The following is a 57,671-nucleotide window of genomic DNA, read 5'->3' on the forward strand; positions in this document are numbered from 1 at the left end:
AACGAACATGCCCCGGCACGCCGCGCAGGATGAAGAGGTCCGACAAGACGTCAATGACATCGGTGGACTTGAGCTTCCGGTCTATCCGGATCGCGATGCATTCGCGGGTAAACTCGTCGACCACGTTCAACATGCGGAACTTCCGGCCATCATGGGTGCGATCCTCGACAAAGTCGTAGGACCAGACATGATTGGGATGCTCCGGTCGCAGCCGCACGCAGGATCCATCGTTCAACCATAAGCGGCCTTTCTTCGGTTGCTTTGCAGGCACCTTGAGCCCTTCGCACCGCCAGATCCTCTCGACACGTTTGACGTTCACGGCCCAACCTGACGAACGCAGCATCGCTGCGATCCGGCGATAGCCATAGCGGCCATACTGGGTCGCAAGCTCGATGATGTCGGCTGTCAGCGCGGCCTCGTCGCTCCGTCCCACCGGCACCTTGCGTTGCGTAGATCGATGCTGCCCCAGGACCCGGCACGCCAACCGCTCCGACACGCCAAACTTCATCATGGCGTGGTCGATGCAGCGTCGGCGGCGGGAGGGGCTCAGAAGTTTCCCGAGGCGGCCTCCTTGAGAATGAGCTTCTCAAGCGTCAGATCCGAGACAGCCTTCCGTAGCCGCTCGTTCTCCTTCTCCAGATCCTTCAGCCGTTTCACCTGGTCGCTCTTCAGGCCGCCAAACTCCTTGCGCCAACGGTAATAGGTGAATGCCGTCACACTGATCGTTCGGATCGCTTCCGCGACTGGGCGCCCCTGGGACAGCAGCACGTCGACCTGACGTAGCTTCGCGACGATCTCTTCAGGCTTGTGCTTCTTCTGCGGCATTACGGGCATCCTCCAAAGGCTCGAAAGCCTACTTCAGGGAGGGCCACTTTTCAGGGGGCAGACCAAGTGCGCCATAAAGCGTTCGTGTGTACATACCAGATTCACATAGAGTTCTAAGATAAGAACATTTGTCGATATTTCCGGCCACGCATAGCTTCATGCCTTGGAAGTAGTTGGGCAGGTCATCGAGCGCGTCCTAGCGTCGCGGGCGTGTAGGCACGGTCAGTTCGATCCGAGCTCCCTGCACTCTGAAAAGTCCGCTCCCTGGAGGGAATGCGATGGCAAGATGTTCATCGATCTGACGCACGAATTTCACGATCGGATGCCGAGCCCGCGGCTTCGCGCCGGGGAAGTCGGGGTGCGTATCGAGCCGTATCTCACGCACGCTGAGACGTCGGACGCCTACGATCATAAATCCGAGTTTGAGATCACCAAAGTCAGCTTTCAAACGTCCGTTGGAACTAAGCTCGATGCGCCGCGGCATAGGTTCAGAAATGGCGAGGATATTGGCACCATTGGCTTGGAGCGGCTGGTCGTCGAGGGAGTTGTGGTGGATGCTCGCCACTGCAAGCCGGGCCAAAGTCTCGGCCTGGCGGATATCGACCTGCCGGATGATCTCGCAGGCCGGGCGTTGCTGGTGAATTTTGGCTGGGATCTCCATTGGGGAACCCCCGCCTTCCATCAGCATCCCTATCTCTCACGCGAAGTCATCCAGCATCTGCTGAAATCGGGAACCTCCATTCTCGGCGTCGATTGCGCAAATGTCGATTCCACCGACGACATGGAGCGCCCTGCCCATACCTGGCTCCTCGGCCAAGGCTGCCTGATCGTCGAGAACCTAAGGGACCTGGCCCGACTGCACGGTAAGTCCTTCAGGTTCTTCGCCATACCGCTGCCAGCCAGAGGGGCAGCTGCGTTTCCGATACGAGCGTTCGCAGAGCTTCGCTGAAAGGCCGCGAATTCTACCAGAGGTCAGCTCCGTTTGACTCGCTGGGCCGCAGGGCTCGCATGTTCGCCGCGAGCTCACACCGTCGGAGGCCGCCTCAGCCCATCGTTGCGGGAAAACCCGCGCCGAACTGACGCAACCATTCCGCATGGCGCGTGCGGATACGGATAGAAGCCGCCGTGCCCCCCGTGTCCCAGACCTGGATCGACAATGCTTGAAGTTGCTGTCGCCATTTTCGCATTCCTGTTCGCAGGCACCATCAAGGGCCTCTCCGGCTTTGGCCTACCTCTCGTCGCCCTGCCGATACTCGCGATGGTCCTGGACTTGCCAACATCAATCGCGATCCTCGCCCTTCCGACTGTTCTCACGAATGTCTGGCAAATCATCGAGTTTCGGGAGCGGGCCGGAGAAGTTCGACCGCTTCTGACTTTCTTCGTCGTTGGCGGCGTCGGCGTGATGCTGGGGTCACTCTTTCTCGTCTCTGCACCGGAATCCTTGCTTAAGACGGCGTTGGGGGTAGTGATCTTCGCCTATCTGGCGTTACGCATCTCGCGACCGAGCTTCCACCTGACCCGCCAAATTGCGAAACAGCTTGCTCCTTTCGTAGGGCTGGCCGCAGGTGTGTTGCACGGACTAGCAGGTCTTTCCGCGCCGATCAGCGTGACGTTCGTTCATGCCATGAGGAGAGAGCGCGAAACGATGGTATTCCTGATTTCCGCCATCTTTCTCGCCTTCACCTCGCAACCTTGGCGGCCATCGGCCGGGTTGGGATCCAGAATCTGGCGTTTGGTTTTGCAGCGTTGATACCCAGCCTGATCGGGACCGCTTTCGGCAGTAAGCTGGCTGGGCGCCTCTCGACTATCGTCATCGACCGGCTGGTGCTGAGCATTCTGGGCGTGATGGCCGCGCAACTCACGTTCGGACCTTGGATCTGAGCAACCGGCCTGCCCGTATACCAAAATCACATCGCCAGCTTGCCTCGTAGCATTTTCAGCGATGGGATGCGGCGATTAGGCTAGCCGCCTGAAGCTCGCGATGCAGAGCGAGCGGTGGGTAAGGGGCGGAGGCTGCTTATGAGCCGGTACTGGGTGGAAGGTGTCAACCTTCCCAATCTCAAGCAGCCGCCGGTCAAGGACCTGCGTACATTTTGGACCCCTACAGACAAGGTGTTCTTGCTGAACCACGTCGGCGTGCCCCGCACCGACGGGGCCGAGAGGTCAATCGCCATCAAGGGCCTCGTCGCGCGCGAAACCACGATCGCCATCGACGACCTTCGCGGGATGCCGCAGCACGAGGTTGCCGCATTCCACGAATGTGCCGGCCACCCGCTCCATCCCACGGTTGCCGTACGTCGAGTAGCGAATGTCGTCTGGAAAGGCGTTCCGCTGAAGCATGTGCTGGCCAAGGCCGGCGTGCGACCGGAAGCGCGCTTCGTTTGGTCCGCTGGCGCCGATGGTGGCGACTATCACGGCATCGATATCCCGGCCTTCGTCAAGGACCTGCCGATCGGGGAGGCCGAGCGCGGCGACGTGATGCTGGCGTTGCAGATGAACGGCGCCGACCTCGACGCCGTTCGCGGCGGGCCCGTTCGGCTCGTCGTGCCAGGCTACTACGGGACGAATTCGACGAAATGGCTCGTTGGGCTGGACCTCCAGCCCGAGCGTTCGCCGGGCTATTTCACGACGGTCATGTACAATGATCGCCGGACCGAGAATGGCCGCGAGATCGCAACGCCGGTCTGGCGGGTCGCCCCTCATTCGATCATCGTCGAACCAGCGCACGCCCAGCAGCTGGTGCTCGGTCGAGAGAGTCGCATCAGGGGCTGGGCCTGGGGTGCCGACCCGATCCGCACCGTGGAGGTCAGCACCGACGGCGGCGCGACCTGGATAGCGGCGAAGGTCGAGCCGCGCGTCCAGCATTCATGGCAGGAATTCTCGCTGGCCTGGAGCCCGACAAGCGCCGGCGACTATTGCCTCCGGTGCCGCGCCATCGACGAGCACGGCAGAGGTCAGCCGCACGAGGATGCAAGAAACAGCGTCTTCTCAATCGATGTCTGCATATCGAATCCCTGAATCGCAAGCGGAACGCTATCACCATGACTGACTCTTCACCTGTCGCGCGTCAAATCGGCGACGACTCGTTCAATTACTTCTTCGGCTACTACAACAAGACGAACTGGGATGAGAGCGGCCGCTTCCTGCTTGCCCATCAGGTGCCGTGGGTCAATCACAGGATCGAAGCCAATCTCAGCGCGCGCGTCGGCTACTTCGACACGCATTCTGGCGATCGCTTCACCACCATCGGAGAAACGACGGCGTGGAACTGGCAGATGGGCGCACAACTGCAATGGCTGGGGGGGCAGCCGCGGCCAACGGTGATCTACAACGCGCGACGTTTCGGAACGCAGGACCGGTTTCCGGGGTTCTGCAGCGTCGTCCAGGAGATCGAAACGGGCCAGGAACGGCGCCTGCCGCTGCCCATCTATGTCGCCTCTCCCGACGGCCGCTGGGGTTTGTCCGTCAATTATCGACGCCTGTGGGTGGCTCACCAGACCATTGGTTACAGCGAACTCGGCGCCGCGTCGGAGCTCGATCCCTACCCGCAGGACGATGGAATCTACCGCATGGACCTGTCCAGTGGAGCCTACGATCTGCTCATCAGCTACGCAGCGCTGCGCGCGTTCCACCCAAAAGACTCCATGCAGAAGGCCCTGCACTGGGTCAGCCATATCGAGATCAACCCCAGCTCGAACCGGATCTTGTTCCTGCACCGCTGGACGGAGCGGGTTGCCGACGAAACCTGCTTCCTGCACCGACTAATCACGGTCAATCCCGACGGCTCCGACATGCGGCTGCTGGAATGCTCGGACCATCCCCTGCCGCATTTGGAAGCGGATTTCGATCCCAGCTCCGTGGGCACGTTCGATTACGAGAAATCCGAATACCAGATTTCCCACCCGCTATGGAAAGACGACCGTCACATCATCGTCTGGGGGCCACATGCTGGCGAGATTCACTACCATCTCTATGAGGATGCGGCCGACGGGTCCGTGCAGGTCATCGGGCGCGACATTCTGACAGAGAACGGCCATATGAGCTTTTCGCCCACGAACCAGCGCTGGATGATCAGCGATACCTATCCGGATTCGCAGACATCGATCCGGGAGCTCTTCCTGTTCGACATGGACGACGAAAGCCGGACATCCCTCGGCGGCTTCTACACCAGCCCCGATCTCGGCAAGGAAAACCGGTGCGACCTGCACCCGAGATGGAGCCCGGACGGAACACAGGTCTGCATCGACTCGATCCACGAGGCGCGCCGACGGCTGTATGTCGCCGATGTAAGCTCGATCGTAACAAGCGCTGGGCGCTGACTGGCGACCCCGCCTGTTTTGGCTGTTTCACGCACAGCGATGGCAGCCTCGTTTACGACCGAGGCTGCCGGCGGCCGGCCCTCACGGGCGCTTTGCCTGGTCGGGGATAATGTATATCAATCTGACATACATACCCTTCCAAATATCATTTACTGAACTAGCATAGCCATTCCTAGAGTAGCGCCATGGAGACGCTGCTCACATCTCGGCCATCGGTCGGTTCGGCCAGGGCGATTGCCCGGTCGATCCGGGAGGGACGCGCGACCGCCGAGGCTGTCGTAAGCAAAAGCCTGGAACGCGCCGCCGCATCGGAGGCAGTTCTCCAGGCATGGCACGCCTTTGAACCAGAGCTCGCTCTGGAGCAGGCCCGACGCCTCGACCGGCAACCGGCAAAGGGCCTTCTCCACGGCGTGCCGATCGCGATCAAGGACTTGAGCGATACGTCCGACCTTCCGACTGCATACGGATCTCCAGTCTACCGGGATCATCGTCCCGCAATGGACGCCGCTTGCGTCGCGGCGCTGAGAGCGGCCGGCGCGGTCGTGCTCGGCAAGACGGCGACCGTCGAGTTCGGCGCCAGCAGGCCCTGCGCCACGACCAATCCTCACAACCCGCTGCACACGCCCGGTGGCTCGTCGGCGGGCTCGGCCGCCGTCGTCGCCGACGGCCAGGTTTCTCTCTCTACGGGCACGCAGACCGGTGGCTCGATCATTCGCCCGGCCGCGTTCTGCGGCGTCGTCGGATTCAAGCCGACCTTCGGCAGCATCGCGGTCGCTGGAACGAAGTCCTACGCCTGGTCGCTCGATACGGTCGGGGGGTTCGCGAACTCTGTGGCGGATGTTTCTCTCCTGTTCGAGGCCATGAGCGGGCACGAACGAAGCCGGTTTGATGAGAGTGACTGCAGGCCTCCAAGGATCGGTATTTTCCTGGGCCCCTTCGCCGACGTCGCCGCCCCTTCGACGGTCGATGCTCTGATGCGCGTCGCTGCCGCCTGCAGCCGCGCCGGGGCGACCGTGCGCGAGATCGATGCTCCCGCAATTTTTCGACACACGCTGGAATGGCAGCGGGCAATCTCCCGATACGAGATGGGACGCTCGCTGCTGCCGGAGACGCGTGCCTTCTCGCCGGAAGAGCTCGGCGAAGTGCTGCTGGCTGAAATCAGGGCCGGACAAGCCGTTCCCGAAACCTCTTACATCGCCGCGAAGGCCGGAGCCTCCAGGCTGGCAACCGAATTGCAATCGCTTTTCGCCGACACGGACCTGCTGCTCGCGCTGTCCACGCCAGGCGAGGCACCCTTTGGACTCGCCTCGACGGGGGACGCTACCTTCTGTCTGGGTTGGTCCCTGCTGGGCCTGCCAACGCTCAACCTGCCTGCCGGTACCGGGCCGCAGAACCTTCCCCTGGGGGTGCAGCTCGTGGGCCCGCGCTACGGCGACGAATGCCTCCTGCGGTTCGCCGCATGGGTCGAACGCGTTGTTTCGGACGCATAAAAAAGGAAGAAGCTTCATGAGTTTCGCAGAGGACCGTCAGCTCCGGTATATTCGTACGGACGGAATCGCAGCGCCGATCTGGCAGTCAGACGCCGTTCGGGCGGGTGACTTCGTCTTTACATCCGCCGCGCTGGCGACGGATTGGCTCAACGGCATCGCTCCGGAGGCGGCGACCAACGAACACCTTCCGTATCTGGCGACGCCCTCGGAGCGGCAAACGGAATACATCCTCCGCTCTCTCGCCCGGACGCTTGAACTCGCCGGCAGTTCGCTCGATCATGTGGTCAAGGCGCATGTTTTTTTGTTGGCCGGCGAGGAATTTCCGGGCTTCGACCGCGTCTGGAAGCGGTTCTTTCCCACCCCCCCGACCCGCACCACCGTCGGTGCCGCCGGGTTGCTTGTTCCCGGCGCCCGGGTGGAGATCGCGCTGATCGCGCTGGCCTCCGATGGCGCGTCGAAGAAAACTCCCGCGAAGTCGGACGCGCCCCGCCCCCTGACCAAAAAGGTCGAGGCGATGTCGGCGGGCGATTTCGTCTTCACCTCGGGCCAACTGGCGCACAACGCCGTCGACGGCGTGCCGCCGGAAGCGGGCGGCAAGGGCGCCGATGCCGATATGCGCAAGCAGTCCGATTACACGCTGCGCAACATGTTCAAGTCGCTGGCGGCAGCCGGGGCCGAGCCGAAAGACATCGTTAAATGCCAGGCCCTACTCCTCGACACCCCTCTGGAGGACGGCTTCCTCCAGGCCTGGGAGGGCGCCGTGCCCCGGCCCGCGGCGGTGGCCGTGACCGGCATCGGCTCGCTGCTGGTGACCGATACGATCATCGAGATCGATCTCACCGCCTATAAGGGCTCAGACCGGCGCGTGGCGCCCGCGACGACCGCGCGCGGGCCCGAGGCCATCGGCTGCGGCGACCTCGTCTTCTCGGCCGGCATTTTCCCCGGATTCGACACGGGCAGGCTTCCGGAAGATTGCGTCGTGCATTCCGCCTACCCGCATTATTCGTCCGCAATTCAGCTCCAGACGAACTGGGTGCTCGACCGGCTCGACGCAGCCCTGAAGTCGGTCGACAGCGACCTCTCCCGCGTCGCAAAGGCGCAGATCTTCCTGACTGATCTCGACGATTTTCCGCAGTTCGATCAGACTTGGCGTTCGCGTTTTCCGCATGCGCCAGCACGATCCGTTGTGAAGGCGTCGCCGCTTCCATTGGCCGAAGCAAGAATCGCGATCGAGGTGATCGCGGTCACGGCCTGAGCCGCCAGACATCGTGACGGCCGGCCGGCGGCCGGCCGTCACATCGATGCAGCTCGACAACATAAACAAAAAAGGGGAATACGATGATCCGCACCATCCTTGCTTTGACATTTGCCGCGACCATGATCGCAGGAGCCGGCGCGCAGCCGGCAAAGACTGCGCCGGCCGTCGCGCAGCCCGGCAAGCTCAGCTATGCCGTCGCCGGTTCCTTCGCACCGTTCGCGTTCGTGCGAAACGGAACGCTCGTGGGCTTCGATGTGGAGATGGGCGACGAGCTCGCCAAGCAGCTCGAGCTCCAGCCCAACCCGCTCAACATCGAATTCAAGGGAGTCATTCCCGCCCTGCTCGGCGGGCGGGTCGACATGATCAACGCCGCAATGTTCATCACCGAGGAGCGCGCCAAGCAGGTCGAGTTCGTTCCCTACCTGCGCGTGGGCACGGAAGTGGTCGTTACGAAAACCAATCCGTCCAAGATCACGGGCCGCGACGACAGCCTGTGCGGGAAGCGGATCGCGGTCACATTGGGCGGCATCCAGGAAACCTATGCCCGAGCCGACGATGCCCGCTGCAAGGCTGCAGGCAAGGACTCCATCACCGTGATGACGCTGCCGACGGCCCAGGACTCGCTCCTGACGGTCCGGCAGGGCCGGGCCGATGCGCTGTTCGACTCCACGCCCGGCGCGATCAAGGCGACGACTGAGCTTCCCGATGTCTTCATGACCGTGGGCACCACGTTCGAGGCCAAGACCCGGCTCGGCTATGCGGTCAGAAAGAATGATCCCCAGATGAAGGCGGCGATCGAGCAGGCCCTGGCGGCGATCGTGAAATCGGGCCGCTACCGCGAAATCATGCAGAAATGGGCGCTTCCAGCGACCATGTCGATCTTCGATTGAGGAGGGCGGTCGACTCCCATGAACATTTCATTCGATCTGGTCCTACAGTACCTGACCTCCCCCGCCTTCCTGCGCGGCGCGGGAATGACCTTGCTGCTCACAGGCTGCGCTCTGGTCGGGGGCATCGTGATCGGGCTCGGGCTAGCCCTGTTACAGGATGCACGTGCGGCGGCCCTTCGGAGCGTCGCGGTGGCCTATGTCTGGCTCTTCCGCGGCACACCCGTCCTGTTTCAGATCATCTTCATCTTCAACGTTCTGCCGGCTGTCGGCGTTACCCTGTCGGGCTTCACCAGCGCCGTCGTCGCACTCTCGCTGAACGAGGGCGCCTATATGGCAGAGATCGTTCGCTCAGGCCTGAGGGCTGTGCGGCAGGGTCAACGCTCGGCCGGTCTTGCGCTCGGCATGAAAAACGCGCAGTTGATGCGTTTCGTCGTTATCCCCCAGGCCCTCAGGGTTGTGCTGCCTTCGCTTGGCAATCAGGCCATCGGCATGCTGAAGCTGACGGCGCTCGTTTCCGTCATCGCGGTGGAGGAGTTGCTGCTCGTCGCCAATCAGACGGCAAGCGCGGACTTTCGCTACCTCGAGGCGCTGATCGCGGCCGGCTTCTATTATCTGGCCATCACCACGGTCTTCATGTTCGGCCAGTCCTGGATCGAGCGCCGCCTCTCCACCAGCCGCCAGGCGCGCGACAAGCGCATTTCCCTCACGCAGCGCCTGCTGGGTGCCACGTCCAGCGCGGGAGCGATCAGATGAACGCCATGTCCGAGACTGCCGAGCCGCTCGTCATGACGATGAGCGGCATCAACAAATCCTTCGGCGACTTTCACGTCCTCAAGGACTGCGCTTTGGACGTTCCCGCCGGCTCCACAGTGGTCATTGCGGGCCCTTCTGGCTCGGGGAAATCGACTCTGCTCCGCTGCGTGAACCTGCTGGAATTCGTCGACAGGGGATCGATTATCTTCGAGGGGCAGGAGGTGGCCCGCGAACGCAAGCGGGCCTTCGCGATAAGGCGAAAAATGGGAATGGTCTTCCAGAGCTTCGAGCTCTTCCCGCATCTGACGGTGCTGGAGAACATCACCCTCGGGCCGCAACACATACTCGGTGTCGATGCCAAGACCGCCCGTGACGAGGCGCTGGCGCTTCTGGAACGGGTCAAGATCCCGGCGAAGGCCGAGGACTATCCCGAAAGCCTGTCCGGCGGCCAGCAACAGCGCGTCGCGATCGCGCGTGCCTTGGCGATGAAGCCGCGGCTGATGCTCTACGACGAACCGACCTCGGCGCTCGACCCGGAAATGATCAAGGAGGTGATCGACGTGATGGCGGAGCTCAGCGAAGCCGGCATGACCAGCATCGTGGTGACCCATGAGATGGGCTTCGCCAGGCGGGCAGCGGATCGCATCGTCTTCATGGAGGACGGCGTCATCGTCGAAGATGCGCCGACGGACGTCTTCTTCTCCTCCTCGGCCAACCCCAGGACACGGTCCTTCTTGGAGCAGCTCGTTCATTGAAGTCGACGATATCCGGGGCGACCGCTGCACCGGTCCAGGCGGACGGTCGGCCTATGTAGATGTGATGTTGGCACGGCGCCGTAATCAAAGTGCCTTTCAATCACTAGGTGTTTAGTCCCGGCATTTGGTGGATTGGATCGAGATTGAATCGCCCTGGCTCGATTGTCCATCGTTTGCAGATGAACTCGTAGGGCGTGAGGCCCTTGAGCGTCTTGAGCCGCCGACCGAAGTTGTAGGCTGAGACGAAGTCATCGAGGTGGCGTTCGAGCTGCGCGTGGCTGTCGTAGTGGTATCTTTTGACGGTCGCGTCCTTGATCGTGCGGTTCATCCGTTCGACCTGGCCGTTGGTCCGGGGTGGTTGATTTTGGTGAACCTGTGCTCGATGCCGTTCTCGCGGCAGCGCATCGCGAACATGTGCGTGATGTAGCGGGCGGTGGGGCCGTTGGCGTAGCGCGGTGGGAAGCGGAATTGGATGCCGTTGTCGGTCAGGATCGTGTGGATCTTGTAGGGAACGGCCGCGATCAGGGCGACGAGGAAGCTTGAGGCCGTGACCCTGCTGGCGGTTTCGACCAGTTGTACGAAGGCGAATTTGCTCGTCCGGTCGATCGCGACGAACAAATAGAGCTTTCCTTCGGCGGTCTGTACTTCGGCGATGTCGATGTGGAAAAAACCGATCGGATAGGACTTGAACCGCTTCTTCGGCTCCTTGTCCCCCTCGATCTCCGGTAGCCGGCTGATCCCGTGCCGCTGCAGGCAGCGATGCAGCGACGAACGGCTCAGGACCGGAATCGTGGCCTGGAGCGCGTAGAGGCAATCGTCCAAAGGCAGCAGGGTATGTCGCCGAAAGGCGACGATGACCGCTTCGTCCTCGGCTGACAGGACCGTCGAAGCCGGCTCCCTCGGTCCCGTCGGCCGATCGGCCACAGAGGTCCGCTTCTTCCACTTCGCGACCGTCTTCTGGTTGATGCCGTAACGCTTCGCCAGAGACCTCAGGCTCGCTTGACTATGTTGTATCGCTCGACGGACCGCCTCCGTCGTTGTGGCGCTCCCGTGCAGAACCTGGCCCATAGTGCCTCCTTCCATTCAATGGAAAAGATCGCACCATCAAACTCCGGGATCAAACATTGCCGCTGCTGCGTGAAGAGGAAACGCTCCCTCAGGCGCTTCCGGCACCGCTCTGAGCGGCGCCGGCAAACCGCACCGAGCTGGCTACACCGCCTTGGCGACCGGCTGCCAGGCCTCGGAAAGAGCGAGGTTTCCGCGCAGGGTGGACGTGGCATAGTCCTGCCGGAAGGCCTTTCGCTCCTGCAGGATCGGAATGACCTTATCGACGAATTCGTCGAAGCCGCCGGGCGTGAGATGGGGCGCGAAGACGAAACCGTCCGCCGCATCCGCCTGAACATAGCAATCGATCTCCTCGGCGACTTGGGCCGGGGTCCCGACGAACTGCTTGCGCCCGGTCACCTTGATGATGAGCTCGCGGATGCTGAGCTTCTCGCGCTCGGCCAGTTCGCGCCAGGCACGCGCGGTTTCCAGGCGGTTGTCGTAGCGGGCGGCACGCCCTTGGGCGAGCTGCTCAACGGCGACATCGGGATCGACCTTCGGCAGTGGGCCGTCCGGGTCGTAGGCCGTGAGATCGCGATTCCAGACCTGTTCAAGAAAGACGATGGCGTTCTTCGGACTGACCTGTTGCAGGCGGACGGCCTTCTGCTTTTCTAGCGCGTCTTCCAGCGTCTCGCCCAGGATGAAATTGGCCCCCGGGAGGATTTTCAGGGCATCGCGGCTGCGCCCGTATTTCGCGAGCCGCTGCTTCACGTCGGCGTAGAAGGTCTGCCCTTCCTCGAGGCTTCCATGGCGTGAATAGATGAGGTCGGCATGGCCAGCGGCGAGCTCCCTGCCGTCATCGGAATCCCCGGCTTGCGCGATGACCGGAGCGCCTTGCGGCAGTGGGCCAGAGCCAGCGCGGCCCGCAATATCAAAATGAGACGAGCTGGCGTAGAAATCGCCGCCCCGCCAGATCGACCGCGCGGTTTCCAGGAAGTCCCGTGCACGCTCATAGCGCTCGCGGAACGGCAGATAGTCGCCGCGGCGGAAATTCGCTCCGGTGAAAGCCCCCGGCGAGGTGACGACGTTCCAACCGGCCCGCCCGCCGGACAGAATATCGAGCGTCGCGAGCTGGCGCGCCAGCGGATATGGCTCGTTGAATGTCGTGGTCAGCGTTCCGATAAGCCCGACATGCTGGGTGATAGAGGCCAATGCAGTGAGGATGGCCAGCGTGTTCGGGCGACCGACGACATCAAGCTCATGGAAGCGCCCCTTCTGCTCTCGGACCCTCAGGCCTTCAGCCAGGAAGACGAAGTCGAACTTGCCGCGCTCGACGGTCTCGGCGAAGTGCCGGAACGAGGAGAATTCAATCTGGCTGCCGGCGGCTGGATCGCTCCACACCGTGAAATTGTTAACGCCCGGAAACTGCGCCCCGAGGATGATCTGCTTCTTTGACATGATATTCCTCCGAGCTCAGGCGGCCGCAGCGTAGCGATTGCGGACGGCAGGCAGGCCGAGGCGGCTGCGCAGATTTCCGCCCAAGGGCGGACCGATCAGGACGTCCGCGCGTAGAAAGGGTACCAGTGTGTCGATGACATGAGCGATCTGTCGATGCGGGGCAGGCAATATCAGACGGACGCCGTGGGCTCCTTGAGCCGCAGAGGTCCTGACGGCGGCGACCAGCTCCGTGGCGTCCGCTCGATTGGGCCTGATGTGCAGATCGGCAATGACCTTCGGCCCCGTGCCTGGGCCATTGCTTTGAAGCGTCGCCACCATTCCGGCGAGGTCCCCCTCCACCGGCACGAAGACCACGTCAGCAGCGCGCGCGAGCGCCAGATCCGCTTCCACTGCCCAGCTAACGGCGACGACCGGTTGGCCCTGGGGAGGTCTGGGCGTGATCGACGGCCCCAGCACGCGGAAATCGGCGCTCAGGAAGTCGATATAGTGAAGCTTCTCGCCATCGACATAGCGTTGGCTCGCGACGTCGCGGATGATCGCATCATCCTCCCAACTGTCCCAGAGCCGCCTCACCACGTCGACCGCAGCAAGCGCGTCGCGGTCGAGAGACGGCTGATCGACCGCCGGAAAGCCGTTCAGCGCTCCGATCGCGCGGCCGGCCTCGACGCTCTGCTGCTGGTCGAGGCGCTGGGCCAGGAGGCCTGCCCTACCCTCGCTCACATAGTCCAGGGTGGCGATCGCGGTCGAGACATGGAAGGGCTCAACGAAGTTGAGGGGCGCGCCAGCGATGATGCCGATGTTGCGGCTGCGCGGCGCGAGCCAATTGGCCAGAAGGATCGCGTCGAGCCCGTCCTGGCCGGGATCGGCAAAGCGATCTTCCAAGGTCAGGAATTCGGCCGCGCCATCGAGCTGGTCGACCAGGCCGCTCCAGAAGCCGCGCCAGTCGGGATCGTCCCCATGGGCACCGGCGTGGAGTCCAAAGCCCAGCAAGAAGGTGGATTTCTGTGTCATCGTTCGATCCGATCGCGTAGGTGCTCAGGCCGCTGAAGCCAGATAGATCGCCAGCCGTGCGGATACCTTCGCCTCCTGATCGGCCTTGATCGCGGCGACGCGCTTCGTCGCGTCCTCCAGTGACGCAGCGGGCGAGTACACGGGATATGTGCCGGCCTGCCCCGCCTTTGCGCCGATATGTTTCTCGAAAGGCAGGGAGCGGTAGAGGGTGGGATCGACGGCGGCATCGAAGAGCGGCCGATAACCAAGGGTGATGTACAAAGCCGAGGCTTCGGGCTGCCGATAGCCGGTGGTCAGATACGCCCGCGTATAGCCAAGCTCGGCCGCCGCCTCTTCCAGGGCGAGGACAATTTGTCGCGCAAGCCCTTGCCGGCGCAGGTCCGGGCGCGTCCAGATGCGCTTCAGCTCTGCCGTCTCCTCGTCGTGGCTCATGAACGCCCCGCCCGCGATCGTCACCCCGTCGCGCTGCAAGAGCAGAAAGACGCCGAGCGGCGGCGCAAACGCCTCGGCCGGGTAGCGCAATATCTCGGAACGAGCCCCGCCGGGACGGCTCGCCGCGCCGTAGCGCCCATCATACTCCGAGATCAGCCCCTCAAGGAGCGGCTCCGCCACCGGGTCGAGAGGCGAAGACCGCACAAAGACATCAGCCATAGCATTCTCCGAAATTGCGGCGGCTTAGCTCGCTTGCTGCCACTTGATCAAACATCCTATTAATTCTATAGACTATTAGAACAACATCGTCTGTCAATGCCTGGCGAGGCCAAATGCCCTATCGACTGAGCTTCCTCGACAAGAGCCCCCTTCAGGCTAATGAGGCCGCCGCCGACGCTCTCGCGCGGACGCTCTCGCTGGCCAAAGCGGCTGAAGAGCTCGGTTTCGCGCGGTTCTGGGTGGCTGAGCACCACAACTCGGCAAAGCTGGCGAGCTCGTCGCCGGAGGTGCTGATCAGCTTCCTGCTGGCACACACCCGCCGCATCAGAGTCGGCTCCGGCGGCGTGATGCTCCAGCACTACAGCGCCTACAAGGTCGCCGAGAACTTCAACCTGCTTGCAGCGCTGGCGCCGGGGCGCGTGGATATCGGTATCGGCAAGGCACCGGGCGGGATGCCGCTGTCGACCGATGCGCTGCAGGGAGCCTACGATACGGCCCGCAAGCCGAGCTTCGACATGCAGCTCGTGGAGCTTGACCGCTTCCTGCGCGAGCACCATGACGGCAGCGACGCCGGCAATCAGCTCGCAGCCTTCCCGGCGCCAGCGCAGCCCCCCGACCGCTTTCTGCTCGGCGCCAGCGTCGAGAGCGCGCGGCTCGCAGCCGGCCTCGGCTGGGGCTTCGTCTATCCTGGCCATATCCATGGCGACGAGGCCGCCATCGGTGAAGCCCTGTCGGCCTATCGTGCTGCCGGCGGCACGTCGGCGCTGCTCGCCGTGGGGGTGGTTACCGCAGAGACTGAGGACCTAGCACGAACTCTCGCGCCCGATGCACGTCGCTTCCGCGTCGATATCGAGAACGGCCAGGGCGTCAACGTCTCCAGCCATGAGCAGGCCGTTGAATACGTCAGGCAGACGGGCTCGCGCGAATACCGCATCGAAGAGCGCAGCTCGCTGCTCCTGCGTGGCGTGCCGGCACGGATCCACGCCGAGCTGCAGCGGCTGCACCGGGCCCTCGGCATCGACGAGTTCATCGTCGACTGCCCCGTCAGCGAAGGCGCATGGCGCCTGAAGACGATCCAGCTTCTCGCGGCCGCGGCCCGCGCCTCCCTCGCCGCCTGAACCAGCCAGAAGGGTTCGACATCATGATCACACGAAGGACACTCCTTGGCGGAGCGGGAGCAATGGCACTGGCGGCGGCAGCACCGGTCCGGGTCGGCGCGCAGACGAAGACCGCGCCGGTAAAAGGCGGCGCCCTGACCTGGGGCGTGGAGACCGAACCCAACACCCTCAACCCTCATCTCAACGGCCAGGCAAAGGCCAAGCTCATCCTACGCAACGCCTATGAGACGCTGCTCGCCCGCACGCCCGATGGCGGCTACGTGCCCTGGCTGGCAAAGGACTACGCGATCTCGGAAGACGGCAGGACCTACACCTTCACGCTCAGGGACGACGTGACGTTCCACGACGGCGAGAAGCTGGATGCCGCCGCCGTCGCCCTGAACTTCGCCAAATTGAAGGAACCGACCTATTCTGGCAGCATCAGCGCCGGCCACGTATCCCATGTCACCGAAGCCATCGCCGTCGATGCCCGCACGCTCGTCCTGAGGCTCAGCCGGGTCTACGCCCCCTTCCTCGACGGCGCGGCGGGGATCGAGATCCTGTCGCCGAAATCCTTTGCCTCGGCGCAGCTCAAGGCCGGCGGGCCGGAGATCGCCGGAACAGGCCCCTTCAGGATCGAGCGCTACGTGAAGGGACAGGAGATCCGTTTCGTCAGGAACCCCGCCTACAACTGGGCGCCGGCCAATGCCGGGCATCAGGGGCCTGCCTATCTTGACAACGTCACCTACCGGTTCCTGCCCGAAGCCGCGGTGCGGACAGGAGCCCTGTCCTCGGGCCAAGTCGACGTGATCGAGGGCATATCCGGCAACGACGCCGGGCTGTTCAAGGACAACCCCGAATTCACTTATCAAAGCGCGCTCAATACCGGCACGCCCTACACGCTCTACCTGAACGTGGCCCAGGGACCGAGCGAGGATGTGCGCGTCCGGCAGGCCGTCCTCGCCGCCGTCGATGTCGAGCGGGTCATCCGCTCCGTCTATCGCGGCGAACGGCAGCGCGCCTGGGGCATCCTCACCCCGGCCGACACCGACTTCTACGACCGCAGCATCGAAGGCAGCTATGGCTTCGACCCGAAGCGCGCGAACCAGTTGCTTGACGAGGCCGGCTGGAACAGCCGCGATGCGGAGGGCTTCCGCACGAAGAACGGCAAGCGCCTGACGATCGAGATCGTCCAGTCGCAGGCGACGTTGCGCGACCAGCGCGACATCCTGCTTCAGGCCGTGCAGGCCCAGGCACGGCAGAATGCCGGGCTCGACCTGGTGCTGCGATACGTCGACGCCGGCACCTACACGACCCGGCAGAACGATGGTCAGTACGGCATCATCCCGAACTCGACCACGACGCAGGAAAACGGCGTAACCATCTATTTCCACTACCTGCCCCGCGATAAGGGCGGCTCGATCAACTACAGCCGCACCGAAGCCCCCGAGATATCGGCATGGCTGGACGAGGCTGCCTCGACGCTCGACGCGAAGAAGCGCTTCGAAATCTACGGCCGGCTCCAGCGATTCACCCTGCTGGAACAGGCCTACGGCCTGCCGCTCTATGTGCCCGACGATCAGATCGCGGCTTCCGCGCGGGTCAAGGGCGTCGGCTTCCGGCCGTTCAAGCGCCTTCCCGAAAACGCCTATGACATTTGGCTGCAGAGCTGAGCCCGCAGCCCGTCAATCAACTCACACGGAGACCTATCGCACATGCTCGCACGCAGGCATTTCCTGAGCCTGAGCGCCGCGCTTCTGGCGGCGACCGCCCTCTCCTCATCCATTCTGGCAAGCGACCGAAAACCTGTTAGCGGCGGCAAGCTGACCTGGGGCGTCGAGACGGAACCGGCGACGCTCAACCCGCAATTGAACGGCCAGGACAAGACCAAGCTTCTGCTGCGCAACGCTTTTGAATCGCTCCTCGCCCGCAGTGCTGATGGCGGCTACGTGCCCTGGCTTGCGACCGGCTACGAGATCTCGCCGGATGGCCGCACATATACTTTCAGACTCCGTGAAGGGGTGAAATTCAGCGATGGGCAAGCCTTCGACGCGGCCGCCGTCGCCACGAACTTCAGTAAACTGAAAGATGCGAGTTATTCGGGAAGTGTTAGTGCGGGCCCGGTCGCCCTGATCGTGAAAATCGATACGCCCGACACGCGAACCATCTCCTTCACGCTTGACCGGATCTACGCGCCGTTCCTCGACTACGCCGCCGGTCTCGAACTCCTCTCGCCCGGCGCCTTTGCCTCCGCCCAAATCAAATCGGGCGGCCCCGAGATTGCCGGCACTGGCCCCTTCATCTTGCGGCGCTACGCCAAGGGCCAGGAAATCCGCTTCGTCCGGAACCCCGACTACAACTGGGCGCCGACCAACGCGGGCCATCAGGGTCCGGCCTATCTGGACGAGGTGACCTATCGCTTCCTGTCGGAATCCTCGGTGCGCACCGGCGCCCTCGCCTCAGGCCAGGTCGACGTCATCGAAGGCGTCTCCGGCAACGACGCCGGCCTTTTCAAAGGCAGCGCCGACTTCAGCTATAAGACGGCGCTCAACACCGGCACGCCCTATTCCCTGTTCCTGAACGTTACTTGGGGCCCGACCCAGGACGTCAAGGTGCGCAAGGCGCTCATCGCCAGCATCGATGTCGATGCTGTGCTGAAATCAGTTTATCGAGGCGAGCGCACCCGTGCCTGGGGCATCACCTCGCCCATCGACACGCAGTTCTACGACAAGTCTATCGAGAAGACGTACGGGGCCGACCCGAAACGAGCCAACCAGCTTCTCGACGAAGCCGGCTGGACCAGCCGCGACCCACAGGGCTTCCGCACGAAGGAAGGGAAGCGTTTGACGATCGAGGTCGTGCAGGCCCAGGCGACCGTGCGGGACCAGCGCGACGTCCTGCTTCAGGCACTGCAGGCGCAGGCGCGGCAGAGTGCCGGCATCGATCTCGCCATCGTCTTCGTCGATGCCGGCACCTATACCGAGCGACGCAAGACGGGCCAGTTCGGGTCGATCGCCAACTCCAATACCCCGACCGACGCGATCGATGTCGAGTACCACTACCTGCCGGTCGACCAAGGCGGCTCGATCAACTACAGCCGCGCCGCCGCCCCGGAACTGTCGCTGTGGCTGAAGGAAGCTGCCTCGACGCTCGATCACAAGACGCGCTTCGATCTTTATGCCCGGCTGCAGCGTTTTGCGATCCTCGATCAGGCCTACGCCCTGCCGCTCTACGAGCCCGAAGATCAGGTCGCGGCGGCACGTTACGTCAATGGCATCGGCTTCCGCCCCTTCAAACAGATGCCCGAGAGCGCCTATGACCTCTGGCGCAGCCAATAGCCGATCTCACCTCATCCGCGGCCGGCACCCGCCGGTTCATGCGCTGGAACGGACAAGCATGGACTCCCAGAACACATCGGCTATCAGCTCCGCGCCCACCTTCTTCGCGTCCCACCGGCTGCGGCGCAACGGCCTGGCGGCACAGATCGCGGGTCGGATCGGCTCCGGCATGCTCGTGCTCTGGGCCGCGGTGACACTGAGCTTCGTCAGCCTGCAGCTTGCCCCCGGCGACATCGTCAGCCTGCTGATCGGCGAGCAACTGCGGACCCCGGAGGTCGAAGCGGCCATCCGCGCCGAATGGGGTCTCGACGAGCCCTTGCTGTCCCAATATCTCAGCTATCTGACGCGCATCCTGCACGGCGATTTCGGCCGCTCCTATATCCTCCAGACGGAGGTTTCGCAGCTCGTGCTGTCGCAGATCTTGCCGACCCTGAAGCTCACCACTGCCGCACTCTTCGTCGCCATCATTTTCGGGTTGGTGAGCGCCGTGCTGACCGCCGGCCGGCGCATCCCGCGCGGCATCGCAGGCGCTCTTGAACTGACGCTCGTCTCGACGCCTTCGTTCTGGCTCGGCATCCTGCTGCTGTACCTGTTCTCCTTCACGCTCAAGCTCTTTCCGGTCTCCGGCGACCGGAGCTTTTCAGCTCTGGTGCTGCCGGCGCTGGCGCTGGGACTGCCGCTTGGAGCGGTGGTAGGACAGGTGCTGCGGCAGGGGCTGGAACGCGCCCTGGAGGAGCCTTTCGCGCTGACCGTCCGGAGCTGGGGCACCAGCGGGCTCGTGCTTCGGCTGCGGCACGGCCTGCGCCATGCGGCCTTGCCGGCGGTCACCCTGACGGGCTGGCTCGTGGGCAGCCTGCTCTCCGGCGCCGTCATCACCGAATCCGTCTTCGGCCGGCCGGGCCTCGGCCGCGTCACGGTCGAGGCCGTGCTGGGCCACGACCTGCCGGTGGTGCTGGCCGTCGCGATCCTCTCCGCCTTTGTCTATGTGACGCTGAGTACGCTGGTCGATGTGCTCTATCTGTGGCTAGACCCGCGCCTGCGCAGCGACAGCCCGGAGGCAGCCCGATGAGCGCGCTTCCAGCCCCCGCAGAGCATGAGACCGCACCCGCCAGCCAGTTCCTGCGCCGGCTGCCAACAAATCCGGGCCTGGCCCTGGCCGCGCTGTTCCTGGCGGTAATCGCGATTGCCACTGTTTCGCCGGCCCTTCTGGCAACAGCGGACCCCATTGCAGCCGATCCGTTGCAAGCCCAGCTCCCGCCCTCCTGGGAGCACTGGTTCGGCACCGACCATCTCGGTCGCGACGTCTTCTCCCGCGTCGTTCATGGCGCGCGCTACTCGATCCTCATCGGCGTAGGCGCGGTCGCGCTCGCCGCGACGGCTGGCTCCTTCCTCGGCCTGGTCGCAGGCCTGTCCCGAGGCCTCATCGACGAGATCATCACCCGCCTGCTCGATGTCGTTTCGGCCTTTCCCGACCTGCTGCTAGCACTGGTGCTGATCTCCTTTACCGGCCCGGGCACGACTAACCTGATCTTCGCGCTGGGTGTCGCCTTCATCCCGCGATTCGCGCGGGTTGTCCGGGCGCAGACCTTCGTCATCGCCCGCAGCGGCTATGTCGAGCAGGCCCGAACCTTCGGCCTGAGCCGGACCGTCCTCGTACTGCGCCATGTCCTGCCGCATGCCGTAGCGCAGGTGCCGATCCTCGCCACCATTGGCCTCGGCACCGCGATCATCGGCGCAGCCGGCCTCAGCTTCCTCGGCATGGGCCCGCAGCCCCCGGCACCGGAATGGGGAGCGATGCTGGCCGAGGCGCGCAACTACCTCCGAGTCGCCTGGTGGATCGGTGTCTGGCCCGGCCTCGCGATCACCCTGACGGTCATCGCAATCAGTGTGCTCGGACGGCGCTGGCAGACAGCTTTCGAAGGCCGGAGGTCAGAATGATGCCGCTCGTCGATATTCGAGACCTCACCATCGCCTTTCCGCGCGGCAGTCAGGAAAACCGCGTCGTCCACGGCATCAACCTGACGATCCATGAAGGCGAAACCGTTGCACTGGTCGGCGAGTCAGGTTCAGGCAAGTCAGTCACGGCTCGCGCGCTGATCGGCCTGTCCGGCGCCGTCGTCGGCGCGAGCCGCTTCGACATCGTCGGAGACGGCGTCCTTGGTTTTCGCGAACGCGACTGGCGGCGCTTGCGCGGCAGCAAGATCGGATTCGTTCTGCAGGATGCGCTCGTCTCGCTCGACCCGCTGCGCAAGGTGTCGCAACAGCTCGCGGATGCATTCGGCCATCCCGGCTACTTCGTCCGCCGAGACGTCCGAGAGGAAAGCAGGGCCCTGCTGCACTCCGTCGGGATTCCCGATCCCGAGCGGCGGCTGCCACAATACCCCCATCAGCTCTCGGGCGGCCTGCGGCAGCGCGCGCTGATCGCCACCGCGATAGCTCGGCGGCCCTCGCTTCTGATCGCGGACGAACCGACCACCGCACTCGACGCCACCGTCCAGAAGCAGATTCTCGACCTCTTCGCGGAGCGGAAACAGGCCGGCCATACGCTGCTCCTGATCAGCCACGATCTCGCCGTCGTCGCGCGTTTGGCCGACCGGGTGCTGGTGATGAAACAGGGGAAGATCGTCGAGGAAGGGCCGACGAAGCAGATCCTGTCCGAGCCGGCGCATCCCTATACGCGCCGGCTCCTCGATGCCGTGCCTTCCGCCAGCTCCCGAGGCTTCCGGCTATCGCCGGCGACGCAAACCGAAGACAACGCGCCTTCGTTGCACGCCACGGTGGTTTGCCAACGCCTTCCGCTCCCGCCGAAGCGCATCGACGCGGCACAGCGCGTGCTTTCCGCCAGTGGCCTCGTGAAGCGCTATGGTGGCGGCTTCGCGGTCAACAACGTCTCCTTTGAACTCGCCGCCGGCGAGGCGCTCGGCATTGTCGGCGAGTCGGGCTCGGGCAAGACAACCGTTGCGAAGATCGTGCTCGGCCTGATCGAGCCCGATTCAGGAACGGTGCTCGTCGATGGCCAACCCTGGAGCCACCGCAGCGAGGCCAAGCGGCGGGCCCGCCGCGCCAGCATGCAGTTGATCGCTCAGGATGCGCTGAGCTCGTTCGATCCGCGGTACACGGTGGAGAAGATCGTCGGCGAAAGCCTCGACACCGTCGGCGTGTTCGGACGGGATCGCCGCCGGCGCGTCATCGAGGTCCTCGACGCCGTACGTCTGGGGGCGACCTTCCTCGACCGTTATCCGCGCGAGCTGTCCGGAGGGCAGCGCCAGCGCGTTGCGATTGCGCGCGCCTTCGCGCCCCGCCCGAAGCTCCTGATCGCCGACGAGCCTGTCAGCGCACTCGACGTCTCGGTTCAGGCACAGGTGCTCGATCTTCTGGCCGAGCTCCAGGCGGCCTCCGGCACCGCCCTGCTGTTCATCTCCCACGATCTCGGAGTCATCCATCACCTGACCGACCGCGTGCTGGTGATGAAAGACGGACGCGTCGTGGAAACCGGTGCGGTCGAGACGGTCTTCGCCTCTCCGACACACAGCTACACCCGCGCTCTGCTCGATGCTGTGCCCGCCCTGCCCTGAGCAGCGCTGGCTACTACGTCGCGTCGCCTCCCTCAGTCGATAATCGATCAGGATAAGGATGCTCACATGTCGTCGACCACTCGCCGCCGCCTCAAGACCCTGATGGGCGCCTCGAACGTCATCGCCGCTGTAAACGACGCCGACCCGGCCACCGGGGCGAAACGCGCCGCCGAATTCGCCAGGAGGGCCGAGGCTGAGAAGATCACCGGGCTCTTCACCGCCGACTTGCTGCAAATCGACCCGGCTGGCCTCGCCGGCACCGCCGGCGTGCAGGACCCGCTGATCGCGCTCGCCGCGTTGAGCCAGGTCACGTCGCATATCGGCCTCGTCGCGACGATCTCGACGACCTTCCACCATCCCTACAACCTAGCGCGCCTGATCGGCACGCTGGATCATGTCAGCGGCGGCCGCGCCGCCTGGAACGCGGTCACCTCCTCGGTCGGCGAGGAGAATTTCGGCTCAAACCTGCCTAGCCCCGAGGATCGCTATGCCCGCGCCACGGAATTCATCGAGGTCGTGAACGCGCTATACGACGCGAATGAGCGGGATGCGGTGACGCGCAAGGCCTCCGGTGGGCTCGCACTCGATCCGGCCAAGTTCCATCGCATCGACTATCGCGGCCGGCACTTCACGGTTCAGGGCCCGCTCAACGTGCCGCCCCTGCCGCAGCGCCGCCCCGTGCAATTCCAGGCCGGCCAGTCCGAAGCGGGCATCAATGTCGGCGCACGCTACGCCGAGGTCGTCTACACCTCGCAGCCGAAGCTGGAAGGTGCGATCGCCTTCGTGACAGAGCTGCGTCGCCGGGCCAGGAGTTTCGGGCGCGGCGACAACCTGCCCTTCGTGATGAACTCCTTCCACTCAGTAATCGGGGAATCCGATGCGGATGTCGCCCGGCGCCTGAAGGAGAAGCATGAGCGCATCGATTACGGACTCGGGCGCCTCAAGCTCGCCGACATGCTCGGCGGCGATGTCGACCTGTCCGGGCTGCCGCTCGACAAGCCTCTGCCCGACAGCCTGCTGCCGGAGGTCACCAGCACCAACCGGCGGCGCGGGCGCGCAGAGATCTTCAGCCGCTACGCGAAGCAGGGCCTGACGCTTCGCGAGCTGATCATCGAGGCACAGGAAACCGGCCACTGGTCAGTCGCGGGCACACCTGAACAATTGGTCGATTCCATCGAGGAGCGTTTCCGTGCCGGCGTGCTGGATGTCCTCACCCTTCATGGCCTCGGCAATCCCGACCAGGAAGACCTTCTCCTGAACGGCCTCCTGCCGGAGCTGCGTCGACGCGCGCTGATCGACACCGACTATGTCGGAGACGATTTCCGCTCCAACCTCGAGCTGCCTCCCCTGGCGCCGGCCGTCTCTCTGGCCTTGAGCGCCTGAGCACTTCGAAGGGAATGGGTCCACCACTCCTTCCCCTCCGTCGTGGAGATCGTTTTTCTCCGCTAAGAACGATCATGTTGATTATAATCTAGAACTTGATAGAAAAACTCTACATTCAACATAGGGTGGCTCTGTGCTGACCAATAAGGGGAAATACGGCCTCAAGGCGATAGTGCATCTTGCCCGGCTCGAAGCTGGGGAGACTGCGCAGGTCGCCAACGTGGCCCAGCGCAACAACATTCCCAAGAAATTCCTCGACGCTATCCTGCTCGACCTGCGCAATGCCGGCATGCTGCGCAGCAAGAAGGGGCCGGGCGGCGGTTACGCCCTGGCCAAGCCGGCGCGTGCGATCAAAGTTGGCGCCGTGATCCGCGCCCTGGAGGGGCCGATCGCGCCGATCGCCTGCGCCAGCCGCTCTGCCTTTCGTGCCTGCGAGGATTGCGGCGACATCGATACCTGCCCAGTGCGATCGGTGATGAGCGACGTGCGCGATGCCATCGCGGGGATCGTCGACAACACAACCGTGGACGATCTGGTCCAACGCTCGATAGCGCGCGAGCCGCTTCATGCGGATTACGCAATCTAATTATCTACTAATTTTATAGACAATAAAATTGGCGCCGCTTAAAATGCGCAGGCGGCGTTCGGAGCCGCATGAGGATGCGGTCACGAATGAATCAGCAGTCTTCACCTGTTGGCGTGCACGACATTCACGTCGACGCATTCAAGGCCGTGATGAGAAACGTCGCGGGTGCTGTGAGCGTCATCACAGCGACCCATGAACGGCATCGCGGGGGCCTGACTGCGACCTCGCTGACGGCACTTTCCGCCGATCCGCCGACTGTCCTCGTCTGCATCAACCGCAATGCCTCGGCCTGGCCGACCATCGAGGCTGCCGGCCACTTCGCGATCAACGTCCTCGCCGCCCGGCATCAGAGCATCGCGGATCGCTTCGCCGGGCGCGGCGGCTTCAAGGGCGAGGCCCGCTTCGAGGAAGGCCAGTGGGCGCGCATGGCAACCGGTGCTCCGACGCTCGACGGCGCTCTTGCCGTGCTCGATTGCGAGACCGAGGAGGCGATCGAACGCCACTCTCACACGATCCTGATCGGCCGTATCAAGGCAATCCGGCATGCGCAGGACGAAGGCGCCCTGCTCTACTGGCGAGGCGTCTATGGCAAGCTGGACGAGAGCTTGCAGTACGGCGCCGGCATCTAGATCGCCGCGCCCGCGACCGGGCGACCTTCGAATCGGGCGAGATAGCCATCCCCTGAATCCGGCGCCGCGGCAGGGAACCGTCCTCTAAACCAATCCAAATTTGCCAATACGTTTCATTGACCGAACACATTGGTCGAGCTGATTATTGACGCAGCACGAGGGAGCTGCACCATGTCCGTCCTCATCGTTCCCGGCCTTCACGATTCCGAGCCCGCACATTGGCAGAGCCGGTGGGCCGCCGACATCGACCAGGCCGAACGCGTCCAGCAACAGAACTGGCACCGGCCGGACCTCGAATCCTGGCTCGATGCACTCCATCGGCATGTGCTGCGACGTCCGGGAGCCGTGCTCGTCGGGCATAGCCTCGGCGCCACGCTCATTGCGCATCTGGCGGCGCGCTTCCCCGAGTTGCCGATCGGCGGCGCCCTGCTAGCCGCGCCGGCCGATCCCGAGCTTAGAGTCTCGAAGGTTCACGGCATCGCCTCGTTCGGGCCATTGCCGGACGTGCCCTTTCAGTTCCCCGCGATCGTAGTCGCCAGCCGCACCGATCCGTACATGGCGATCGAGCGCGCGCGGATCATCGCCAACATGTGGGACGCCGCCTTCGTCGACCTCGGCGATGCCGGGCACATCAATGTTGCCAGCGGCCATGGCGGCTGGGCCGAAGGGCTGCGCCTGCTCGACCAGCTCCTCTGGCGGCGGAGCGCCGGGCGGGAGCATCAGGTCGCGCGGACGGGCGCCGTATCCCGGCTGCATTGAAGCCGCATGCTTCGCCGATGCTGGACCGGGCTCTGCGCGAGCAGCGCCTTTGTCCCAGAGGTCAGTCTCGAAGGCGGTTCTTAGCGCAAAGGCACCCAGAAAGGGTGCTTGGGCGTCACTGCGGATATTGGTCGCGACACGTTCCCTGCCAGACACCAACTATCGATCATGCTCGTTAAATGAGCGAGACGATGAACCGGCCGGCGATGACGAGCAGGAACAGGCCAAAAGCAACTTCGAGCCGTCGCTTGGACAAACGGTGGGCGAGGCGCGCGCCGATCGGGGCCGTCCAGATCGAGGTCGGGATGAAGAGCAGGAAGCCGATGAAGGAGACATAGCCGAGCGACAGCGGCGGCAGCAGGTCCATCTTTGGCCAGCCAGCATAGATGAAGCCGAGCGCGCCGGGGATCGAGATCAGGACGCCCAGCCCCGAGGAGGTCGCGACGGCCTGGTGGATCGGGCGGCCATAAAACGTCATGAACAGGCTCGAAAGCTGGCCGCCGCCGATGCCCATCAGGGCCGACAGCACGCCGATGACACCGCCATAGATCGTCATAAGCCCCTTGCCGGGCATTTCGGTCCCGAGCTGCCAGCGATCCGAGGCGAAAAGCAGGCGCAGCGCGCTCGCGACCGCGACGACGACGAAGACGATCTTGAACAGGTCGGGCGGCGCGAAGCGGGCGATGTAGCTGCCCAAGATCACTCCGAGCACGACCGGCACGGCCCAAACCTTGAGGATGTCGAGATCGACCAGCCCCTTGGCGCGATGGGCGTTGAAGGAGCGGATCGAGGTCGGGATGATGATCGCCAGCGAGGTGCCGACGCAGAGCGGCATCCTGACCTCTTCGGGCACTCCGATGACGCGGAAGATTTCGTAGAGGATCGGCACGATGACGGCACCTCCGCCGACGCCGAAGAGGCCTGCAAGAACGCCGGTGAAGGCACCCGCCACGACAAGCGACGCTGCGAGAAAGGCGAGTTCGTTCAGCGGAATTCCAGCAAGCATGACTCAGTCCTGTAGCGGGTGATGGCCTGCATCGCATATTGTCGCGACGGCTAAGCGGACGTTCGAGTGAGTCGACTGCTCTTGGGCGTCACATCCCCAGAGCGCAGCCGTCCTTGCGCTGGTCGGATCCGGCGATCAGGGTCCGGTTTGCGCGGTCGATCCAGATCGCCTGGCTGCCACCCAGGGGTAACTGGCGTGGCTTGAGAACATGCCCGCGCCGCACCAATTCGGCGAGATCGGCCTCGGGGATCGTCGGCTCGACTTCGAGCACGCCGCCGTGGGCGAAGGATCGCGGGGCATCCATCGCCTGCTGGATGTCGAGCCCGAGGTCGAGCATGTTGGAGAGAAACTGCGCGTGCCCGGCAGCCTGGTAATGGCCACCCATGACGCCGAAGGGCATGGCGACCTGACCATCCTTGCGAAGCAGGCCGGGGATGATCGTATGCAGCGGTCGCTTGCGGGGCGCGATGGCGTTGGGATGCCCCTTGATGATGCGGAAAGACGAACCGCGGCTGTGTAGCAGGACGCCCGTCGTCGGGTCGACATGGCCGGAGCCGAAGCCGTCGAAGATCGAGTTGATAAAAGAGATCGCATTGCCGTCACGATCCACCACGCAGAGGTAGATCGTATCCTTGTGCTCGGGTTCGGACCACAGCACTGGAGTCGAAGCGCGGTCGAGGCGTATTCGGGCGCGCAGGATGTCGATGATCTCGTCGCTCAACATCGACATCGGCTCGGGGCAGAAAGCCGGGTCGGCAAGATAGGCGTCGCGGTGGTGATAAGCGAGCTTAGTCGCCTCGGCATGGAGATGAATGCGATCAACCGGCGACAGCGCGGCGATGTCGAAGCCTTCGAGTATCTTCAGGATCATCAGCGCGATGATGCCCTGGCCGTTCGGAGCGCACTCGACCACTTCATAGCCGCGATAGCTTGCAGAGACGGGAGTGGCGTAATCGGCGCCGTCCTGGGCCTCGGCGAAATCCTCCAGCGTATGCAGACCGCCCAAGCCGTTCAAATAAGCGACGAGCGATTGCGCGGTTTTGCCCGTATAGAAAGCTGCCGCGCCGTCGCGGCCAATCTCGCGCAGGCGCTGGCCGAGCAGGGGCTGGTGGTGGCGCTCGCCCTGTTTGGGCGCGCGGCCGCCGGGCAGGAAGGTCGCCGTTGCGCCTGCGGTCCTGGCGAGCAGATCGACCTCGCCGGCCCAGTCGCAGGCGACGCGGGCGGCGACCGGATAGCCGGTCTCGGAGTAGTCGATCGCGCGCTCGAACAGCCGCGACAGCGGCAACCGGCCGTAGTCGCGATGGAGTTTCGACCAGGCCGCAATCGCGCCGGGAACCGTTACGGAATGCGGGCTAGTCTGGCCAATCTCGTTGACGCCGAGCGATAGCAACCGCTCGACGGTCGCTGCGGCGGGCGCGCGCCCGCTGCCGTTCAGGCCGACGACCTCGCCCCCCGCCGGCTGGTAGAGCACGAAGCAGTCGCCGCCGATGCCGGTCATCAGCGGATCGGCAACGCATTGCACGGCCACCGCGGCGATCGCGGCGTCGACCGCATTCCCGCCGGCACCCAGGATGTCTAGTCCGGCAGCCGTCGCCAGCGGGTGCGAGGTCGCGATCGCGGCATTGCCAGCAATCAGGGGTGCGCGGCCGGGGCGGAAGAAATCGTGCATCGTAGAATTCCTTGAAAGGGTTGAGGAGGTCAGGTCTTCACCATGGTTCGGGTCGTTGGCCCGCGCGCGGAGTCTCAGATCTGCGAACGTCTTGCCGTGACGCCTCAGAAGGCCTTCGGCTCTCCCCGATACGTCTCTCGCCTCATCCGGCGAGGAACGTCTTGAAGCGAGCCGATGTCGACCTGTTGAAGACCACGTCGGGCGGTCCCTGTTCCTCGACGACGCCTTTGTGCAGGAAGATCACCTCGCTTGACACGTCCCGTGCGAAGTTCATCTCGTGGGTCACCACGAGCATCGTTCGGCCTTCCGCCGCCAATGATCTCATCACCCGAAGCACTTCTCCGACGAGCTCTGGATCAAGGGCCGAGGTCGGCTCGTCGAACAGCATCACGTCGGGCTTTTGCGCCAGAGCCCTGGCGATGGCTGCCCGTTGTTGCTGACCGCCGGAGAGATGGCTGGGATAATGGTGCCGCTTGTCAGCGATCCCGACTTTTTCGAGCAGGGCTTCGGCCTCGGCGATGCATTCGGCCCTACCGCGCTTCTGCACATGGACGGGCGCTTCGATCAAATTCTCGAGGATTGTCAAATGCGACCAGAGATTGAAGCTTTGGAACACCATCGACGCACGGGTTCTAAGCCTGTCGATCTGAGCCTGACGCGCGGGCACGACGCCGCGGTTCGTCTTCTTCAGTTCGATCAATTCCCCGCCAATGCGGATCTCGCCGCCATCGGGAACCTCGAGCATGTTGATGCAGCGAAGCATTGTCGACTTGCCCGAGCCCGAAGAGCCCAGAATGGAGATCACGTCCCCTTTCCTAGCCTCAAGATTGATCCCCTTTAGGACCTCCAATGCCCCGAAGTTTTTGCGAAGGTCCTTGACCGACACGGCGGAAGATCCGGCGCCCGAACGGGTGGCAAGCTCGTTAGACATGTGCGATCTCCGAAGGAAGAATGCTGCCCGGAGCCGCCCGAAGATGTGGCGACAGCCACCGCTCGACCGCCGCGATTGTCTGGGCGACCATGAAGTTGATCGCCAGGTAGATGGCGCCCGCCATGACGAAAACCTCGATGACGCGGAACGACTCGGCTATCAGCTTCGCCGCCAGACCGGTGACTTCCATCATTGTGATGACGGAGGCCAGGGACGTGCTCTTGATCATGATGATGATTTCGCTTCCGTAAGCTGGCAGGGCCTGGCGCAGCGCGATCGGAATAATGATCCTACGATACAGCAGCAGGCCGGACATGCCGACGGCCCGCGCCGCCTCCACCTGGGCGGCCGGAACCGACAGAAGACCACCACGGACGACTTCGCTGGCATAGGCGGCCGCGTTGAGCGTGAGCGCGAGGAGCGCGCACCAATAGGGCTCGCGCAGGAACGGCCAAAGGCCCCAGGCCTGGAGCGTGGGCCTGAACTGGCCCAGTCCGTAATAGATCAAGAATATCTGCACGAGCAGCGGAGTGCCGCGGAAGAACGAGACGTATCCGATCGCAGTAGCCCGCGCCGGTGCGACGTCGGACATCCGCAGCCAGGCGAGCCCGATCGCCAGGATGGAGGCGGCCACCATCGACACGGCCGCGAGATTTAGCGTCAGCGGAAGTCCGCGTAACAGCGAGACGAAGGCTTCCGCCATGAATGGCATGTCCATTAGGCCATTCTCCCGAAACCTTTGGACATACGCGCCTCGACCACGTTGAATATGCGCGTCGAAGAAATCGCGATGATGAAATAGATCACGCACGATAGAATATAAAATTCGAATGGCCGTCCCGTCGAACCGGCGGCGACGTGCGACTGCCGCAGAAGTTCGACGAGCCCTGTGATAGATATCAACGCCGATTCCTTGAGGACGAGCTGCCATACATTGCCCAGTCCCGGCATAGCCAAACGCAGAACCTGGGGAATAACGATGCGGCGAAACATCAGGACGCTCCTCATCCCCACGGAGCGGGCAGCCTCCAGTTCACCGCGGCTGACGGACTGGAACGCGCCGCGAAAAACCTCGGCCTGGTACGCCCCCGAAATCACCCCGATGGCGGCGGCGCCAGAGGCGAAGGCCGGAACGCCGACGAACCCGTCGGCTCCGAACATCCGGCCCGCTGAAGTCAGGAGTGCGCTCCCGCCGAAATAAAATAGGTAGATGACCAGCAGGTCGGGAATGCCGCGCAGGACCGTCGTATAACCGTTCGCCGCGGCACGGACGACGCCATTGCCTCTCAGCTTCGCCCAGGCGACGAGGCTGCCGATGATCGAGCCCAGCACGAACCCGCAGGCGGCGACGGACAGCGTCATACCCGTCGCCTTCAACAGAGCGCCGCCCCACCCGGTCGGCCCGAATCCGAACAATGTCAGGATGTCTTCCATCGGAGCCTGTCGTTTGACTTGCGGAATGTTGTGCGAGAGGCGCGACGGCGGGTTGGGCCGCGCGCCTGAAGCAAGATTCAGACTCTGGCGTTAGCGCTTGTATTGCGGGGTCGCGTCGTAGCCGAAATACTTCTCGGAGATATTCTTGTAAGTGCCGTCCGCGAATGACGCGATCAGCGCCTCGTCGAGCATGGCCTTCAGTTTCACGTCCGACTTGCGCAAGCCGATCGAGGAGCCGTTTCCAAAGACGCCACCGATGAAGCGCGGGCCGGCCGTCAGCATGTCGCGGTTGCCGGGCTTCTTGGCGGCATCGAGGATGTAGTTGTACGACGCCACGATGGCGTCGATGCGCCCTGCAGACAGATCTAGATCATGCTGCGTGGTCGCCTTGTACTCGCGGACATCGACGATTCCCTTGAGGTATCGATCGAGGAAGGACGCGTTGATGCTCGCAGCCTGCACGCCGATCGTCTTGCCTTTCAACGCGGCCTTCAGCTTCTCGATCTTGTCCAGCGCCGACGCCTCGTCGTTCAGGTTGATGAGCTCGCCTTTGAACGGCAGCGCTTCCAGCGGGCCGCCCTTCTGGATGCCGAAGGTTTGCCCGCCTGTGGCATAGGGCTGTGAGAACGCAATCACCTCGGCGCGCTTTGCCGTGGCGCTCATGCCGGACATGACCGCATCGATCTTGCCGACGTTCAGCGCGGGAATGAGTCCGTCAAAATCCTGGACGATGAAGCTGCATTCGAGCTTCGCACGCCGACAGATGTCCTCAGCGAGATCGATCTCGAGCCCCTTTAGCTTGCCGCCCTCCTCGTAATTCCACGGCGCGAAGCTGCCTTCGGTGCCGATGGTGATCTTGGTCCACTGCTTTTCCTGCGCGTTCGCGCCGTGACCCAACAACAGACCCACGACCGCGACGGCCGCGATGATCGAATTAAATGACGTCATGATCCCCTCGTTCTCTTTGGTTTGAATTGATGTCGGTGGACGATCGTTTCTCAGGCCTCGGCCATCGCCAGCGGCGGGGCCGTATCGGGACCAACGGGATTGTTGAAATCGTTCTTGGCCCGAAACACGTCGAATTCGGTCTTGGCCGCTTTCAGGAGGTCAGGGTCGGCGAAGATGTCTTTCGCCACCCCGGCCATCGCCTTCGCGGCCAAAGCGATGCCCTTGTGAGCCGCCGGCGCCTTGCCTTGCGCGACGAGTTGCCAGGAATGTCCGGGCGTGCCGACCGCGTAGCACGCGACGCGACACTGGACCGTCGGAACGACCCAGCTCACCGTGCCCACATCCGTCGAGCCGACAGATTCCGTCAAGACGCGGCCGGGCAAGTACACGTCGTTCGACAGCGGCTCATCGCTCACGGCCAGTCCGTGTCGTCCATAGGAAGCTTCTATATCCTGCGAAGGAATGGACTTCTGGATCTCGGCCGCGAACGGCTTGTCGGTCTCGTCGAAGCCGGGGCCGCCGAGACGCATCAGGTTGCGGTGCATCAGCGACTCGAGAGGCGCATTACCGACGAGATTGGCCTCGCCGGACAGCTGTTTGCTCTCGACCGTCGTCTCGGTCATCAAGGCGGCGCCATCGGCGATCTTCTTGACCCGTTCGACGAGGCTCCACATGTCATGAAGCGTTCGTGCCCTGACCAGATGGCGGACGACCGCGCGCGCCTGCACCACGTTCGGCGCAATTCCGCCGCCATCCACGAGCGCATAGTGAACTCGTGCTGTCGACGGCATGTGCTCGCGCATGTAGTTGACGCCGATATTCATCAGCTCGATGGCGTCCAGCGCGCTTCGACCCAGTTCGGGCGCAGCGGCGGCATGGGAGGCGCGTCCGTTGAAGGTGAACTCCAGTTCGACGCAGGCGAGCGACACCGCTTCGGTGACGCCGGTGAACGTCGCAGGATGCCAACTGATCGCGATGTCGACGTCGTCGAAGGTACCCGCCTTGACCATGAAGCTCTTCGACGACCCCCCTTCCTCAGCCGGACAGCCATAGTAGCGGACCCGGCCCGGAATGTTATTCTCGGCCAGCCATTGCTTCAGGCTCGCGGCCGCCAGTAAGGCGGCCGAACCCAGCATGTTGTGGCCGCAGCCATGGCCCGAGCCGCCCGTGACGATTGGATCCTGCTGTGCCACGCCGGCCCGCTGGCTCAAGCCGGGCAATGCGTCATATTCGCCAAGGATGGCGATCACCGGACCGCCGGCGCCGGCCTCTCCCATGACAGCAGTCGGAATGCCGGCAATCCCGGACGACACCGCGAACGCTTCACGCTCCAGAACGGCGGTATGTTCGGCTGCCGCATGGAATTCCTGGTAGTTCAGCTCCGGCTTGTCCCAAATCCGGTCGCTGAGACCGAAATACGCAGGCGCCTTTGCATCGACAATCGTCCAGATCCGGTCTTCATTCTTCGACATGACACGATCCCCAGAGCAATGTCGCTGCGATGCGCGAGCAGGCTGTGCTTGGGCAACATATCTTCCACTTTATGCAGCGCCATTCGGCGTTCTTGGCGGTGACATTGCTGAATATCGGCGTAGATTGAACTCAAACGACGGATTTGTGCGCCTGGCCACAGGAACGGCAGAGAAGCTGATTTTTTGATCGCCCCGATCCTATGATCGTTCGGTACATCATCGTGACGCTGACAGGTAAACCTGAGCTGAGCGCGAAGTTCGACGTCGCCTTGTTCCCAAGCTCTTTCCGAGATGTCCCGGTATTTGGTCGATCCCGTCGTGGACGGGTCAGGGGATGATTGCTGGTGATGAACGATCATCTGCATCGAGGAAGCGTCTTGCGGCGGCAACCAGCGTCGCCACGCCGAGCGGCAGCGCTGCCTCGTCGACCCGAAACTGCGGGTGGTGCAGAGGGTGCACGCTACCGGCAGACTCATCGCGGATGCCAAGCCTGAAATAGACCGACGGGCATGCCTCACTGTAGAAGCCGAAATCGTCTGCGGCCGCCCACCCGGGAAGCGCGACGAAGGCGCTCTCGCCTGCGACCTCCCGGATTAGTTGGACCATGGCAGCATCGTTCTGGACCGATGGTTCGCCTGTCGTGATCTCGATCTCGGCTTCGCCGCGATGGAGGGCAGCGATTCCGACTACGATGTCCCGCAGGCGCCCGTGGGCCCGCCAGCGGGTTTCGGGTTTCCCACACCGGATCGTTCCTTTGAGGACCGCGTGATCGGAGACGACGTTGTAACTGGCGCCGGCCTGGAATGCGGTCACCGAGACAATCAGCGCATCGAAGGCGTCGGTTTCCCGCGAGACGATCTTCTGCATTTCGGCAATGATCGCCGTGCCGATCGCGATCGCGTCCACGCCCTGATGGGGCGTGGCGGCATGGGCGGAGCGTCCCCTGATCGTGATGTCGAAAATGTCGGACGAGAGCGTGACCGAACCGCTGACCGCTCCAAGTCGGCCGGTCTCCAGATAGGGGTCGACGTGGATGCCGATGGCGGCATCGACACCCTGCAGTCGCTTCTCCTCGTGGACCACGCGCCGGCCGCCGAGAGGTTCCGCCTCCTCTGCTGGCTGGAAGATCATCCTGACCGTGCCGCGAAACTGATGGCGGGAGCGGTGGAGGAGCGCAGCGGTCGCCAACCCCATTGCGGTATGGGCGTCATGGCCGCAAGCGTGCATGATACCAGGCCTGGTCGACGAGAACGCGACCCCCGATCGCTCTTCGATCGGCAGAGCGTCGATATCGGCACGGATGGCGAGCGTCCGATGGGAATTGCCGGCCGTCCCGATGATATCGACGACAGCCCCCGTGCCGCCCGCCGACTCCGCATCGCCGATGCCTTTTTCCCTAAGCCAGCTTCGAATGAAGGCCTGTGTGTGATGCTCGTCGTTGGACAGCTCAGGGTGAGCGTGGAGATAGCGACGCGCCGCGATCATCTCGTCGTGCAAGGCTTGATCGAGCGCGACGACGGCCTGAGAGTTGGAACTGGCTGACGTCATCGCTCAAACCTTGACGAAGATCTCACGGGGGAAGCTGGTCAACGTCTCGCATCCCCGCTCGGTGATCAGGATGGTCTCGCTGATCTCGATGCCCCATCCTTCCATCCACATCCCCAGGATAGCGTGAACGACGTGGCCGGCCTGAAGTACGGTTGTGTCACCTTGGCGCAAGCTGATCGTATGCTCGCCCCAGTCCGGCGGGAAGGCGACGCCGATCGAATAGCCGATTCGGGACTCCTTCTTGAGGCCATGCCTGTTGATGGCCGCGCGCCATGCAGCTTCGACATCGTGGGCGACCGTGCCCGGTCGGGCCGTTTCAAGGACGGCGTCCATGCCTTCGAGTACGGCTTTCTCGACATCCGCCACATGCCGCGGCTTGATGCCGAGCTGCATCGTACGGGCAAGCCCGGAGGTGTAGTGGCGGCAGGCGCCCGCGAGCTCGAGCGCGATCGTCTCGTTCGCCGTGAAGGCGCGATTGCTCCACATCAGATGCGGCGCGGACGCGTTCTCGCCCGCGAGGATCGTCGGCGGCAGGGCGGTGATGTCACCGGCATGATCGCGCAGGCCGCTATACTGCGCGGTCTGGATGGCCGCGATCGCGTCGCATTCGCGGATGCCCGGCGAAATTATCTCGTAGGCCTTCGCGACGGCCGCTTCCGCCAGACGGGCGCCGAGCCGCAGGTAAGCTATTTCCGCTGGCGACTTGACGGCCCTGACCCAGTTAACCAGCAGATCTGCATCGACGAAGACCGCATTGGGCAGCGCCATCGTGAGGCGCGCATGCGCCTTGGGCGAGTAGTAATAGGCTTCGAGCTCAATGCCGATCCGGCCCTTGCCCCACCCCTTCTCGGCAATCCAGCGCCCGATCCAGTCCATCGGGTGCCGTTCGGGCGTTTGAACGTGATCTTCGGGATAGCCAACGACGTTCTCTGGCTTCATCCAGGCCGTCAGCCTGCCGCCGACGGCGTCCATATTGCGCCCGAGCCAGACCGGCTCGCCGGTCAGCGGCACGACGACGACCTGCGGCGTGTAGAATGACCAGCCATCGTAAGCGGTGAGGTAGTGCTGGTTCGCAATGTCGTTGACGATTAGGAGATCGAGCCGGCGCTTGACCATCTCGTTGCGGACCTTGGCCAACCTCGACTGATATTCCGCACTCTCGAAAGGGGAGGAGATCATTGCAGTGTCCGCACTAAAAAGGGGCCTGAATCCAAATGCGCCGCACGATGCCTGAGTTATAAAGCGTTCGGCCGCCGATTTTCGGCTTTCGATGCCTTTTAAACGCTTTTGCGGGCCTTATCTCCGGCGTGACGCAGGATTCATGCGCGAGGCCTCGGACGGGCACCGCAGCGCGGATGCCCGACGACCGTCTCTCCCGTCGACGTCGGCCCTGGGCCCCCGTCGCCTATAGCGGTCACCAATGGGGTCGCGTTCATCACGCGGATACCCGGCATGGTCGCCAGATGGCGAGCCGACGACCGACCAAATGCCAAGGGCCGCTACTTAAAATCGATTTATTTTTAAGCAGGCTGCTGGCGCTTCATGACAAATCGTCGAGATTTCTAAATGGAATTGAGCGCCACCGGCTGTTATGCGTATGGAGCCACGTAAGCACGCCAGCGACCCAGGCAATCGCCTTGACAAATAATCGATTAAAAAAGAAGGTTTGGGCGAAGGAGTGAGACATGCTCATTGCAAGCGAGGCCGACGTAACTACCGCTGCCCTTGACGTGATGGCGCGCACCGACAATCTGCGATTACGCGAGATATTGGTGTCGCTTGTTCATCATCTGCACGGCTTCGTGCGGGACGTGAGGCTGACGGAAGCGGAATTCCGGGAGGCTGTCGCGCTCCTCAACGAGGTCGGCCAGCTCGCTTCGGACACGCACAACGAAATGATGCTGATGGCCGGTTCGTTGGGCGTCTCGTCGCTTATATGCCTGCTCAACAATGGCGATGGCGGAAACACCGAGACGTCGCAATCGTTGCTCGGTCCCTTCTGGCGCCTCAACTCTCCACGCGTGGAAAATGGCGGCTCGATTGTCCGGTCCGACACTCACGGCGACCCGCTTTTCGTGACGGCGCGCGTGATCGACGGCCAAGGCCGCCCGATCCCCGGCGCGGAGATAGATGTCTGGCATGCCTCGCCGGTGGGTCTGTACGAAAACCAGGATCCCGAGCAGGCGGAGATGAACCTCCGCGGCAAGTTCACCACCGACGGGGACGGCCGCTTCCGGTTCCGATCCGTGATGATGATCGGCTATCCAATCCCGACCAGTGGGGTCGTCGGGCGCCTTCTGAAAGCGCAGCGTCGCCACCCGATGCGGCCCGCACATCTGCACGCGCTGATCTTCAAGCCCGGCTTCAAGGTGCTGATCTCGCAAGTCTACGATCCCAACGACCCCCATATCGACTCGGACGTTCAGTTCGGCGTGACGCGATCGCTGATCGGTGACTTCGTGCGGCACCAGGAGCCGCATCCCGTGCAGGCGGACGTGGCCGGTCCCTGGTACTCGCTCGATTACACCTATGTCATGGAACCGGGCGAGGCGATCCTGCCGCGCCCCCCCATTCGCTGAGACGAAGGACCAACCCATGCTGACGGAAGACGAACGGCGCGAGGCAGCCGCCGCGATCCTGCGGGCCGAACGGGACCGCGTCCCCTGCCCTCAGCTTTCGCGCACTTATCCGCACATGGAGATCGAGGATGCCTACCGTGTACAGGACATCTGGGCCCAGGCACGCATCGACGCGGGCGCACGGGTCGCCGGTCACAAGATCGGCCTGACCTCGCGTGCCATGCAGATGGCGTCGAAGATCAACGAACCCGACTATGGGCGCATTCTCGACGACGCCTTGTACAATGACGGCGCGCAGATCCGCGCCGACCTGTTCATCAAGCCTCGGCTGGAAGTCGAACTGGCCTTCGTGATGAGCGAGGATCTGCAGGGTCCCAACTGTCGAATCTACGACGTCCTACGCGCCACCGAATTCGTCGTGCCGGCGCTGGAAATCATCGACTACCGGACCGAGGTACCGCGCGCGATCGTCGATACCATCGCGGACAACGCTGCGTTCGGGGCGATCGTCGTGGGCGGGAGGCCGATCCGCCCCATGGACGTCGACATCCGCTGGATCGGCGCGACGTTGGCGCTCAACGGCATCATCGAGGAATCCGGAGTTTCTGCGGCGATCATGGGCCATCCCGCTGCTGGCGTCGCCTGGCTCGTCAACAAGCTGCACGCCGTCGGCACCAAGCTCGAAAAGGGGCAGATCGTGTTGGGCGGATCGTTCACGCGGCCGGTGGACATCAAGCGCGGCGACGTGGTCACCGCGGATTACGGTCCGATCGGCGCGATCTCGGTTTCCTTCGTATGAGCGCGGCCATGGAGCTGCCCCGCAATCGCTTCAAGCAAGGGTTGCTCGCCGGCCGCCAGCAAATCGGCCTCTGGTGTTCGTTACCAGGCTCGTATGCGGCTGAAGCCGTCGCGGGCGCCGGATATGACTGGTTGCTGTTCGACACCGAGCATTCGCCCGGCGACCCCTTGACTGTCCTCCCTCAGCTACAGGCCGTCGAGCCCTATCAGGTGGCGGCCGTGGTCAGGCCGGCGTCGAACGACGTCGTTCTCGTCAAGCGCTTCCTCGATCTGGGAGCACAGACCCTTCTCATTCCATACGTCCAGGATGCGGACGAGGCAGCCGCGGCCGTCGCGGCCACTCGGTATCCGCCGGCGGGTTTGCGCGGTGTGTCCGGCCTCACGCGCGCAACACGGTTCGGGCGAATTCCCGGCTACGCCAAGCGCGCCGCCGAGGAACTTTGCGTAGTCGTCCAGATCGAGACAGTCGAGGCCTTACAACAGCTTGAGCGCATCGCTAGCGTCGACGGCGTCGATGGGATTTTCATCGGCCCTGCCGACCTCGCCGCCAGTCTTGGACATGCCGGAGAACCCGGTCATCCATCGGTGGAGGCCGAGGTTCTCGCCGCCATCGGTCGAATCCGCTCAGCGGGGAAGCCTGCCGGCATCCTGACGCCGGATGAGGCGTTCGCGCGCCGTTGCATCTCGGCGGGGTCGTCGTTCACCGCCGTCGCAATCGATGCCGGCATCCTTGCGCGCGGAACCGAAGCCGTCGCTGGCCGATTCAGATAGCGGCGACGCCCGACCGCTGGCGTGCCGCCTTGAGCGTGTTTTGCAACAGGTAGGCGATGGTCATCGGACCGACGCCGCCGGGGACCGGCGTTATGGCTCCCGCCCGATCGCGGACCTCGTCGAAGGCGACGTCCCCGATCACACGGTGGCCATTGTTTGCCGCGATGCGATGGATGCCCACGTCGATGACGAGCGCGCCGCGCTTGATCCAGTCGCCGCGAACCATTTCCGGTTGCCCTGTCGCTGCGATGACGATGTCCGCGGCGCGGCAGAGTTCAGCGACGTCGCGAGTGCGGGAATGGGCGATCGTGACCGTGCAGTTCTCGCCCAGCAGCAACTGACCCAAGGGTTTCCCGACGATGTTTGACCGCCCGATCACAAGGGCATGCGCACCGGTCAGGTCCGCTTCGACGCATTTCAGCAGATGGATGCAACCGAGCGGAGTGCAGGGCGTCAGGGCGCGCGCATCCCCCGTCGCTAGGCGGCCGGCGTTGATCGGATGGAAGCCGTCGACATCCTTGGCAGGATCAACCGCCGACAGGAGCGCAGCCGCGTCGATGTGAGGCGGAAGTGGAAGCTGTACCAGGATTCCGTCCACGGCGAAGTCGTGGTTGAGAGTCTCGACCAATCGCATCAGTTGGTCTTGCGACACATCTTCTGGAAGTCGATGCTCGAACGACCGCATCCCGGCTTCGACGGTTTGCCGAGCCTTCGCGCGGACGTAGACGGCGCTGGCGGGATCGTTTCCGACGAGCACGACGGCAAGGCCGGGCGTTCGGCCAGTCTTGCCGAAAGCCTCGACTTTCTCCTTAAGCTCAGCCAGCAACCCCGCGGCTGTAGTTTTGCCATCGATGATACGAGCTGCCATGGCCTAATCCCGGAAAACGACGGTCTTGGAACCGTTGCGCAATACCCGACCGTCGAGATGCCAGGCTATCGCCCGGGAAAGCACGCGCCGTTCAATGTCGCGCCCCTTGCGAACGAGATCGTCTGGCGTGTCGACGTGCGATATCCGCTCGACGTCTTGCTCGATGATCGGACCCTCATCCAGATCGGAGGTGACGTAGTGCGCTGTCGCCCCGATCAGTTTGACGCCGCGCTCAAACGCCTGATGATACGGCTTGGCTCCCTTGAACCCCGGCAGGAACGAGTGGTGGATATTGATGCAGCGATCCGCGAGCTTCGTTGCCAAATCGTCCGAAAGGACCTGCATGTACCGCGCCAGGATCACAAGGTCGGCACCCCGGTCCTGGACGACCCGCCAGACCGCCGCTTCCTGTTCCGGCTTCGTCTCTTTGGTGATCGGCAAGTAGTCGAACGGGATGTCCCCGAACTCGTGGGCCGCATAGGTCTCGCGCGGATAATTCGCGATGATGCCGACGATCTCCATGTCGAGTTCGCCCATCCTCCAGCGATACAGGATGTCCGTCAGACAGTGATCGAATCGGGAGACCATGATGACGACGCGCTGCTTGTCGCGGCGTGGGCGCATCGTCCAATCCATGCCGAACGTCGTGGCGACCTCGGCGAAGCTGCCGCGAAGTTTTTCCGGCGATGCCGCATCCGACATGAGACCGAAGCGGACGCGCATGAAGAAGCGCCCCGTCTCCTCGTCGTCGAACTGTTGGGCGTCCTGAATGTTCGCGTCGTGCAGGAACAGGTGGGTGGCGACCCGCGCCACGATGCCTGGGCGGTTCCGGCACGAAAGGGTCAGGATATGTGTATCGGTCATGGCCATTCGGTCCCCCGGCATCTCATTTGCGCCCGCGGCGTGAGCCGGGTCGGCCAAGCACAATAAATCGATTTTTGAGACGATTTTGTTCACACGATCAACATTCAGACGGGCTCACCATAGAGGGCTGGTGAGCTATTTCAGGAGCAATTCGCAGGCAATCGCCTCAGGACACCCGAGTCATTTGGCGCTTCCGTTCTGTATAATAATCGATTATAAGTCAATACCATTCCAGCAAGGAACGGGTCGCTGGCGACGTCGGCTCGGCTGTCGCCCCTGCATCGGGTTTGCTAAACGAAGATGTTCGGCGGTGAGATTGTCGTCTCGCCAAATGGCTAGGCGGACAGCGATATTGGAAATGGTGCGTCGGCTCCGTCGAGCCAACCAATCGGAGGACGACGTGGCGAAAGACGATCGCACCAAGGCTTCACCTTCCCCCTCGATCAACGGGCGACCTTCCACCGCCTCGGCGACGTCCCCCCAAGGAGGGACTGAGGAGAAAGAAAAGCACACGATTTCGACGCGCCTTGTCTCGCGGATGCGGGAAGCGATCTTGCGAGGCGAGCTTGCACCGGGCTCTAAGATCAACCTGGACAAGGCTCGCAAAACATTCGACGTGAGCCTGAGCCCGATGCGGGAAGCCCTTGCCCGACTGACGTCGGTGGGCCTCGTCGAACTTCACGACAATCGCGGTTACACGGTCGCACCCGTTTCGTTGTCGAACTTGCGGGAGATCACGCAGCTCCGTGCCGAGTTCGAATGCCTCGCCCTCGACATCGCCATGCAATACGGCGACCTCGCGTGGGAAAGCGCGATCACCAGGGCCTTGCACAGACTGAATCGCATCCATCGAGAGGCGTCAGATACGGCGAGCCTCGAAGCCTGGGAGGATGCCCACAGGGACTTCCATCTCACCCTGATCCAGGGGTGCGACATGCCCATCCTGCTCAATTTCTGCACGACGCTGCACAATCTGAACGATCGCTACAGACGGATTTTCCTCACCCGCACTGGAGGCGACGCCAACGTCGAGCAGGAACACAATCAGATCGCCCAAGGCGCCGTTGCCCGCGATCGTGACTATGCGCGCGACAAGCTGCGCGAGCACATCCTAAGAACCGGACGCAATCTGCAAAATGCGTTGTCCGACGAACGCGCAGGGGCAATCCTCGCTCCTGGCCAACCCAAGCGCAGGCGGTCGGCCGGAGCTAGGTCAGACGCTTAGGTAGCGCCCCTTGAGAGAGGGCTCGGACAGGAAAGCCTGCGACGGCCCCGACCACACAGTACGCCCCTTCTCGATGATGTGATGCCGGTCCCCGACTTCCATCATCTGCCGCAGGTTGCGGTCGATGACGAGGATTGAAAGACCTTCGGACTTCAGCTGGCGCAACGCGCTCCAGATGACGTCGCGCACGATCGGGGCCAATCCTTCGGTCGCCTCGTCGAGGATCAGCAAATCCGGATTGATCATGAGTGCGCGGCCGACGGCGAGCATCTGCTGCTCACCACCGGAAAGCTGCGAGCCCCAGTTGCCGAGCCGCTCTCCCAGGCGGGGAAACAGCGCGAGCACGCGCTCTAGCGTCCAGGGATCGGGCCTGCCGGAACGATTGGCCGCCGCGGCCACGAGGTTCTCCCGAACGGTCAGGTTGGGAAAGATGCGGCGGCCCTCGGGAACGAGCCCGATGCCCATCCGCCCCAGGAGGTGTGAGGGCGTCGACCGGATGGACCGCCCCTTGAAGATGATATCCCCGCCCAAGGTCGGAAGCTGGCCGGTGACCGCTCGCACGGTCGTCGTCTTGCCCATGCCGTTGCGGCCGAGCAGTCCCACCATCTCCCCTGGGCCTACCGTCAGGGAGACGTCGAACAGGATCCGGGACTGTCCGTAGGAAGCCTGCACCGCTTCCAGCCGAAGCAAACTTTCCATCATGCGACGTCTTCCTGTTCATGCCCCAGATAGGCTTCCCGCACGCTGGCGTTCGATCTGATTTCCTGGGGTGTGCCGGAGGCTACGAGGCGTCCCCCGACGAGGACGCTCACGGTGTCGGCCAGGTTGAAGACGGCGTCCATGTCGTGTTCCACGAGGACGATCGTGTACTCGGCCCGCAGGGAGCCGAGGAGTTCAATCATGCGCTCGGCCTCCGCTGGTCCCATGCCCGCCATGGGCTCGTCGAGCAGCAGGACGCGCGGCTGCATCGCCAAGGCGATCGCCAGCTCCAGCTGCCTGCGCTGGCCATGCGACAGCACCCCGGCGGGCACATCTCCGAAATCGGCAAGACCGGTTCGCTCCAGCACGGATCGCGTGGTGTCCGCCAGTGCCCGCACGCCTCGCGGCGCCTGCCAAAAGCGAAAACCATGTCCTTCCCTGATTTGAGCCGCGACGACGACGTTGTCGAAGACCGAGTAGTCGTCACAGACGCTCGTGATCTGGAAGGACCTCAGGATACCCAATCGGGCCCTCCCACCCAGGTCGGCCGAAGTGACGTCGCGTCCCTCGAAGTGGATCCGCCCCGCAGTCGGCCTCAACTCGCCGGAAAGTTGCGACAGCAAGGTCGTCTTGCCGGCTCCGTTGGGCCCAATCAAAGCATGGCAGGTGAGCTCCCGTATCGCCAGCGTCACGTCGTCGGTTGCGGTGAGGCCGCCGAACCTCTTGATCAGTCCCGTTGCCTCGAGGATGGTCGTCGTCATGTGCTGCCACCCCGCCCCAGCACCAATCCGAAGAGCCCGCGTCGCGCAAGCAGCACAAAAACGATGAGCATCGGGCCAAACACGATCTGCCAATGCTGCGTCCACTCGCTCAGGGAGAATTCCAGCATCAGATAGGTCCCCGCCCCCACGACGGAGCCGAACAGCGTCCCCAGCCCCCCGAAGATGGCCATGATCAGGATGCTGCCCGAGCGGGTCCATGACAGGTCGGCAGGACTGACCAGCAGCTCGGCGTTAGCCAGCAGCACGCCTGCGACGCCCGCGATCACGCCCGATATCACGAAGAGAAGCAGCTTGTAGAGGTAGGTTCTGACGCCGAGCGCCCTCACCCGCCTTTCGTTTTGCCTGCAGGCCTGCACGATCATACCGAAGCGCGAGTTGACCAGACGCCAGCATAGAAGGAGGCACAGCGCTAACAGACCGAGCGCGAGGTAATACAGCGTTGGCCGGTTTCCGAGGTCGATGAACGGCAGGGTCGAGCGTTGCGAGATCTGCAGGCCGTCCTCGCCCCCGTATATGCTGGGGGTGCTGGCAAGATAAAACAGCATCTGAGCGAAGGCGAGCGTGCTCATGATGAAATAGAGACCGCTCGTCCTGAGCGCGATGGCCCCGATCGCCAGTGCCATCGCCGCCGCGCTCGCGATCGCCAGCGGCCAGGCGACCAGCGCGTCGTGCGTGCCTGCCAGTACGATCGGCCCCAACGCCAAGGGCTCGCCGTGGTCGAGGTGCCAGCCGAGGATCGCGACGGCATAGGCGCCCGTGCCGACGAATGCGGCATGGCCGAAGCTGACCAGGCCGCCGAATCCCGCGACAAGATCGAGGCTCAGGACCATGAGCGCGAAAATGACGATCCGCAGGAACAGCCGCAGAAGGAATGGGTCGTCGAGCCAGGCCGACAGGGTCGGCACGAGCGCGAGCGCGATCATGCACAGGCCCACGACCGACGCAGTCACACGTTGCCGCGACTTGGAGAGCGACCACAGGATCGTGACCCGATTTCCGTTGTCGCGAGCCTCGACCTGCGGCGGAGCCGACGCCGCGAAAAGGCCTTGTGGCCTGACGAACAGAACCCCGGCCATGAAGATGTAGATTGCGATCGTGGCGATGGCGGACGGCAGGAAAAGGCGGCCGAGCGTGTCGATGAGGCCGATGACGATCGCGGCGTAGAAGGCGCCCTTGAGAGAGCCGATTCCGCCGACCACGATCACGACGAGCGCCATGATGAGGATGTTCTCCCCCATCCCGACGTTGACGGAGTAGAGCGGCCCCGACATCAGGCCAGCCAGGGCGGCCAGGGCCGCCCCGAAAGCGAAGACGAGAGAGTAAAGCCACGTGATGTTCACGCCAAGAACGGCGATCATCCCGCGATCCGAGGCGCCGGCCCTGATGAGCATTCCTAGGCGCGTCCGCATCACGACGAACGACATTCCCGCTGCCACGACGAGCCCCACGCCGATCACGGTCAAGCGGAAGAGCGGGTATTGGAGCCCAGGCAGCAGCGTCACGCTCCCGTTGAGCAGTGGCGGGATCGGAGACGCGAGCGGTTGGGGACCAAAGATCAGCCGCATGGACTCGTTGAATAGGTAGATGAGTCCGAAGGTCACCAGCACCTGATCGAGATGGCTACGCGCATAGAGCCGCCTGGCACAGACGTACTCGACGGCCAAGCCTGCAACGGCGGCGCAAACGCAAGCCCCCACCGCGGCGACGACGAACGATCCCGTCCATAGCTGGAGCGATACGGCCGTGAAGGCCCCGATCATGTAGAACGAGCCATGCGCCAAATTGACGAAATTCATGATGCCGAGGACCAGGGTCAGGCCCGACGCGATCAGGAACAGCATCACGCCGGACTGGAGCCCGTTGAGCATCTGTTCGATAAGGAGTGGCAGTGTCATCGATGACGTTTCCTCAGCGTCCCGGGCCGTCGCAGTGACAGCGCCGTGGGCTCCGGCCAGGTGGCGCCAGCATGCGCGCTCAGTTCAGCGGAAGCCCCGTGTAGTTTTCCGCGAAGGACACAGCCGCATTCCGGTTTTCCACGATGTGCCTGAGAGCCGCGAGGTTAAGCGCTTGCTCGAAAGGATTGTCAGACACATGAAGGGCATGGGTTATCCATGCCGAGAAGCGCTGCACCTGCCAGACGCGACGCAGGCATCTATCGGAATAGCCGTCGATGCCCGATTGGTCGCCATTCCCGAAATACCGCTTCAGCGCGTCGCCCAGTACCGCGACGTCCGCAGCGGCCAGATTGAGCCCCTTTGCTCCGGTCGGCGGCACGATATGGGCGGCGTCACCTGCGAGGAACAAGCTTCCATGCCGCATCGGCGCGGCGACGAAACTACGCAGATGGATGGTCGAACGCTGGGTGATGGCTCCCTCGCGCAGAGGCACGGGTTCGCCGTCGCGCAACCTAAGATCGAGCTCCGACCAGACCTGGTCGTCCGACCAAGCTTCCGCATCAACATTCATCGGCACCTGAGCGTAGATGCGACTGACGGTCGGGGAGCGCATCGACATCAGCGTGAAGCCGCGTTCGTGCGCCGCGTAGATCAGCTCGTGGCTAGGAGGAGGCGTTTCCACCATGAGAGCGAGCCACTTGTAGGGATAGTCCTGCTCCCAGATCCTCAGGTCCCCGGAAGGCAGGGCCTGCCTGCTTGGGCCATGGAAGCCGTCGGCACCGACGACGAAACGGCACGCGATGGTTTCGCGTGCACCATTCCGTTCGACCGTGACCGTGGGCGCATCCGAAGCTATGCCACTCAGCTCGACGACAGGGGTTTCAAAAAGAATCGGATCGCCGGCGCCTAGCCTTGCGGACACGAGATCGGCGACGAGCTTGTGCTGCGGATAGATCGTGATACCGCGGCCGACCAGTTCCAGGAGATCGAGGCGATGAGTTCGGCCCTCGAAGCGGAGAGCAGTACCCTCATGGACGATGCCCTCCTTGAGCGCCCCGTCTGCGACGCCGGCCTCGCGCAGGATGTCCACGGTCCCGGCCTCGATGACCCCAGCCCTTATCCGGTTCTCGATATAAGCCCGGCTCCGGCTTTCGACGACGATGCTCTCGATGCCAGCGCACTTCAGCAGCTGAGCAAGAAGCAACCCGGCGGGACCGGCGCCGATGATGGCGACTTGAGTCTTCATGTTTTGTCAGTTCCGCGAGCCCGGGTGCCAGCCTGGGCTCCGGAGGTTTCCATGTCGTTCCGTCGAGGGTCGCCGCCGCGGCCGCTATCGGCGCGGCTCAATCCTTGATCGGACATTTCTCGGCCAACTCGTCCTTGAGGTTGGGCAAGGTACTCCTCACCGCGTAGCTCAATCCCGTGCTCGATCGCTCGATCTTCGTGACGTAGAAGTTCTGGATGGGAAACTGGTTCGAGGCGAAGCTGAATGCCCCTCGCACGGACGGGAAGGGCGTCGTCTTCATCGCCGCCCGGAGGGCGTTCATCTCCGTCTTGCCGCCATTGCGTTTCAAGGCGGCATCGAGAAGGACGGGGAGATCGTAGGCCTGGGCCGCAAACGCGCTCGGCGTCCGACCATATGCCTCGCGGAAGGAGGTAACGAAGCGCTTGTTTTCAGGATTGTCGAGCTGTTCGGTCCACAGGCTGACAACGTTGGTGCCTGCAACCTCTGGCCCGACCTGCGTCAGCATGATGTGATCAAGCGCCAGATAGGATCCGACCACGCGGTCCATCGCGTAACCGACCTGGGTGAGTTGCTTTAGAAAGTTCACCCCGACCTGGCTTGGGTAGAAATAATAAAGCCCATCCACGTCCAGGGCTTTAAGGGAGGTGATCTCCGCGGCGAAGTCCTGCTGGGACGGCGGTGTGTAGATCTCCTTGACGACCGTGCCGGGAAAGGCTTGCTTGAAACCTGCCGCGAGGTCGCGCGCGCCGGGCGTGTTCCACCCCATCATGGCGACCTTCGAGAAGCCGAGTTCCTTCGCCGCCATGCCGGTGGCCCGGCCGATGGTCTGATTCTCGAAGCCCAGGACGAAGAAATTGGGACTGCACTTCTCTCCCGCGAAATCGGAAGGTCCGGAGTTGATGCTGACAAGGAGTCGCTTAGCATCGCTGACCGGCTTAGCGGCGGCCAGGAGCATATTCGTGATGATTGGACCCGTCACGAGATCGACGCGCTCCCGTTCGACAAGCCGTTCCGCAGCCTGCCGAGCGACGTCGGGCTTCTCCTGATCGTCCGCGACGATCACTTTGACGTCGCTGCCGGCGATCTTCCCGCCCAGATTCTTAATGCTGAGGTTGAAGGCGTCGATCATATCGCGAGCAACCGGCGCCTGAGAGCCGGTCACGCTCGTAACAAAACCGATCTTGAGCTCGGCGGCGGGCGCCAGCGCGGGCAATGACGCCGATGCCAGAGCGAGGAACAGGGTCCTGATCTTCAAAGCAACCTCCCTACCGTTATTTTGGGCGAAGCTAGCCACGCGCCCGAAATCCGTCAACAAAAATCGATGAAATTGCCGATACTTATTTTGCGGACCGCGCCAAAATGGCCAACATCACCATTTTATGGCTTGTTATCGCAAGAAATGGCGGCACTTGCCGCGAATGATCGAACGGTGTAGAACATAAAAAATCGATTATCATGCGCTGCCCCCCGCAGCGGAAACGATCCGGCGCCTCGTGCCGGTGTCGATGGCGAGATCTTCAGATGACCGACTCCTATCTTCAGCCCGCTCGAAGCTACGGCACGCTAGGCAGCCTGATCGAAGGCTTCTCGCTGGAAATGACGGCGCGAGATGCGGACGTGCTCGCCGAGGCCGTCGGCGACTTGCCCGCCGCCACGCGGATCGCTGTCACCTATCTGCCCGGCGAGGAGATGGCCGCGCGCGTGTCCGCCGCAGCATCGATCCGGAACTATGGCCACATACCCGTCCCGCACATCTCGGCCCGCCGGCTCACCAGCGTCCTGGAACTGGAGAGTTTCCTAGACCGGCTTTCCATCGAAGCGTCCATTGATCGCGCCTTCGTCGTCGGCGGCGATCTGCGCGCGCCCGCAGGTCCCTATCCCGATGCGAAGTCCGTGATCGCATCGGGCTTGCTGGCGAAGTACGGCTTGTCGAGAATTGGTGTCGCCGCGTACCCCGAGGGGCATCCGTCCATATCGGAGCACGATCTGAAGCTCGACTTGCACACGAAACTCGCGATGTTACGCGATCTCGGCCACGAAGGCGTCGTGAACACCCAATTCTCATTCGATGCGGGGGCCATCCTGCAGTGGCTCGAAGCGCTTCGAAACGACGGCGTGACGGCCACGGTTCGGGTGGGCATCCCCGGCCCGACGACGGTGAAATCGCTCTTGCGTTTCGCGGCGCGGTGCGGCGTCGGGGCATCCACTGCGGTGCTGCAGAAATACGGCATATCGCTGACAAAGCTGCTGTCGCCGGTTGGCCCGGATCGACTGCTTGCAGAACTCGGCGCACGGCTCGACGCTGAAAGGCACGGCGACGTGAGGTTGCATTTCTATCCATTCGGCGGGCTGGCTGGGACTGCACGCTGGGCAAAAACGCTCGTCCGCTGACGATACGCCGTGTCCGCCGGCTTTCGTCGAATCAAAGAAACATCGAATAAGAGGCAGGAAACGCAATGAACCAAGTCACGGGACAGCCGTCGCTCGAGGAATTTCTGAAGGGCATCCCCGATCTCGTCGATTACTTCTACAACGACACCACCGCACCCCACAGCAAGGACCGATCGGGCCTTACGCCAGTGCCGGCCGAGTTCGGCAACTGGGTCGATGAGCAGAAGGCATGGCGCGACGGCGCGGTCCTGTTCGACCAGTCGCATCACATGCCGGAGATGTTCCTCAAGGGACCGGACGCATTTCGAATGCTCAACGGCATCGGCATCAACAGCTTCGACAAGTTCGTACCGGGCAAGGCCAAGCAATTCGTCGCGTGCAATCATGACGGACACATGATTGGCGAGTGCGTCTTGTTCTATCTGGCCGAGAACAGCTTCGAGCTGGTCAGCGGCATGCACATGCAGAACTGGGTCGAGTATCACGCCACGACCGGCGGCTACGACGTGACCATCGAGCGCGACCTTCCCACCTCGGTCAACCCGCGCGGCCGCACCCAGTTTCGCTTCGGCCTGGATGGCCCTGCGTCGGACGAGATCTTCGCCGCCGTCATCGAGGGGCCCGCGCCGAACATCCCCTTCTTCAATTTCGCCCGGGTCAGGATCGCGGGTTGCGACGTTTTGGCGCTTCGGCACGGCATGGCCGGAGGCCGTGGCGTGGAGCTGGCGGGCCATATCGCGGACGGCCCCAAGGTTCGGGAGGCCTTGCTCAAGGCGGGCGCTACGCTCGGACTGCGGCCCGGCGGGACCTCCGCATATTTCAGTGGCAACACGGAAGGCGGCTGGATGCCCTATCCGTTGCCGGCCGTCTATACCGGCACCGAGCTCAAGGCCTACCGCGAGTGGCTGCCTGCGAGCTCGTGGGAAACCAGCTCTCAACTCGGGGGCAGTTTTCGCGCCCGGAGGATCGAGGACTACTACGTCACGCCATGGGACATGGGCTACGATCGGATCCTGAAGTTCGATCATGACTTCATCGGTGGCAAGGCGCTCCAGCGCGCGGCCGAAGGCCCGCGCCGGACGGCCGTGACCCTGGTCTGGAACGTGGACGACGTCGTCGACATCTTTCGGTCCCAGCTCGAAGACGAGATGCCTTACAAGCAGCTCCGCTTCCCAATGGCTTCCTACAGCTTCCAACAAAACGACGAGGTCCGCGACGCCAGCGGCGATCTGATCGGCCTTTCGAATTTTTGCGGATACAGCGCCAACGAGCGAAAGGTCATGTCGCTCGCGAACGTCGCTCGCGACAAGGCCACCCCGGGGTTGGACGTAACGGTGACCTGGGGCGAACCCGACGGCGGGTCGCGCAAGCGCCACGTCGAGCGGCATCGGCAAAAGGTCGTTCGCGCGCAAGTCGCGCCTTGGCCATACGCGATGGCGGCGCAGCGCCGTCCGACGTAAAGGGCGCGTCGCGATAAAATCCGGCGGCAGGCACTTGCTGGGACATCTTTGTTTCCCTCGACGCCTGCCGAGCGGCCCGCAGCATTCTTTGCCACGCCCCAAAAGCTGGTCGGCACAATGAACTGGGTGCCGAAAATGGGCCCAATGCCCTAGCCTTCACGCGCAGAACGTCCGTCGATTTCCGCCCTCCACAAACAATATAGTTTGACATCCAACTGTTTGAGATCATACTATCTTGAAATTAGAGGGCGCACCTCGGCCGATATCGGAGAGAGCGCGCTGGTTTATATGGAAAGCGCTGGATGCCCGAAGCGCCCCGCCCCCCGGCAGCGAATGTCCACGGGACCAAGATGTCCGAGGAGCATGACGAACGTTTCTTCCCAGCAGTCTTCAAGGAGGTAGTGGGCTTTCATTTGCGGATCGCACAGGAGGCCTCGTTCGAGGCGTTCGGTGTGATGGCAGGAAAGGCTAACCTGAAGCCAGGTTGGTACGCTTTGCTTACGATATTGAACGAGGCGGGATCCATGACGCCAAGTGAACTCAGTAAGCATTGTGGACGTGACCGCTCGACTTTGACCTCGACATTGAAAGCACTCTCCGCACGAGGGCTTATTCAACGGGAACGCAAATCCGATGATCAACGGAGCTACGAAGTCAGACTTACTGCCGTCGGCTTCGATATTCAACGTCGCCTGCATGCAATCGCCATAGAGCACGAACGCCGCCTCGATGAAATACTTGGACAGGACAAAGACATGCTGCTCACAATGCTGCGCAGGATCGCATCGCGCATCTAGAATGTCCGCCAAACAACACGCGATGGAAGTAGGAGTATTTCTAAGCATTACTGCGCAAAAACGCGATCAAGAAACTAGATAACAAGACAAAACGAGGGGGAGGTAAAATGACCAGAATTTCAAGGCAAACGCTTTACGGATTGGCTGGTGCAATAGCCTTGTTTCTGTGCCCGGCGACCTCGCCCGCACAGTCGCAGGAAAAACCGATCCAACTGAAGATTTCACTCTTTGTCCCGCCCGCACATCCGCTCGTCCCATCGGCCAAAGAATGGGCCGAAAGCCTTAAGAAGGCCTCCGGCGGGTCGATCACGACAACCATTTTCCCCGCCGAGCAACTCGGCAAGGCGTTCGATCAGTACGACATGGTGAGCAATGGTATCGCAGACGTGGCGCTCGTAAGCCCCGGGTATCAGCCGGGACGCTTTCCGATCATCAACGCTGCCCAGTTGCCCTTTATGGTAGCCAACGCGGATGGCGGCTCTGCCGCCGTCGATGAATGGTATCGCAAATATGCCTCCCGCGAGATGAGCGACACGCACTTCTGTATGGCATTCGTGCATGATCCCGGCACGTTGCACTCGCGCAAGAAAATTGTTCTGCCCGGCGATGTGCGTGGCCTCAAAGTGCGGCCGGCCCAGCAAGCCATCGGGGAACTGATCACGACGCTAGGTGGCACGAACATTCAGGCGTCGGCCCCGGAGTCGCGGGACGCCCTCGAGCGCGGTGTCGCAGACGCCATCACGTTTCCGTGGAATTCGATCTTCCTGTTCGGAATAGACAAGGTCGCCAAGTATAGTTTGGATGCTCCACTTTACACGACGTCCTATACTTGGTCCGTTAACAAGGCGGTTTATGATCGGGCGTCCGCCCCTCAGAAGAAGGTGATCGACGATCACTGCACGGCGGATTGGGCCGTCAGGATCTCGCATGCCTGGACGGTCTTCGAGGCAGAGGGGCGCCAGAAGATGCGCAAAGCTTCTGGTCACGAAATCACCGAACTGACTCCCGACCAGTTGAAGCAATGGCGCGATGCAGCGGCACCGCTCGCAATGAATTGGGCGAATGCAGTGCGCGCCAAGGGGCTCGATCCGGACGCGGTTCTGACCGAACTCAGGCAGAAGCTATCGGACCGCAAGGCCATCTACTGATCCGAGGATCCGGCTGGACATCCTTTTCGCCAGCGGCTCCTCCCCGCCCTTCGCCAGCGGAGCTTCCCGCATGGGTGAAAGAGCCTTCGCCGCACCTGTCCGGGAGCTTGCCCTATGGAGCACAACGCACTGCCGCCGCCGGCGGAGACGAGCCTTCCGCGCAAGAATGCGACGGATCGCTTCATTGAAAGCATAGAATGGATTGCCGCCGCCGCTGTAGGCATTGTTGCAGCCAATATCTTCATCTCGGTACTGCTGCGCTATTTTTTCAGCGTATCCATACCAGACAGCTATGATTTCGGCCGCATGCTTCTCGGCATCCTCATATTCTGGGGAATCGCCGCGACGAGTTATCGCGGCACGCACATCACCGTCGATCTGATCTGGGACTTCGCCGGTCCGCGCGGAAAGCGCCAGATCGACATCTTTGCCACCTTGGTTCTGCTTTTCGTCGTTTCGACGCAGACGATCATGCTCTTCGACAAGGTCGTCACGACAAAAGCCCAGAACATCCTGACCTATGATCTGCAGATACCGACATGGCCGTTCTTTGCAATCGCGTGGCTCGGGGATGTCTCGGCAGTGATCCTGATCGCCGTGCGTACGGCCCGCCTCATCGTCAACCCGATCCCGATCGACGAACCCCGTAACCTCGAAGCGACGGAGTAGCCGGCGATGTCCCAAGATGTCATCGCCGCCGGAAGCTTCGTCGTACTGTTTGCCTTGATGCTGCTTCGCGTGCCGGTTGGCATGGCGATGGGGCTTGTCGGCATCACCGGCTTTGGCCTGATCACGGGGTTTGGGCCTGCCCTCAAGCTCGTCGGCCAGACGTCGATGCGAACCGTGACGGACTACACGTTCGGCGTCATTCCCATGTTCCTGCTGATGGGCGCGTTCGTGACCAACTCCGGCATGAGCCGGGAACTGTTCCGCGCCGCCAATACGTTCATCGGCCATCTGCGCGGCGGGCTCGCCTTCGCGACGATCGTGGCCTGTGCTGGCTTTGCCGCCATCTCGGGCTCATCGGTCGCGACCGCCGCGACCTTCTCGACGGTCGCCTATCCCGAGATGCGGCGGGCGAAATATCCGCGATCCATTGCGGCCGGAACCATCGCCGCGGGCGGTACGCTGGGGGCCATGTTCCCGCCATCGACCGTCCTGGTGGTCTACGGCATCATCACCGAGCAGGACATCGCGAAGCTGTTCATGGCGGGCGTCCTCCCGGGTCTCCTGGCCGTGGGGATGTATCTTCTCACGATCGCGCTCATCGGCTTGGTCCGGCCGGAACTTGTGCCGGCCGGCCCGCGAAGCTCCAATTCGGAGCGTCTAGCCGCCGTAAAGGACGTCTGGGCCCCTTTGTTGCTCTTTCTGTTCGTGATGGGCGGCCTCTACGGCGGATTGTTCACGCCCACGGAAGCCGGCGGCATGGGTGCTAGCGGCGCGTTCATCATCGGCGTCGTACGCGGGAAGCTTCCGCGAAAGGCAATCCTGGCGTCCCTGCTGCAGGCGACACGGACGGCGGCGGCCGTGTTCACCATTTTGATCGGCGCCTTGCTTTTCGGTTACTTTCTCACCATCACCGGAACACCCCAGCGGATCACCGAATTCCTCACCGGCCTTGGTCTGGCTCGCTACACCATCCTGATCTTGATCCTGGTGATGTATCTAGTTCTCGGCTGCCTGATGGACGCCATGGCGATGATCATCCTGACGGTGCCGATCATCTTTCCCGTGATCGTAGCACTGGGGTTCGACCCGATCTGGTTCGGCGTCATCATCGTGATGACGGTGGAGTTGGGTCTCATCCATCCTCCGGTGGGCATGAACGTCTTCGTCATCAAGAGCGTCATTCAGGACATCAGCTTCTCGACGATCTTTCGAGGGGTTGCGCCTTTCATCGTCACCGACCTGATCCGCCTGGTGATCCTGGTCGCGTTCCCGGTGATCGCCATATGGCTTCCGAGCCGAATGTAGACTGCCTTCATCGACAGGGGGCACGACGGCCGGCGTACTCGAGAGGCGGAACAGCTATCGCAGACTGACGAGGCCCGTGGGCCAGATGGAACTGAACATGCAGAGAATAGACAATGGAATTTCGGCTTCAAACGGCGTGTCGATCGCGAGGAGACCAAACTCCAGCCCGATCGGCCATGTCGGCTTCGCCGTCGCGGAGGCGTTGAACAGCCTCAACGCAGCAATCTGCTTTGGCGTATCTGGTTCGACCAACTACTACGTCTGCGAGGCCCTGGGGCGACTCGGCGTCCGCTACATCGCCGCAGGACATGAATGTAATGCGATCGCGATGGCAGACGCATTCGCGAGGCATAGCGGAAGACTGACCCTGGCCAGCGTTCATGCAGGGCCGGGTTTGACCAATGCGATCACAGCGATAGCGGAAGCGGCCAAGGCCAGAACGCCCCTTTTGGTACTTGCCGGCGACGTTGCAGTTGGAGATGTCCTCTCCAACTTCCACATCGATCAAGATGCGCTCGTCCGATCGGTGGGAGCCGTCCCGGAGCGGCTTGGATCGGCCGCATCCGCTGTCGAAGACGTCGTCCGCTCGTGCGAGACGGCCATACGCGAGAGGCGGACCGTGGTGCTCAGCATGCCGCAGGACATCCTGCAGTCGCCGGCGCCCCCCGTCGCCATTCGCCTCCTTGAGCGGAAACCGCCAGCGGAACCGGACAGCGGGCTCGTTCATGAGGTGGCCCAGCGGCTCGTCGCGGCAAAGCGGCCCCTCATCCTGGCCGGGCGAGGAGCGGTCATCGCCGACGCAGGCCAGATCCTTGGCCAACTGGCTGCGGAGGTCGATGCCTTGCTGGCGACCACCGCCCGCGCACACGGGCTCTTCGCCAACGAGCCATGGTCTGTCGGCATCATGGGCGGGTTTTCGCCACCGGCAATGGCCGAGCTGATACGTCAGAGCGACATCGTGGTCGGGTTCGGCGCGACCTTTACCCACTGGACCACCCAAGCTGGTCGGCTTATCGCCAGCGACGCCACCGTGATCCAGATCGATTCCGATGTTTCACGGCTCGGGTGCCAGCGCGGCGTCGATATCGCTCTATTGGGCGACGCGCGCGTCACCGCGGAAAAAATTCTACACGCCGCCCAGGAGTTGAAAAGGGGTGGTGTGAAAGGATGGCGAAACGAGATGACCGCCACGGTCTTGGCAGGCCGCGAAGGCGATTTGCGATCTTATGCCGATACATCGACGACGGAGTTTATCGATCCGCGCACGCTGTGTATCGAGCTCGACGCACTACTACCGCCTGAACGCACGATCGCGAACGATGGCGGCCACTTCCAAGGCTGGCCTCCTTTGTACCTGACCGTGCCCGATGCCGCAGCCTGGTCCTTCGCGATGTCGTTCTCGTCAACCGGCTTGGGGCTGGGAACGGCGATCGGCGCGGCACTCGCCCATCCAGAACGACTTACCGTCCTGTGCGCAGGCGATGGCGGGTTCATGATGTCGCTTTCCGACCTCCAGACCGCGGTGAACCTCAAGTTGCGCATGTGCATCGTTATCTTCAACGACGCCTCCTACGCTGCCGAAGTCCATGAGTTCGGTCCGCTGGGCTATCAAACCTCCATTGCCACTTTTCCGGTCACCGATTTCGCAGCCATTGCCCGGGGGACTGGTGCGGCAGGCACGATCGTGCGCACGAAGTCTGATCTTGCCGACCTTCGCCAATGGGTGGGGCAAGGCTGCAACGGGGTTTATCTAGTCGATGCACGGATCAATCCGGACCTCGCGGCGGACTGGTTTTCGGAGCTTCTAAGGCAGAAGCATGCGCATTGAGGTCAGTCCCTGCCAGGCCTCGAGCACGGCCTGCGCCAGCGCCATGCCCGAGGCCTCCCGTGGCCTGACAAAAGATTCGCAAAGACCGTCGATCGGACGCGACCGGCTGCCATGCTCGCGATTAAGCCGGATAAGCGCACGTCCGTGATCGGCAACGCTTGTCAAAAGTTCGCTGAGAAAGACCTATCCATGCGATCATTCCGAATCCCGGATCCGAAAGACCATTCGAAGGCCGAGCTGGATGGAGCGCATATGGGGCTTCGAATATTACGCGAAGAGTTCGCGTGAGCTGATGCTACGTCCCGAGCATTCGCACACTTCACCTGCAAGGCTTGCGAGGCCTTGTTGCGAAATGCACCCGAAAATCGAGCGCAAAAAACCTCTCCACTCAGTATGCTTCGGCCATCTTGGCGGATGGAAGGCCCGTTCGCAGCTATCGAAGCGGAGCTAAGCATGTCGTTCCCGGGCTCAGGTCTATTGGACTCGATTGAGATCGTAGATGCCCAAGCGCGCTCCGCTGCCATACGTCGAGCTCGCGCTCGCGGGGTTCGGCTTCCGACCTTTTCGCAGCTGGCAGGCATCACTCCGATACCAGCTGATATAACTGCAAACCTTCAGGGCGTGGATCCCGATGCGCCCGAATCGGACAATCTCTGGCGGGTCAATTGGTTCAACGCGGAGGATCGCAGAACAATTGCCGGACTTCCTCGGCATTTTGTGCTGCCGAAGGCATTGACGGGCGTTGATGCGCCAATTGTGGTGATGGTTGGGGCCCATTTTCCCATGATCGGGGCGCATAAAGTGCTCCCGGCTTACGCCGGTCTCGTGACCAAGCTTGTGTCCGGCAGATTCGACCCGGAGCGCCATCGCGCAGTTTGGCCCTCGACTGGGAATTACTGCCGCGGCGGCGTTGCGATCTCCCGGATACTCGGTTGCGACGGATTAGCCGTGTTGCCGGAGGGAATGAGTCGCGAACGCTTTGAGTGGTTGGAAAGGTGGGTCGCAGATCCGTCCCACATCATCCGCACGAAAGGCACCGAGAGCAACGTCAAGGAAATATACGACGCATGCCATACCCTTGAGCTCGATGACAGCAATGTCATCCTCAATCAGTTTTCCGCATTTCCTAACTACATGGCTCATTACCTCTGCACTGGGACGGCGTGCGGAAAGGTGTTCGAGAATTTCGCACGAAAGGCCGCGGGCTCCCGATTGGCAGCTTTTGTCGCTGCTACCGGCTCGTCCGGCACCATCGCCGCCGGCGACTACCTCAAGGCGGTGTACGGCACACGGATCGCCGCGGTCGAAGCTCTAGAATGCCCGACATTACTCGAAGGCGGTTACGGAGAGCACAACATCCAAGGCATTGGCGACAAGCATGTGCCCTTAATACATAATGTAATGAATTTAGATTATATTATCGGCGTATCTGATCAATCGACCAACGCATTAAACGTTCTGTTTAGAGGTGAGTCGAATCGCACCGCGTTGAGAAAGCTCTTGGGTGTCCAACGATC

At 62.8% G+C, this 57,671-nt stretch carries 51 protein-coding genes and 2 pseudogenes (1 of these 53 running past the window's edge); 31 read left to right on the forward strand and 22 right to left on the reverse strand.

Features of this window, described 5'->3' with window-relative positions:
- A pseudogene (locus C4S73_RS26350) lies at positions 1-825 on the reverse strand (IS3 family transposase); the annotation flags it as partial.
- A 286-nt stretch (positions 826-1,111) separates the two neighbouring features.
- Here C4S73_RS26350 and C4S73_RS26355 point away from each other — a divergent pair.
- From C4S73_RS26355 to C4S73_RS26395, 9 genes are all read left to right on the forward strand, one after another.
- Positions 1,112-1,774 carry a cyclase family protein gene (locus C4S73_RS26355; RefSeq protein WP_103875624.1) on the forward strand — a complete coding sequence of 221 codons (663 nt, stop codon included), beginning with the start codon at positions 1,112-1,114 and terminating at the stop codon, positions 1,772-1,774.
- 207 nt (positions 1,775-1,981) lie between these two features.
- Positions 1,982-2,575 (forward strand): sulfite exporter TauE/SafE family protein, encoded by a 594-nt coding sequence (locus tag C4S73_RS26360; protein WP_103875568.1) that lies wholly within the window; start codon positions 1,982-1,984, stop codon positions 2,573-2,575.
- Between the two features lie 269 nt (positions 2,576-2,844).
- Entirely contained in the window at positions 2,845-3,843 is a 999-nt protein-coding gene (locus tag C4S73_RS26365) for a molybdopterin-dependent oxidoreductase (RefSeq protein ID WP_103875569.1), read from the forward strand.
- Between the two features lie 23 nt (positions 3,844-3,866).
- A complete protein-coding gene (locus C4S73_RS26370) occupies positions 3,867-5,144 on the forward strand; it encodes a hypothetical protein (RefSeq protein WP_103875570.1) in 1,278 nt (425 codons plus the stop codon).
- Positions 5,145-5,329: 185 nt separating this feature from the next.
- Positions 5,330-6,634, forward strand: coding sequence for an amidase (locus C4S73_RS26375; protein WP_103875571.1), 1,305 nt, complete (start codon positions 5,330-5,332; stop codon positions 6,632-6,634).
- Between the two features lie 16 nt (positions 6,635-6,650).
- Positions 6,651-7,889, forward strand: coding sequence for a RidA family protein (locus C4S73_RS26380; protein WP_103875572.1), 1,239 nt, complete (start codon positions 6,651-6,653; stop codon positions 7,887-7,889).
- A gap of 83 nt (positions 7,890-7,972) precedes the next feature.
- Complete coding sequence (locus C4S73_RS26385) at positions 7,973-8,782, forward strand: ABC transporter substrate-binding protein (RefSeq protein ID WP_103875573.1); 810 nt, start codon at positions 7,973-7,975, stop codon at positions 8,780-8,782.
- Positions 8,783-8,800: 18 nt separating this feature from the next.
- Complete coding sequence (locus tag C4S73_RS26390) at positions 8,801-9,535, forward strand: amino acid ABC transporter permease (protein WP_342210597.1); 735 nt, start codon at positions 8,801-8,803, stop codon at positions 9,533-9,535.
- Complete coding sequence (locus tag C4S73_RS26395) at positions 9,532-10,290, forward strand: amino acid ABC transporter ATP-binding protein (protein ID WP_103875574.1); 759 nt, start codon at positions 9,532-9,534, stop codon at positions 10,288-10,290. Before C4S73_RS26390 ends, C4S73_RS26395 begins: the two co-directional genes overlap by 4 nt.
- Before the next feature lie 103 nt (positions 10,291-10,393).
- Here the strand turns inward: C4S73_RS26395 and C4S73_RS26400 are convergent.
- The 4 genes and pseudogenes from C4S73_RS26400 to C4S73_RS26415 form a co-directional block, all read right to left on the reverse strand.
- Positions 10,394-11,358: pseudogene (locus C4S73_RS26400) on the reverse strand (IS481 family transposase).
- A 141-nt stretch (positions 11,359-11,499) separates the two neighbouring features.
- Positions 11,500-12,792, reverse strand: a complete 1,293-nt coding sequence (locus C4S73_RS26405; protein ID WP_103875575.1) for an LLM class flavin-dependent oxidoreductase — start codon at positions 12,790-12,792, stop codon at positions 11,500-11,502.
- Positions 12,793-12,807: 15 nt separating this feature from the next.
- Complete coding sequence (locus C4S73_RS26410) at positions 12,808-13,803, reverse strand: LLM class flavin-dependent oxidoreductase (RefSeq protein WP_103875576.1); 996 nt, start codon at positions 13,801-13,803, stop codon at positions 12,808-12,810.
- Between the two features lie 24 nt (positions 13,804-13,827).
- On the reverse strand, positions 13,828-14,454 hold the full coding sequence (locus C4S73_RS26415; protein WP_103875577.1) for a GNAT family N-acetyltransferase: 627 nt from the start codon (positions 14,452-14,454) through the stop codon (positions 13,828-13,830).
- A 113-nt stretch (positions 14,455-14,567) separates the two neighbouring features.
- Between C4S73_RS26415 and C4S73_RS26420 the strand changes: the two genes are divergently transcribed.
- The 10 genes from C4S73_RS26420 (at position 14,568) to C4S73_RS26465 (ending at position 25,821) form a co-directional block, all read left to right on the forward strand.
- Positions 14,568-15,572, forward strand: a complete 1,005-nt coding sequence (locus C4S73_RS26420; RefSeq protein ID WP_103875578.1) for an MsnO8 family LLM class oxidoreductase — start codon at positions 14,568-14,570, stop codon at positions 15,570-15,572.
- Between the two features lie 62 nt (positions 15,573-15,634).
- Positions 15,635-17,224, forward strand: coding sequence for an ABC transporter substrate-binding protein (locus tag C4S73_RS26425; protein ID WP_244595810.1), 1,590 nt, complete (start codon positions 15,635-15,637; stop codon positions 17,222-17,224).
- A 42-nt stretch (positions 17,225-17,266) separates the two neighbouring features.
- Positions 17,267-18,889, forward strand: coding sequence for an ABC transporter substrate-binding protein (locus C4S73_RS26430; protein ID WP_103875580.1), 1,623 nt, complete (start codon positions 17,267-17,269; stop codon positions 18,887-18,889).
- A gap of 58 nt (positions 18,890-18,947) precedes the next feature.
- Positions 18,948-19,958, forward strand: a complete 1,011-nt coding sequence (locus C4S73_RS26435; protein WP_103875581.1) for an ABC transporter permease — start codon at positions 18,948-18,950, stop codon at positions 19,956-19,958.
- Positions 19,955-20,827, forward strand: coding sequence for an ABC transporter permease (locus C4S73_RS26440; protein WP_103875582.1), 873 nt, complete (start codon positions 19,955-19,957; stop codon positions 20,825-20,827). The genes C4S73_RS26435 and C4S73_RS26440 overlap by 4 nt, the downstream gene beginning before the upstream one ends.
- Complete coding sequence (locus C4S73_RS26445) at positions 20,824-22,464, forward strand: dipeptide ABC transporter ATP-binding protein (RefSeq protein ID WP_103875583.1); 1,641 nt, start codon at positions 20,824-20,826, stop codon at positions 22,462-22,464. Before C4S73_RS26440 ends, C4S73_RS26445 begins: the two co-directional genes overlap by 4 nt.
- Before the next feature lie 66 nt (positions 22,465-22,530).
- The gene (locus C4S73_RS26450) at positions 22,531-23,847 is read left to right on the forward strand and encodes an NtaA/DmoA family FMN-dependent monooxygenase (protein ID WP_103875584.1); all 1,317 of its coding nucleotides are present in this window, start codon (positions 22,531-22,533) and stop codon (positions 23,845-23,847) included.
- Positions 23,848-23,980: 133 nt separating this feature from the next.
- Positions 23,981-24,433, forward strand: coding sequence for an RrF2 family transcriptional regulator (locus C4S73_RS26455; RefSeq protein ID WP_103875585.1), 453 nt, complete (start codon positions 23,981-23,983; stop codon positions 24,431-24,433).
- Between the two features lie 86 nt (positions 24,434-24,519).
- Positions 24,520-25,062, forward strand: coding sequence for a flavin reductase family protein (locus tag C4S73_RS26460; protein ID WP_103875586.1), 543 nt, complete (start codon positions 24,520-24,522; stop codon positions 25,060-25,062).
- Positions 25,063-25,233: 171 nt separating this feature from the next.
- Positions 25,234-25,821 (forward strand): RBBP9/YdeN family alpha/beta hydrolase, encoded by a 588-nt coding sequence (locus tag C4S73_RS26465; RefSeq protein WP_103875587.1) that lies wholly within the window; start codon positions 25,234-25,236, stop codon positions 25,819-25,821.
- Between the two features lie 175 nt (positions 25,822-25,996).
- Here the strand turns inward: C4S73_RS26465 and C4S73_RS26470 are convergent, their stop codons facing one another.
- The 10 genes from C4S73_RS26470 to C4S73_RS26510 all read right to left on the reverse strand — a co-directional run bounded on the left by C4S73_RS26470 (position 25,997) and on the right by C4S73_RS26510 (position 36,008).
- Positions 25,997-26,827 carry a sulfite exporter TauE/SafE family protein gene (locus tag C4S73_RS26470; protein WP_103875588.1) on the reverse strand — a complete coding sequence of 277 codons (831 nt, stop codon included), beginning with the start codon at positions 26,825-26,827 and terminating at the stop codon, positions 25,997-25,999.
- Between the two features lie 88 nt (positions 26,828-26,915).
- The gene (locus tag C4S73_RS26475; protein WP_103875589.1) at positions 26,916-28,496 is read right to left on the reverse strand and encodes a gamma-glutamyltransferase family protein; all 1,581 of its coding nucleotides are present in this window, start codon (positions 28,494-28,496) and stop codon (positions 26,916-26,918) included.
- Positions 28,497-28,638: 142 nt separating this feature from the next.
- The gene (locus C4S73_RS26480) at positions 28,639-29,427 is read right to left on the reverse strand and encodes an ABC transporter ATP-binding protein (RefSeq protein ID WP_103875590.1); all 789 of its coding nucleotides are present in this window, start codon (positions 29,425-29,427) and stop codon (positions 28,639-28,641) included.
- Positions 29,420-30,145: an ABC transporter permease gene (locus C4S73_RS26485; protein WP_103875591.1), complete on the reverse strand. Its 726-nt coding sequence runs from the start codon at positions 30,143-30,145 to the stop codon at positions 29,420-29,422. Before C4S73_RS26485 ends, C4S73_RS26480 begins: the two co-directional genes overlap by 8 nt.
- Positions 30,145-30,861 (reverse strand): ABC transporter permease, encoded by a 717-nt coding sequence (locus C4S73_RS26490; protein ID WP_103875592.1) that lies wholly within the window; start codon positions 30,859-30,861, stop codon positions 30,145-30,147. Before C4S73_RS26490 ends, C4S73_RS26485 begins: the two co-directional genes overlap by 1 nt.
- Positions 30,862-30,951: 90 nt before the next feature.
- A complete protein-coding gene (locus tag C4S73_RS26495; RefSeq protein ID WP_103875593.1) occupies positions 30,952-31,809 on the reverse strand; it encodes a transporter substrate-binding domain-containing protein in 858 nt (285 codons plus the stop codon).
- Between the two features lie 50 nt (positions 31,810-31,859).
- Positions 31,860-33,281, reverse strand: coding sequence for a M20 family metallopeptidase (locus C4S73_RS26500; RefSeq protein ID WP_103875594.1), 1,422 nt, complete (start codon positions 33,279-33,281; stop codon positions 31,860-31,862).
- On the reverse strand, positions 33,185-33,646 hold the full coding sequence (locus C4S73_RS28520; protein WP_200828108.1) for a hypothetical protein: 462 nt from the start codon (positions 33,644-33,646) through the stop codon (positions 33,185-33,187). Before C4S73_RS28520 ends, C4S73_RS26500 begins: the two co-directional genes overlap by 97 nt.
- Positions 33,609-34,829 (reverse strand): M20 metallopeptidase family protein, encoded by a 1,221-nt coding sequence (locus C4S73_RS26505; RefSeq protein WP_244595811.1) that lies wholly within the window; start codon positions 34,827-34,829, stop codon positions 33,609-33,611. The genes C4S73_RS28520 and C4S73_RS26505 overlap by 38 nt, the downstream gene beginning before the upstream one ends.
- 3 nt (positions 34,830-34,832) lie before the next feature.
- A complete protein-coding gene (locus C4S73_RS26510) occupies positions 34,833-36,008 on the reverse strand; it encodes a M24 family metallopeptidase (RefSeq protein WP_103875595.1) in 1,176 nt (391 codons plus the stop codon).
- A gap of 506 nt (positions 36,009-36,514) precedes the next feature.
- Here C4S73_RS26510 and C4S73_RS26515 point away from each other — a divergent pair.
- The 3 genes from C4S73_RS26515 to C4S73_RS26525 are packed head-to-tail and all read left to right on the forward strand — an operon-like array spanning position 36,515 to position 38,977.
- Positions 36,515-37,408, forward strand: a complete 894-nt coding sequence (locus C4S73_RS26515) for a dioxygenase family protein (RefSeq protein ID WP_103875596.1) — start codon at positions 36,515-36,517, stop codon at positions 37,406-37,408.
- 16 nt (positions 37,409-37,424) lie between these two features.
- Positions 37,425-38,207 carry a 2-oxo-hept-4-ene-1,7-dioate hydratase gene (gene hpaH / locus C4S73_RS26520; protein WP_103875597.1) on the forward strand — a complete coding sequence of 261 codons (783 nt, stop codon included), beginning with the start codon at positions 37,425-37,427 and terminating at the stop codon, positions 38,205-38,207.
- An 8-nt stretch (positions 38,208-38,215) separates the two neighbouring features.
- Positions 38,216-38,977, forward strand: a complete 762-nt coding sequence (locus C4S73_RS26525; RefSeq protein ID WP_103875627.1) for an aldolase/citrate lyase family protein — start codon at positions 38,216-38,218, stop codon at positions 38,975-38,977.
- Here C4S73_RS26525 and folD read toward each other — a convergent pair.
- Complete coding sequence (folD, locus tag C4S73_RS26530) at positions 38,970-39,845, reverse strand: bifunctional methylenetetrahydrofolate dehydrogenase/methenyltetrahydrofolate cyclohydrolase FolD (protein ID WP_103875598.1); 876 nt, start codon at positions 39,843-39,845, stop codon at positions 38,970-38,972. The two genes, C4S73_RS26525 and folD, sit on opposite strands and share 8 nt — an antisense overlap.
- Positions 39,846-39,848: 3 nt before the next feature.
- The gene (purU, locus tag C4S73_RS26535; protein ID WP_103875628.1) at positions 39,849-40,709 is read right to left on the reverse strand and encodes a formyltetrahydrofolate deformylase; all 861 of its coding nucleotides are present in this window, start codon (positions 40,707-40,709) and stop codon (positions 39,849-39,851) included.
- Between the two features lie 400 nt (positions 40,710-41,109).
- On the opposite strand from purU, the gene C4S73_RS26540 reads away from it, so the two are divergent.
- Positions 41,110-41,934, forward strand: a complete 825-nt coding sequence (locus tag C4S73_RS26540; RefSeq protein ID WP_425290381.1) for a GntR family transcriptional regulator — start codon at positions 41,110-41,112, stop codon at positions 41,932-41,934.
- Here the strand turns inward: C4S73_RS26540 and C4S73_RS26545 are convergent.
- The 5 genes from C4S73_RS26545 to C4S73_RS26565 all read right to left on the reverse strand — a co-directional run bounded on the left by C4S73_RS26545 (position 41,923) and on the right by C4S73_RS26565 (position 47,811).
- Complete coding sequence (locus tag C4S73_RS26545; protein ID WP_103875599.1) at positions 41,923-42,636, reverse strand: ABC transporter ATP-binding protein; 714 nt, start codon at positions 42,634-42,636, stop codon at positions 41,923-41,925. The genes C4S73_RS26540 and C4S73_RS26545 overlap by 12 nt on opposite strands.
- Positions 42,633-43,394 (reverse strand): ABC transporter ATP-binding protein, encoded by a 762-nt coding sequence (locus tag C4S73_RS26550; RefSeq protein ID WP_103875600.1) that lies wholly within the window; start codon positions 43,392-43,394, stop codon positions 42,633-42,635. Before C4S73_RS26550 ends, C4S73_RS26545 begins: the two co-directional genes overlap by 4 nt.
- A complete protein-coding gene (locus C4S73_RS26555) occupies positions 43,391-45,310 on the reverse strand; it encodes an ABC transporter permease (protein ID WP_103875601.1) in 1,920 nt (639 codons plus the stop codon). The genes C4S73_RS26550 and C4S73_RS26555 overlap by 4 nt, the downstream gene beginning before the upstream one ends.
- A gap of 79 nt (positions 45,311-45,389) precedes the next feature.
- Positions 45,390-46,556 (reverse strand): 4-hydroxybenzoate 3-monooxygenase, encoded by a 1,167-nt coding sequence (locus C4S73_RS26560; RefSeq protein ID WP_103875602.1) that lies wholly within the window; start codon positions 46,554-46,556, stop codon positions 45,390-45,392.
- A 97-nt stretch (positions 46,557-46,653) separates the two neighbouring features.
- Positions 46,654-47,811 (reverse strand): ABC transporter substrate-binding protein, encoded by a 1,158-nt coding sequence (locus C4S73_RS26565; protein ID WP_160115917.1) that lies wholly within the window; start codon positions 47,809-47,811, stop codon positions 46,654-46,656.
- A 266-nt stretch (positions 47,812-48,077) separates the two neighbouring features.
- On the opposite strand from C4S73_RS26565, the gene C4S73_RS26570 reads away from it, so the two are divergent.
- The 8 genes from C4S73_RS26570 to C4S73_RS26605 form a co-directional block, all read left to right on the forward strand.
- Entirely contained in the window at positions 48,078-48,947 is an 870-nt protein-coding gene (locus tag C4S73_RS26570; protein WP_103875604.1) for a methylenetetrahydrofolate reductase, read from the forward strand.
- A 65-nt stretch (positions 48,948-49,012) separates the two neighbouring features.
- Positions 49,013-50,407, forward strand: coding sequence for an aminomethyltransferase family protein (locus C4S73_RS26575; protein ID WP_103875605.1), 1,395 nt, complete (start codon positions 49,013-49,015; stop codon positions 50,405-50,407).
- 302 nt (positions 50,408-50,709) lie between these two features.
- Positions 50,710-51,204, forward strand: a complete 495-nt coding sequence (locus C4S73_RS26580) for a MarR family winged helix-turn-helix transcriptional regulator (protein ID WP_103875606.1) — start codon at positions 50,710-50,712, stop codon at positions 51,202-51,204.
- 107 nt (positions 51,205-51,311) lie between these two features.
- A complete protein-coding gene (locus C4S73_RS26585; RefSeq protein ID WP_103875607.1) occupies positions 51,312-52,352 on the forward strand; it encodes a TRAP transporter substrate-binding protein in 1,041 nt (346 codons plus the stop codon).
- 114 nt (positions 52,353-52,466) lie between these two features.
- Positions 52,467-53,021: a TRAP transporter small permease gene (locus C4S73_RS26590; protein WP_103875608.1), complete on the forward strand. Its 555-nt coding sequence runs from the start codon at positions 52,467-52,469 to the stop codon at positions 53,019-53,021.
- Positions 53,022-53,027: 6 nt separating this feature from the next.
- Positions 53,028-54,326 carry a TRAP transporter large permease gene (locus C4S73_RS26595; RefSeq protein WP_103875609.1) on the forward strand — a complete coding sequence of 433 codons (1,299 nt, stop codon included), beginning with the start codon at positions 53,028-53,030 and terminating at the stop codon, positions 54,324-54,326.
- Between the two features lie 85 nt (positions 54,327-54,411).
- Complete coding sequence (locus C4S73_RS26600; RefSeq protein WP_103875610.1) at positions 54,412-56,154, forward strand: thiamine pyrophosphate-binding protein; 1,743 nt, start codon at positions 54,412-54,414, stop codon at positions 56,152-56,154.
- 453 nt (positions 56,155-56,607) lie between these two features.
- On the forward strand, positions 56,608-57,671 hold the 5' portion of the coding sequence (locus tag C4S73_RS26605) for a pyridoxal-phosphate dependent enzyme (protein WP_103875630.1). It continues 439 nt past the right edge of the window; only the first 1,064 of its 1,503 coding nucleotides appear in the window; the start codon lies at positions 56,608-56,610; the stop codon falls past the right edge of the window.

Origin of the sequence: Allobosea lathyri (genome assembly GCF_900108245.1) — a bacterium.
GTDB lineage: Bacteria > Pseudomonadota > Alphaproteobacteria > Rhizobiales > Beijerinckiaceae > Allobosea > Allobosea lathyri.

Coding starts and splice junctions, on each gene's coding strand:
- C4S73_RS26355 (WP_103875624.1), top strand. CDS start 1,112: ATGTTCATCGATCTGACGCACGAATTTCACGATCGGATGCCGAGCCCG.
- C4S73_RS26360 (WP_103875568.1), top strand. CDS start 1,982: ATGCTTGAAGTTGCTGTCGCCATTTTCGCATTCCTGTTCGCAGGCACC.
- C4S73_RS26365 (WP_103875569.1), top strand. CDS start 2,845: ATGAGCCGGTACTGGGTGGAAGGTGTCAACCTTCCCAATCTCAAGCAG.
- C4S73_RS26370 (WP_103875570.1), top strand. CDS start 3,867: ATGACTGACTCTTCACCTGTCGCGCGTCAAATCGGCGACGACTCGTTC.
- C4S73_RS26375 (WP_103875571.1), top strand. CDS start 5,330: ATGGAGACGCTGCTCACATCTCGGCCATCGGTCGGTTCGGCCAGGGCG.
- C4S73_RS26380 (WP_103875572.1), top strand. CDS start 6,651: ATGAGTTTCGCAGAGGACCGTCAGCTCCGGTATATTCGTACGGACGGA.
- C4S73_RS26385 (WP_103875573.1), top strand. CDS start 7,973: ATGATCCGCACCATCCTTGCTTTGACATTTGCCGCGACCATGATCGCA.
- C4S73_RS26390 (WP_342210597.1), top strand. CDS start 8,801: ATGAACATTTCATTCGATCTGGTCCTACAGTACCTGACCTCCCCCGCC.
- C4S73_RS26395 (WP_103875574.1), top strand. CDS start 9,532: ATGAACGCCATGTCCGAGACTGCCGAGCCGCTCGTCATGACGATGAGC.
- C4S73_RS26405 (WP_103875575.1), bottom strand. CDS start 12,792: ATGTCAAAGAAGCAGATCATCCTCGGGGCGCAGTTTCCGGGCGTTAAC.
- C4S73_RS26410 (WP_103875576.1), bottom strand. CDS start 13,803: ATGACACAGAAATCCACCTTCTTGCTGGGCTTTGGACTCCACGCCGGT.
- C4S73_RS26415 (WP_103875577.1), bottom strand. CDS start 14,454: ATGGCTGATGTCTTTGTGCGGTCTTCGCCTCTCGACCCGGTGGCGGAG.
- C4S73_RS26420 (WP_103875578.1), top strand. CDS start 14,568: ATGCCCTATCGACTGAGCTTCCTCGACAAGAGCCCCCTTCAGGCTAAT.
- C4S73_RS26425 (WP_244595810.1), top strand. CDS start 15,635: ATGGCACTGGCGGCGGCAGCACCGGTCCGGGTCGGCGCGCAGACGAAG.
- C4S73_RS26430 (WP_103875580.1), top strand. CDS start 17,267: ATGCTCGCACGCAGGCATTTCCTGAGCCTGAGCGCCGCGCTTCTGGCG.
- C4S73_RS26435 (WP_103875581.1), top strand. CDS start 18,948: ATGGACTCCCAGAACACATCGGCTATCAGCTCCGCGCCCACCTTCTTC.
- C4S73_RS26440 (WP_103875582.1), top strand. CDS start 19,955: ATGAGCGCGCTTCCAGCCCCCGCAGAGCATGAGACCGCACCCGCCAGC.
- C4S73_RS26445 (WP_103875583.1), top strand. CDS start 20,824: ATGATGCCGCTCGTCGATATTCGAGACCTCACCATCGCCTTTCCGCGC.
- C4S73_RS26450 (WP_103875584.1), top strand. CDS start 22,531: ATGTCGTCGACCACTCGCCGCCGCCTCAAGACCCTGATGGGCGCCTCG.
- C4S73_RS26460 (WP_103875586.1), top strand. CDS start 24,520: ATGAATCAGCAGTCTTCACCTGTTGGCGTGCACGACATTCACGTCGAC.
- C4S73_RS26465 (WP_103875587.1), top strand. CDS start 25,234: ATGTCCGTCCTCATCGTTCCCGGCCTTCACGATTCCGAGCCCGCACAT.
- C4S73_RS26470 (WP_103875588.1), bottom strand. CDS start 26,827: ATGCTTGCTGGAATTCCGCTGAACGAACTCGCCTTTCTCGCAGCGTCG.
- C4S73_RS26475 (WP_103875589.1), bottom strand. CDS start 28,496: ATGCACGATTTCTTCCGCCCCGGCCGCGCACCCCTGATTGCTGGCAAT.
- C4S73_RS26480 (WP_103875590.1), bottom strand. CDS start 29,427: ATGTCTAACGAGCTTGCCACCCGTTCGGGCGCCGGATCTTCCGCCGTG.
- C4S73_RS26485 (WP_103875591.1), bottom strand. CDS start 30,145: ATGGACATGCCATTCATGGCGGAAGCCTTCGTCTCGCTGTTACGCGGA.
- C4S73_RS26490 (WP_103875592.1), bottom strand. CDS start 30,861: ATGGAAGACATCCTGACATTGTTCGGATTCGGGCCGACCGGGTGGGGC.
- C4S73_RS26495 (WP_103875593.1), bottom strand. CDS start 31,809: ATGACGTCATTTAATTCGATCATCGCGGCCGTCGCGGTCGTGGGTCTG.
- C4S73_RS26500 (WP_103875594.1), bottom strand. CDS start 33,281: ATGTCGAAGAATGAAGACCGGATCTGGACGATTGTCGATGCAAAGGCG.
- C4S73_RS28520 (WP_200828108.1), bottom strand. CDS start 33,646: ATGCAGATGATCGTTCATCACCAGCAATCATCCCCTGACCCGTCCACG.
- C4S73_RS26505 (WP_244595811.1), bottom strand. CDS start 34,829: ATGACGTCAGCCAGTTCCAACTCTCAGGCCGTCGTCGCGCTCGATCAA.
- C4S73_RS26510 (WP_103875595.1), bottom strand. CDS start 36,008: ATGATCTCCTCCCCTTTCGAGAGTGCGGAATATCAGTCGAGGTTGGCC.
- C4S73_RS26515 (WP_103875596.1), top strand. CDS start 36,515: ATGCTCATTGCAAGCGAGGCCGACGTAACTACCGCTGCCCTTGACGTG.
- hpaH (WP_103875597.1), top strand. CDS start 37,425: ATGCTGACGGAAGACGAACGGCGCGAGGCAGCCGCCGCGATCCTGCGG.
- C4S73_RS26525 (WP_103875627.1), top strand. CDS start 38,216: ATGGAGCTGCCCCGCAATCGCTTCAAGCAAGGGTTGCTCGCCGGCCGC.
- folD (WP_103875598.1), bottom strand. CDS start 39,845: ATGGCAGCTCGTATCATCGATGGCAAAACTACAGCCGCGGGGTTGCTG.
- purU (WP_103875628.1), bottom strand. CDS start 40,709: ATGACCGATACACATATCCTGACCCTTTCGTGCCGGAACCGCCCAGGC.
- C4S73_RS26545 (WP_103875599.1), bottom strand. CDS start 42,636: ATGATGGAAAGTTTGCTTCGGCTGGAAGCGGTGCAGGCTTCCTACGGA.
- C4S73_RS26550 (WP_103875600.1), bottom strand. CDS start 43,394: ATGACGACGACCATCCTCGAGGCAACGGGACTGATCAAGAGGTTCGGC.
- C4S73_RS26555 (WP_103875601.1), bottom strand. CDS start 45,310: ATGACACTGCCACTCCTTATCGAACAGATGCTCAACGGGCTCCAGTCC.
- C4S73_RS26560 (WP_103875602.1), bottom strand. CDS start 46,556: ATGAAGACTCAAGTCGCCATCATCGGCGCCGGTCCCGCCGGGTTGCTT.
- C4S73_RS26570 (WP_103875604.1), top strand. CDS start 48,078: ATGACCGACTCCTATCTTCAGCCCGCTCGAAGCTACGGCACGCTAGGC.
- C4S73_RS26575 (WP_103875605.1), top strand. CDS start 49,013: ATGAACCAAGTCACGGGACAGCCGTCGCTCGAGGAATTTCTGAAGGGC.
- C4S73_RS26580 (WP_103875606.1), top strand. CDS start 50,710: ATGCCCGAAGCGCCCCGCCCCCCGGCAGCGAATGTCCACGGGACCAAG.
- C4S73_RS26585 (WP_103875607.1), top strand. CDS start 51,312: ATGACCAGAATTTCAAGGCAAACGCTTTACGGATTGGCTGGTGCAATA.
- C4S73_RS26590 (WP_103875608.1), top strand. CDS start 52,467: ATGGAGCACAACGCACTGCCGCCGCCGGCGGAGACGAGCCTTCCGCGC.
- C4S73_RS26595 (WP_103875609.1), top strand. CDS start 53,028: ATGTCCCAAGATGTCATCGCCGCCGGAAGCTTCGTCGTACTGTTTGCC.
- C4S73_RS26600 (WP_103875610.1), top strand. CDS start 54,412: ATGGAACTGAACATGCAGAGAATAGACAATGGAATTTCGGCTTCAAAC.